The following is a 49,402-nucleotide window of genomic DNA, read 5'->3' as shown; positions in this document are numbered from 1 at the left end:
CCTCTACCCACAGTTTATGGTTATTTCGATAATGATGTAAGGTGTGCTGTCCTTTGAACAGTTTTTTGCCACCAAAAACCACACTTTTTGTATTATTTCTTAAAGATTTAAGTTGTTTTTGAAGTCGATCTAAACGGAATTCCAATCGACCTAATCGGTTCTTAAGGGCTTCTATTTGGATATCTAAATAGTGATGTTCAAATTGATATGCATGATAGTAAATATCCGTTTTCTTTTTGAACTCTACGACAAAAAAGTTTCCTTTTTGTTGTTCCCGGGAGGTTTTAGTAAAGGATGGTTTTCCTTTGATGAACGAGCGTTTGATTTTGGTTAGCGTGGTGACTCTACTTTTTGTCACTTTGATTTTCTTTTTGACGGATTTGATTTGTTCTTCCTTCGTAGAAATGTACATTTTCTTCAGTTCACTTTGAGATGCCATCAAAGCATTTGCTTCCTGAACAACTGAATTTGTGTAATAATCGTTCATTTCAAAACGATTTTTTACTGTTAAGTGAAGAGATATATCTCGCTTACTTTTCCCTGAACGCTTTTCTACCACTTGTGTTTGAAAAGCAAAATGTTTCGCGCGATTAAACAAAAGAAGGGAGTGGAAAATGGCATCTATACATACTTTAGGCAACGTATTTTTATAGATTCTTTTTGAAAAATAAGCCCTTTTCATTTCTCACCCACCTCCAGAACATACATTCGATAAGGTTAGTATAACAAAAAAATGATCTCATTTACCATATTTGAGCAAAAATATTTTTAAAAGAAAAAAAGAGCCATTCATCCCCCACTTATCCGCTATCTCGTCTTGAAGATGGAGGTCTTCTGACTAAAAAAGATAAAAGTACGGCACTTTCTTTTGAATTCTCGAACTTTCTTTTTTGAACCATTATCAAAATGCCATTTTTTTATTTTGAAATTGTCCTCCAATACTCTTTTGGTTATAAATCTATCATAAAAAACGGATACCCTCCTTCGCAATGTCTCAAAATTGAACATTTAAAATCTTGTACCTATAAATCAATGTTGATTATCGTTTTAATTAACATGTTTATCTTAATAACCAATATTATAAATTTTTAATAATTATATTTTATGCTATATAATATTTAGAATTGGAAATTATGGTTAATTTTGTTTATACATAAAAAAATAAGCAGTCGATCTGAACATCAACTGCTTACCTCGTGTTTTAGATTAGAATTTAGATTGATAATTTGTTAATTCCCAAGTGTGTACAGCTGTGCGGTAACTATCCCATTCTTCTTTTTTCGCGGCAACATATTCACTGAATACATGCTCACCAAGAGTTTTCCGACCAATTTCTCCATTTTCTAATTCGTTGACAGCTTCAACTAAGCTACCAGGAAGATTATCAATACCTAATTCAGCACGACGCTCTTCTGTCATATGGAAAATATCTTCATTGATCGCTGCTTGTGCTTGTAAACCTTTTTCAATTCCATCAAGACCTGCTGATGCAATAACAGCAAACGTTAAGTATGGATTTGCTGATGGGTCTGGACAACGAAGTTCAACGCGAGTTGCCATTCCTTTTTTAGCTGGAATACGAATTAACGCCGAACGGTTCGATGCTGACCAAGCGATATAACAAGGTGCTTCATATCCTGGTACTAGACGCTTATAAGAGTTTACTAGTGGATTAGTAATCGCTGTAAAGCTTTTTACGTTTTCTACTAAACCAGCAATAAATTGGTAAGCTTCTTGTGATAATTGTAAATCATCTGTTGGATCATAGAATGCATTTTCTCCATCTTTAAAGAATGACATATTTACATGCATACCTGAACCATTAATTCCGAATACTGGTTTCGGCATAAACGTCGCATGTAAGCCAAATTTCTGCGCAATTGTTTTAACAACCCATTTATACGTTGTTGACATGTCTGCTGCACCAAGAGCATCTGCATATTTAAAGTTAATTTCATGTTGTCCTTCAGCTACTTCGTGGTGTGATGCTTCAATAATAAAGCCCATTGCTTTTAAAGCACGGTAAATTTCTAAACGAACACGTTCTCCAAAATCCTTAGGTGAAGGCTCAAAGTATCCTGCATTATCGCCTAATTCCATTGTTGGATTTCCATTTTCGTCTGCTTTAAACAAAAAGAATTCTAATTCTGGACCAACTGAGATCGAATAGCCTTTATCAGCAGCACGTTCTACCGTTCTTTTTAAAACGTTACGAGTATCACCTTCAAAAGGAGTTCCATCTGGGTTTGCTGCGGAACATAGGAAACGTGCTTCTGAATACCCCTCTTCAATTGTCCAAGGTAACACTGCGAACGTTGAGTAATCTGGGATTAAATAAAGATCTGATTTATTAATAGGTGAAAAACCTTTTACAGATGAACCATCAAACATTTGCTTTCCTTCTATTACATCATCAAATTGATCAACAGTAACTGTAATACTTTTTAAAATACCTTCTATGTCTACAAATTGTAAATGAATTAACTCTACGTTTTTCAACTGAATAATCTCTTTTATATCTACAAGAATTTCTGCATCATTTTTCTCTTTTGAAATAACCGCTTCAGCCATGTAATAAAACCTCTCATTCGATGTCTTTTTTTATAACATGGGTTTATTATATTTAAATGATGTAAATTTGACAAGTGTTTTCTAGTAAATTTTCTGTATTTTTATACTCCTTTTATAGTGAGCGCTTTCATCATAAATAATTATCCTCCCATCGATTCTTGGACCTTTTTGAATGTAAATTCCGTTAGTCATACAAATGAACAGCTCCCTATTCCGTTCATTCTCATCAATCTAAGTTTCTAGTAACTTCAATAATATGAACATATACTAACGATCAAACAGGAAGAAATATGAAAATGTACTTCTTCTTTTAATTGAACATGCACAAAATAATTACCTCCATAGTTAAATAAGGGAAGCATAAATCTTTGACATTCCTTTTACCGTTTATGTAAGATTAAACCGAATCTTACATATTGAAAGGAGCCAGAATAAATTGGCACAATCATTAGTTGGCAAAGTTGCTCTCGTAACTGGGGCAGGAAAAGGGATTGGACGCGCAACAGCCATCGCATTAGCAAAAGAAGGTGTGAACGTTGGCTTAATAGCACGTACTGGATCAGATTTAATCAATCTTGCGAAAGAAATTGAAGAGATTGGTGTAAACGTGGCTTATGCAACAGCTGATGTTTCTTCAATCGAACAAGTAAATGAAGCCGTTGAAAGCCTTAAAAACAAGCTCGGTCCTGTTGACATACTTATAAATAATGCTGGAACTGGGAAATTCGGAAAATTCCTTGAACTTGAACCAGAAGAGTGGAAACAGATTATTGATATAAACTTAATGGGCGTTTACTACGTAACTCGTGCTGTTCTTCCGCAACTTATTGAAAAAAATGGCGGGGACATTATCAATATCTCCTCTACTGCTGGCCAAAAAGGTGCTCCTGTTACAAGTGCATATAGCGCTTCTAAATTCGGTGTTCTTGGACTAACCGAATCATTGGCTTTAGAGGTTCGCAAACATAATATCCGTGTTACGGCCCTTACTCCAAGCACTGTTGCAACTGATTTAGCATTTAAGGAAAACTTAACTGATGGAAATCCAGAGAAAGTAATGCAACCAGAAGACTTAGCAGAATTTATGATTGCTCAATTGAAATTACACCCACGTATTTTCATTAAGTCTGCCGGACTTTGGTCAACAAATCCTTAAGACCGAATGAAACCAGCCTTCATCTTTGAAGTGCTGGTTCTTCTATTCTTTTTCATTCCCCCTCCCTCTTGTTGAACCAAACTCTTCCCCTTCAACCTTCCGCATTTCACTTCATGGAACTTTTTCACTATTTTGATTATTATTGTAGACTTATTGGAAATAATAACATATAATGCAATTAACAATTAACAATTTGTTAATTGATAAAACCAAATGATTATAGGAGCGCAGCATCATGTCAAATAAAGAAGCCTTAGAACAATATGATCGAAAACAATATCGCACTCCTGATGGGTATACTTCTGACATCGCTGTTTTTACCATCCTCTCCTCTAAAATAGGAGAATTTAAGCCACCTCAGATGAGTTTAATGCTGATGCTAATAAAAAGAGCCCAACTAAACGCTGAGGGCCATACCAATATTGAAGCTGGTAAATGGGCATTACCAGGTGGATTCGTGCAGCCGGATGAATCAGCATTAGATGCCGCTAGAAGAGAACTTGAAGAAGAAACAAGTGTTAAATGCCTCCATGTTAAGCATTTTGGGGTATATGACAAGCCAGGTAGAGACCCTCGTGGGTGGATTATCTCAAACGCACATTATGCCATTGTTTCAGAACATGAACTTTCAAAACGAAAAGCAAATGATGATGCTGATGACGTAAAGTTATTTTCAATTGATGACGTGCTAAATCTCAACTTAGCGTTTGACCACCACAAAATCATTGGAGACGCAATCGAAGTCATTAAACATGATTTACTCCACACAATCGTAGCAAAAAGCTTTTTACAGGAACAATTTACGTATTCTGAATTACAAGCTGTATTAAAAACTGTAACAAACGATCCTGCTGTTACAAGTGAACAAGCATTTTCAAGAAAAATTAAGACTCTTCCCTTTATTGAAGAGGTTTCTGGGCAAAAAACACAACGAACATCGAAAACCCCTACTCAGCTTTATCGCTTTGCTGATGAAATGAATATTGTCAGACCTATTTATACGGCAAGATATTAAGTCTATATGCTTAATGGTTGTTAAGTACTTTAATTATTTAGGAGGCCGTTATAATGAAAAGAGCATTAATTAATGTTGATTACACGATTGATTTTGTTGCTGAAGATGGTGCGTTAACATGCGGTAAGCCTGGGCAGGATATTGAAAAAGAGATTGTTCAACTTACGAAAGATTTTATTTCAAATGAAGATTATGTCGTGTTTGCTATTGATATTCATGATGAAGATGACTCTCTTCATCCAGAAACTAAGTTGTTCCCACCTCACAATCTTAGTGGTACCGAGGGAAGAAACCTGTATGGTGAGCTACAAAATGTTTTTGAAAAGAATAAATTGAAAGAGAACGTCTATTGGATCGATAAAACGCGGTACAGTGCGTTTGCAGGTACTAATCTTGAAATAAAATTACGAGAACGTGGAATTACAGAGGTACATCTCGTTGGTGTTTGTACTGATATTTGCGTCTTGCATACCGCTGTTGACGCATATAACAAAGGGTTTACAATCGTCATTCATGAAAATGCGGTTGCAAGCTTTAACGCCGAAGGCCATGATTGGGCTTTAAACCACTTTAAAAATTGTTTAAACGCGAAAGTCGTATAATCCCGGTCTACTTCTCGTCCTTAATGATAAAAAAATGACAATTAATCAGGACGTACAATGAACATTAGATTTCTATACTGGAGGACATGATGATGAGTAACAGCTACAGTGATGATAGTTTAGCGCTTCATACAGATCTATATCAAATAAATATGACTGAATCTTATTGGGAAGATAATATCCACAATAAAAAAGCAGTATTTGAAGTATATTTTCGTAAGCTTCCCTTTGGGAATGGATATGCCGTTTTCGCAGGACTTGAAAGAATTATCCAATATTTAGAGAATTTCGCCTTTAGCGAATCTGATATTGCCTATTTACGTGATGAATTAGGCTACGACGATGATTTTTTAACCTATTTGAAAGCTCTCAAGTTTACAGGAAACGTTTATTCTGTCATTGAGGGCGAAATGGTATTTGGAAATGAACCGATTATTCGAATCGAAGCACCTTTAGCCGAGGCGCAATTAATTGAAACAGCTATTTTAAACATCGTGAATTATCAAACCTTAATTGCAACCAAAGCTGCACGAATTAAACAAGTAGCTGGCGAAGATACTGTAATGGAATTCGGAACACGACGTGCACAGGAAATGGACGCTGCCATTTGGGGTACGAGAGCCGCATATATTGGTGGCTTTGATGCCACTTCAAATGTCAGAGCTGGAAAGTTGTTTAATATACCAGTTTCTGGAACGCACGCCCACTCCTTCATTCAAGCATATAAAGACGAATATATCGCGTTTCATAAATATGCACGTCGTCATAAAGATTGTGTTTTTCTAGTTGACACATACGATACGTTAAAGTCAGGCGTTCCAAATGCAATCAAAGTTGCAAATGAATTAGGTGATAAAATTAACTTTATCGGCATTCGTCTTGATAGTGGTGATTTAGCTTACCTTTCAAAAGCAGCAAGAAAAATGCTAGATGATGCTGGTTACCATCATGCAAAAATTGTTGCCTCAAATGATTTGGATGAAGAAACCATCATGAACTTAAAATCGCAAGGTGCAAAAATAGATACTTGGGGAATAGGTACAAAACTAATTACGGCATTTGACCAGCCAGCATTAGGAGCAGTTTATAAACTCGTTTCAATTGAAGATGAAGATGGGCAAATGATTGATACCATTAAAATTAGCGGAAATCCAGAAAAGGTTTCAACACCGGGCTTGAAAAAGGTTTATCGCATTATCAACCGCTTAAATAATAAGTCTGAAGGAGATTATATTACCCTTCATGATGAATATCCTGAAAATGAAGATAAAATCAAAATGTTCCACCCTGTTCATACGTTCGTCAGTAAATTTGTCACCAATTTTGAAGCAAAAGAGCTTCATCATAAAATATTCGAAAATGGGAACCTTGTATACGATACACCAGCGATATCAAAGATGCAAACGTACACGATGGAAAACTTACACCTATTATGGGATGAATATAAGCGTGCGTTACATCCTGAAGATTACCCGGTTGATTTAAGTCAAGCATGCTGGGAAAACAAAATGAAAAATATTGAAGAAGTACAGCAGAAAGTTGCCGAGATGATTGCGGGTAGCAACAAATAACAACATTCTGTTTTTTAGCTAAGTCAGAAGGCGGCGAACTAGTTAAACTCCCATCTATGTACCACATAACTCCGTCGCTTAACGTTTTTATAATATCAGAATTTATAAGTTTAGGCTTCGAGAATTGTCTAGCTCCAGCGCCTAGCCCCTCGAGGTCATAAGCCAATCAGGAATTGAAGGTAAAAAACACCTTCTATTCCTGATCGTCTTATTTGCCCGAGGCTAATCAAGGCGCTTGCGCTTTTCTTAATCCTATTTTATGGGAGGGTAACTATGGGGAAAATCGGTATATATGGATCATCCTTCGATCCTATTACGAATGTTCATCTTTGGACCGCTAGCACAATCCTCCAACGCTGCAAGCTGGATAAAGTTATTTTCTTACCCTGCTCTAGTAAGCGAAAAGATAAACAGATGCAGACAGAAGACAAACACCGCTTAACGATGGTTGAATTGGCAGTAGAAAATAATGATAAGTTCATAGTTGATGATTACGAAATGAAACAAAATGCTTGGAATATAACGACTTACGAAACATTAAAGCATTTTAAAAATAAATACAAAAATGATACGATCTATTTTATTATGGGTGCAGATTTATTAATCGATATTGGCCAATGTAAATGGGGTAACTCAGACCTTCTAATTCAAGAAAACAAATTCATCGTTATGGCAAGAGATGGGATAAATATGTTAAAAGCAATAAGCTCTTCACCAATTTTGCGAAATAATGATGATGGTGAAACATTTCATTTAATAGATAAAGGGCTTGCGATGGAAATTAGTTCAACTTATATTAGAGAAGAGCTTTCTTTAGGTGGCGAACCACGTTATCTCTTACCGGAATCCTGCTACAAATATATTAAAAATCAATCCTTATATACTTAGGAGGCAGATTACATGAGTATTCAAAAGCAAATCATGAGCGAACTACATGTAAAAGAATCGATCAATCCAAAACAAGAAATCCAGACACGCATTACATTTTTAAAAGAATACGTAAAGAAAACAGGAGCAAAAGGCTTTGTTTTAGGGATTAGTGGTGGCCAAGACTCTACCCTTACTGGCCGTCTTGCACAGCTCGCAGTTGAAGAATTACGAAATGAAGGTTATGAAGCAAAGTTTATCGCTGTTCGTCTTCCATATGGTATTCAAAAAGATGAAGATGATGCTCAGCTAGCTCTCTCATTTATTCAACCAGATGAAAGCTTTACGTTTGATATTTCTGGTACAGTTGATACATTCGCAAATCAATACAAAAGCACCGCTTCTGTTGCTCTCACCGATTTTAATAAAGGAAATGTAAAAGCTCGCGTTCGAATGATTACTCAATATGCATTTGGTGGCCAAAATGGATTATTAGTGATTGGAACAGATCATGCAGCTGAAGCGATTACTGGCTTCTTTACAAAATATGGTGACGGTGGCGCTGATCTCTTACCACTAACCGGTCTAACGAAGCGCCAAGGAAAAAGTCTATTACAAGCACTAAATGCTCCTGAACGACTATATCTAAAAATACCGACGGCAGATTTGCTTGATCACACTCCATTGCAAGCTGACGAAACCGAACTTGGGATCACGTACGATCAGTTAGATGACTATTTAGAGGGTAAGCAAGTTGATAAAGATGTAGCAGATAAGATTGAAAAACGGTATTCGGCTTCTCAGCATAAACGGGAATTACCAGCTAGTATGTTTGATACTTGGTGGAAGAATTAAGAAAACCTCCCTCTGGCCCCAGGGGAGGTTTTCTTCATCCCCTACTTACAACTAGCTGGACTTACCTTTATCTTATAACGGACAGTTCGCCCCTACTCTTAACTGCACAGCTTCCTTTGAATTTTAAGGTAGGGCTTTTACTGCCCGTTAAGAATGGGCTAAGGAGTTTATTTCCTTTTTTTAAAATATTTACAAAATATGCAGTCATCAATACGATCACCTATTTACTCTTAAAACAGCAACCGCCTTTAACAACCTTTCGTTTTGTTACAGTAGTTGAATCTACAGCTTTTCTATTCCTATTTATAATTATTGGACTACTTTTCTGACCTTCTCTTCGACTACTATATATACTCAAAATCAACATCTCCTTATCCAAGTTAGTTTATTATAAGTAATTCTTGATCAATGGTGTGGACAAATGATTCCTTTCTTTTAATAGAGCCTTCATTCGATTCTAAAGACAATTAAGCGACTTCCTTGTGTTCGGTGGTTTGCGATAGGCTAATAAAAACCTGCTTCTCATATGATCGTTTATAAAAACTGTATTTTTAGGGGAACTTTTGGGGAGTCGTTAAAATGAAGAAATTGGCATACTTCTTACAATTATTCTCCACATCATTTCAAGTAATTTTCCCTTCAGCCTTTTCTTAGCTCGACATTCTTTTTTTTCGACAACAGACTAGATTTCCTACGCTTGTTCTATTTGTGGAATCAGATTTTACTCTCGTCGATTTTTTTACGATATCACCTGTTTTCCCAACTCTCCTTTGGTTATCACTACTCATTTTTACATCCCCTTTGCTCATATACTCTATAATAAGTAGCTTGATCGTTATTTGTTTGGGCTAAACAAGTGGTTCCATTAAAAAAGGCAGTTCTTTATATGAGTTTTTTTGAATACGATAGCACTTTACAAGTGGATTTTTTGTTTTGTATGAAACAATGATCATTTTCACTTCCGAATCAGGGTGATTCAACAGATCAGTATATGAAGGAATGGGTGCAGTCGTAGGGTGTGAGTGATAGATAGCTAAGACCTTTTCTTCTCTCTTAGCAATAGATTGCAGAGTTTTATTTACAGTCTTTTCCCCAACAAAAAAACGGCGATCTGAGTTCAATTCATTCTTTAGTTTCCATATCGATTGAACAGTTTGATTCCTACCAGACAACAATCCACAGGCTTCATATGGCAATTGCGATTGTCCATGATTTACTAACTCTTCATAACAATATACAGGAAAAATCAATTTGTTATTTTCCATCATTTTTACCTCTTTGTAGAAATGAAAAAAAGGATAGTCTCTCTTCCTTCTTCTTTTCAGATTCACCGCCTGAAGAGATTTGCTGCGTTTTTTCAGGTTTATTAGGTGATTGTTCAGTCGAGTCATTTAATATACTACTCGCAGAACTTTCGTTTGTTTTGGATCGTTCTTCTTGAACTTGGTAGTCATGTTCCTTCTCTTTGAATTCAACATCGTTTACCCCTTGAGCATTGTCTGGATGATTATTCAAAGTAATCTTGTCATTTCCTTTGTTGTTTTTCTTTTTCGTGTCTTTTGACGGTTTTATTACTTGGTATTTTGATGAAACAGATGTCTTCATTTTATTTTGCTTTCGTACCCGTTCGATCTTAATCACTTCGGTTGGAGGAAATTGTCGGTATTGCTGAAGCGGATTTACTTGATTAGTTAGCATTTTTCTAGGCGGATGAATGGAAGAATCGATTGTTTTCGCGGTTTGAATCATATTCATAAGCTGTTTATAACCTGATGGTTGAAGTTTTGAAACTGTCACTTTTGGCTCATCCTCTACTACTTCTTCACGATGATGAATTTGATTCTTTAATTGTTCAATTTCCTTCTTCAGCTTGCTAATTTCAGTTAATTCTTCTGTTTTTGAAGATTGGTTATGTGCATTTATCAAGTTTTCTAATTTTAATAAAAGGTCCGGAAAGTTCAAATTGTTAACTGTATTTATTAATAATTTCACATCATCCTCTAATTGTCCCAACGATTCTTTAACCGATTCTACTTGGACAGAGATGATTTCAGCTCTTTTTTCATACTCATCTATTTGAAAATCCCGTGTTTCCTTCATCTTTTTCACTTCACCTTCTAGTGTGAAAACCTGCTTTTTAATCGCTTTATCTTCATTTTTCATTAGTAGGTAATCCTCAACCACATCACCGGCCTTTATTGTTTCTAACGTTTGTTTATACGTTGCGAGTTTTTGCTTTAACCGATCTATCTTTTCAGTGCTGGTCAACTTGGGATCTTCCATCACTTATCACCCTTTTTATACAAACTTATTCTTGTTAGTAATCGTTCATACATGGCAAAAACACAAATTAATAATCGATTACTTCGTGAAGAACCATTTTTACTACTATACATATGCTATAAGTGATAAGAAATTAATCCCAATTCGGAGGTGTTTGCTATATGCAAGCAAAAAGTTTAACAGGAGGACAGGAGCTCCTTTGTATTAACACAACGAAGGTATATGATTGGATTCTTAATGAAGCTACATTCGATTTAACATTTGTTGGTGAGGCTTTGCCGATTATTGGTGAAGATCCATTAACATGTGAAGAAATAACAGGACCAGTAACATGTGAAGTAACTGCAGGTCCAGCCGTTGCTGTTGGCCCCCGCGAGGACAGAGTGTTTGTCATCGATGGAACAGAAGTTACACTTCAGTTAGTAACAATCCGCAAAAATTTCACAGTAACATTTTTCTTCCCTACAGCAACTGGCACTGAAGAAGCTTCTTTTGATTTCTCACGTTGTGAACAGGTGTTTTTATGTGCACCAACTGGCACTGATATCTTAGTTAGTTATACTGATTTAGATTGTTTCATCTGTACGTTTGATTGTGATTTACTTTCTGATACATTTGATGCACAAGTTACAGTACGTCTATGCCAAAGTATTCAATCAACATTCCCTGTAACACTTGAAATCGTCGCAGACTTCTGCCAACCAAGAGATATCCTTCCAACTCCTGCTTGCCCATCACCTGTAATGCCACCACAATGCCCTGTATTATTCCCTGATAATGGTGATGACTCAGAGTAAGTGTGCATATGGTAAGAGAGAGGAGAATCTCCTCTCTCTTATTTTTTTCTAAGGAGTGCTATTCAATGGAGAAAAATAACACGGTGAAATTTCAAGAAAAGATAAAACAGCTTAATCAAGAGACAACATCTTACTTGAATGAAATAAAAAAATTAATTTCCTCTTCTTTTCAAAGTAATGAATTGAAAATACTGAGCTATTTCACCTATACAACAAACATTTCACACGAAAAAGAATCTGAAAGCCTGATCATTGGAACTTATCATATTCATAATATTGGAAATATCCCCATTAACAAACCTTATATTTGCCTAAAACTGTCCCAAGATTCCCCTTTTCATTTTTCTGGAAAATATATCAATAAAAATACAACACTTGCCATGCAAACAAATGACGTATGGGAACGATTAAACGATCACACAAATAAAGAAGAATATTGGTTAAAACCGGTCGGGAAAGAATCGGTTTCACCTGCTCAAATCATTTCGTTTTCAAACTTTCAGGCTAAGTGGATTCCGAGTGAACCATACACTGGAAGCATCATGGGATTTACCTATTGTGATGAATTTAATGATGGTATTCCTGCAATCAATCAAATAAATTTGAGTGGAAATTAACATAAAATGGGGTGGGGAAAATAGAAACAAATGATAATCAAGACCAAGAATCCCTTTTAAAGCAAATAACGAGTAAATATATTCAAGAACAGCTTGAAAAACTTAATAATACGGAAAAGGATAATAACAGTTCTATTTATTTGGAAAGTGATACATTAAACATGTTGATGGTTTACTTATTAATGAAAAAGGAAGCTCGAAATAACGATAAAACAGCAAATAGAAATGAAAGTGAATTAGTTCCTGATGAGTTGATCGAAGCATTGGATTCTATCATTGTTACTAACCAAAAAAGCTTTAATGAGATTATTAGTCTCTTAAAAAAGGAAACTTAACAACGAGTAAAGTAGCGTTTCATGTTGGGTATTGAATACCCTAGAGTAGGGAGGAAGGAAAATGAATTCTAAGGTGAGTAAGATGAAGGATCCTACCCAACTTCAACAAAAAATTATTTTTTTCAAAGCAGAACTTGCTAAATACAAAGCCAAAATAGAAGACTATGAGAACAACTACCACTACTCCCAATTAAAATTACTAAAACAAGAAAACCTGAAATTAAAGGAAGAAAAAGAGCTTAATGCATCTCTTTTAAATAAAAATAACGATATCGAAAAGCTGACAAATGCCATTACAAATTATCAAGAAATAATCTCTACGTTTGAGGAGAATCAAGAGAATGATAGAATAAAAATTAGGAATATGAATAAGGCTATTCTCTCTCTTCATACTCGATTAACGCTAAAACAAACTGATATTGAAAATGTAGAGACTAAAAATATGAATTTACAGACAGAAAATCATAAACAAAAGGAATTAATTAGTCATTACCAAACTATGAATAAGGATTTATCCATTCAAATCGAGCAATTACATAAAGATATCCAAACTTACAAGGATGAAAAAAAGGAATTTGAGAAAATTTCAAATAATTTAAAGGATAAAAACAGAAAATTAGATACCTACATTACAGAGATCGAACGTAAACAACAGGCCGATAAACAACTTCACCAAGAGCAAAATGAGCAGATTAACCAACTGCAAAACGACCTACAACATCTCACGAATAGAAAAGAAGAACTTAAGAAAGAAAATCTTGACTTGCTGGAAGAAATCTCGAACCTAAAGTCAGTACTCGAAAAACTTGAAAAGACCGAAAATATGCGCTCAATAAAATTCAATAATCTTCAAAGTCAATTAGGTCATTATCAGAAAAAACTAGAAGAAGCACAGACCGTACAACAGCAATTCGAAAAATTAAATACGAACCTCCAAAAAGAAAGCAGCTCTCTCCTCTCTAAAAATCATAACTTACACCAAAAGGTAGAAGTAAACGATAAACATATGAAAGAATTAAATGAAAAAATACAAGAATTACAGAAAGTTAATCGAAGGAACCTCACATTAATAGACACGTATAATTGGTTCAAAGATGAAATAATTCACTTAAAAAGGAATCAAGATGGGATCATTAATAAAATTGGAAAGATACAAATAGATATTAGTTCATTTAGTTCAATCATTTCTCTACTTACTAACGAGAATAATCAATTTTCTACCCTGACCTTATTAGAGCAGCAATTTAAAGAAATCTTAGAGCATTCGTTTGATTATGAAGAGAAATTAGATTCAAAATCTCTTCTTATTAATGAACTTGAGAATAAACTAGAGGATTTTACGAACGAAATAGAAAGTCTTCAAAACAATATATATCAGAAAAAAAGTCACCCAAAAAAGAAACGATCTGAATGACTAATTAAGTTCTATATATTTTTAATACTGACTTAGATCGCCTTCATTAATCACCGTGAGATGAAGATTTCATCCAAATTTTCATTTGTCTCACAATTTCCGTAGCTGGTGACTCTAATACATCGTAAGGATTATCATAATTCTTTTTTTGTTCACTTATTATATTTTTTAGATTCTTCTCAATCAATGTAATAATATAAGGAACGTTATATACATTACTTCCTTGTTCCCGATTTTGTTGACGTTTTCCTATATTTAGAAATGGAAGATTGAAAAATGGTGCTTCAATAACTCCACTACTGCTATTTCCAATCATTACATGAACTTCTGAAAGTAAAAACAAATATTCGTTTGGTGGAAGTGATTCAAAATACTTTACATGCTTATTGAGATTACTAAATTCTTTAATTGATTTTCTAAAAACCTCTCCACCCGCATCGCTATTTGAACCTAGAATAATAATGTCAATGTTATGAATCCCTTCTAAAGCTGTTATGACCGAATCCACCTGTTCTTTATAAGAGATTATTTCTTTTGAATCAGGATGCATAACAAATAAAATCGTCTTTTTAGTCGAGGATAAGTTGTATTTCCGTTTTAAGTATTCCTTATATTCTTGATCCATTGATTTTATAAAATTAACATCATGTTTTCTCAGAGAACCTGTAACAAAAATACTTGAATCCTCCACTCCCATATTTATTAAATTGTTTTTAGAACGATTTGTTGATACAAAGTGAAAATTAGATAACTGTGAAATAGCATGCCTAATAGCATCATCTGCAGACCCTGACCTTTCACCTCCATGCAAGTGAAAGGTTACTATGTTTTGATAATGAGCGGCAATTGCGGCAGCTATCATTTCACCTCGATCTCCTAGTAGTAGGATACCGTCTGGTTTAGATTGTTCAAGAATATTTGCAAAATACATAATAGCTATTCCCACAGATTGTGACATTGCATAAGTTGAATCACCTTTAAACAAAATAGATGGTGCATCAACAATCTCAAAGGAATCCTTACGTATCTCATCAATGGTATATCCATACTCATTTAATAAATGCATACCTGTTACTACAAGCTTCAAATCAAATAAATTGTCTTTCTCTATTTCAAATAAAAGTGATCGGTAAATCCCAAAATCCGCCCTTGTACCAGAAAAACAGATAATTGTTTTTTTATCCATTTATTCCCCTCAGGCTCCCCCCTTTTATATCCTTCCATGTTAAAGGCTCTCCTTTGTTCTTATTGCCAACTATTATTTTTCCAATTACTTCTTGATAATGACAAGCTTCAATACCAGCCACTGGGCGGAGATAGTCTAAATCATTAGATGTTATTACATGACCTTTCGTTAAATCTTGTGCAGCATAAATTCCTCTTCGGACAACCTCTTTTGTTTTAATTTCTACAGGTGTCACTTGTTTCATATTAGTTCCCATTGCCTTCTCTATTTTCCTAATTCCTTCCACCATTTGTTTGAATTCATTTGGGATTAATGAAGCTTCATGGTCTGGGCCTTTTAAATTTCGATCAAGGGTAAAATGCTTTTCAAGGATTTTATACCCCAAAGTTGCAGCTGCGAAAGGTATTTCTAAACCCATTGAATGATCAGAGTAACCAATAAGGCAGTTAAATTCTTCCTTTAATTGTTCAATTACACGTAAATGAAGATCTTCGTAAGGAGCTGGATAAGCTGATGTACAATGAAGCAATGCATATGCGACATCACCAGGTATAAAATCAACTGTTGCTTTTATTTCCCTTAGAGTCGACATTCCAGTTGAGATAATCAAAGGCTTTTTATAGGAAGCAATCTGGGAAAGTAAGGGAAAGTGAGTCAGATCACCGCTCCCTATCTTAAAAGCTTCTACACCTATTTCTACTAGAAAATCCGCACTTTGTAAGTCAAAGGGGGTAGATAGAAACAGGATATCTACAGAATCACAGTATTCTTTAAGCTCTACAAACTCCTGCTTGCTTAACTGATATTGCTGCAGCATTTCCTTTTGAGTTTTAAAACTACTTTTCTTTTGATAATCAGCTAATTCACTAGTAGCAGTCACTAAACTTTCCGCTTGATATGTTTGAAATTTTACCGCATCCGCTCCTGCATCTTTTGCCAACTCTATCAGTTGTTTTGCCAATTTGATTGAACCATTATGATTCACTCCGATTTCAGCTATAATGAATACTTCACCATCAGGAGTAATTGTTTTTCTCCCTAAATTAAATTCCATTTCTTACCTCCTCTGAACAGGATAAAACTGACAACTTTCTAAAAGTCTTATTTTACAGATTTAAACTATTTTTTTTAGGGTTTGAATAACAAAAGTTTGCTCCTCTAGAGTTAAATTGGTATAAAAAGGAATCGCTAACGTACGTTCTGACATTTCTTCACTAAGAGGAAAATTACCCAATTGAGAGCCAAACTTTTTTTGAAAACTAGGCTGCAAATGGATTGATGGAAAATATGGCTTTGACTGAACTCCCTGACTTGAAAGATGATTAATTATTAGATTTCTATTAACACCCTTAGGAAGAATGATGATAAAAACAAACCAACTTATTCTGCAGTCATTTACTATTTTGGGGATTAATACAGGAAGATTAAATTTTCCAATTAATTGTAAATAGCGATTAGCTACTTGTTCTCTTTTTTGAAGGATTTCATCAAGTCGTTCCATTTGTCCAAGCCCAACAGCAGCCTGCAATTCGGACATTCGATAGTTATAACCGATATATTCATGATCTAACCATTCATTTGTTAGACTTCTCCCTTGATTACGTAAAGCTTTTGCCATTTCAAAAATATTCTTATGATTTGTAACAAGTATTCCACCTTCACCAGTAGTGATTTGTTTATTTGGATAAAAAGCAAATACACCAACATCACCTATTAGACCTACAGGCGTTCCTTTCCATTCGGCTCCAATAGCTTCGCAAGAATCTTCAATTACGGATAATTGGTATTTGTTTGCTAGCTTCATAATTTCATCCATATTACACGGTTGACCAAATATATGCACAGCCAAAATTGCTTTTGTCTTTGAAGTGATCGTGCCTTCAATCAACGAGGTATTTAAATTAAGGGTCAAAGGGTCAATATCAACAAATACAGGCTTTACTCCCTCGTACACTAAACAATTACCTGATGCTATGAAACTATAAGGAGTTGTAATAACTTCATCACCCGCTTTTAAACCAAGTGATTTTACTGCGACATGCAATGCACTGGTCCCACTATTCATTGCTACAGCATAACGTGCTTCAAAACGATCCCTAAACTGTTTTTCGAAAAGGTCTGTTTTAATCCCCATACTTAACTGTCCTGAATCTAGGACTTCATTGACGTATGTTTTTTCTATGTTAGTGATATCAGGTCTAGACAAGGGAATAATCATATGCAATCTAATCCTTTCTGATTACCAAAAGGCTTATTTTCAAAAATTTCTTCCTCATTATGTAATGTATTAAACCAATGGATGTCCTAGACCCTTATCATTTTCACCCTGAACTTTTCTCATTTTTCTATTTGAACTTTGGTTTCAATAACTAACCAAAAACATTAAAAACCCTATACCAACTAAGATGGGTGAGGACTAGATAAAATAATGATTTTTCATCATCTCTACTAGCCCGACTTGTATTAAACCATTGAAAATAGACCCCTGACTGTATCATCCCCTCCTTAACATTCATATCCTAACTATTGAGTACCTTAAACGAATAGAGGTGGAAATCTTTTGGTTGACCAAACAAAGTTGAAAAATTATTTCAAAGATCAAAATATATTAGTAACTGGGGGGACCGGTTCTATTGGACAATGTATTGTTTCTTCTTTAATAGACTTTCAACCTAAAAAAATCATTATTTTCAGTAAAGACGATAGTAAACAATATTTAATGAAGCAACAGTATCATAAACATAAGAATATTTTCTTCCATTTAGGAAATATCCGAGAATATGAATCTGTAGAATATGTAACTAGAGGAATAGACTTAGTGTTTCATGTTGCTGCATTAAAACAAGTTCCTGTTTGTGAAGATCATCCATTCGAAGCTGTTAAAACAAATGTAATTGGAAGTGAAAATGTCATTAAAGCCTGTATTCTCAATAAGGTGAAAAAAGTAGTTAATATTAGTACTGATAAAGCTGTAAATCCAACGAATACGATGGGAGCAACTAAATTAATTTCTGAAAAATTATTTAATAATGCAAATTCAATGTTAAATAATTATCACACAAAGTTTTGCTCAGTTCGTTTTGGAAATGTTTTAAATTCTAGGGGATCAGTCATACCGTTATTTATGAATCAAGCCAGATCTGGAAATGCATTGACAGTAACAAATCCCATGATGACCAGATTTATCATGTCTATTTCTGACGCAGCCCAACTGACATTAAAATCAGCCTTTTATTCAAATGGTGGGGAAACCTTCATTTTTAAGATGAAATCATTAAACATTCTTACTTTAGCAGAATCAATTCAGAATTTTTTTGAGAAAAAAGGGTTAACTGCTCCAACGATTAAACAGATTGGAATAAGACCAGGAGAAAAGCTTTATGAAGAACTCATATATGCTCATGAATTTGAACACATTGTAGAAGATGATGAACTATATGTAATCTTACCAAAGTCAGGTATTGACTTTTTTCATTTTAAGTACAATTCGAATCCTTTCTATCGTTCTGATCAAGTAGAGTTAATGAAGGAAGATGACATCGTTAACATACTAACAAAGCTGGAACAGGGAGTGTTGTGATCATTAGTGCAACAAAAAAACAAAATTATTTGGTTGTTTACCCTTGAATTTTTGGAGATTTTTTCAAATATTTATTATGACTTAATGCCAATTTCAATACCACTATTAAGAGATTTTCAAAAATATGTGGAACGACAGTATCATGTTGCTTACTTAGAGAAAAAGAATACAAAACTCAATCTAAACATTCAAAAAGCATGCGATCCTTATTTAATAAATAATAATCACTATAAGAAGACCGGAGAATATTTATTAGTCAGGTCTGATCTCTACTCTTTGACTTCGACCTTAAAGAAAAAATGCATTTATTTAGCGCATCACCAAAATGAATATAAAAAAATGTTCAGAAACAAACAATGCCGTCCATTGTATTTTTTACATGACCTACCTGAAAAAAACATGCCTATTTCAGATGAAAAACAGGTAACTAGTCAATTAAATCAAATATTCCGAAACCAAAATATACCAGCATTTTTTAAAAACAATTCATTTATTACCTGGATGAACAAAGAGGTTAAAAAGTTATTAGTAGTCATTCGCAAAGTTCATACTCTATTTGATAAATACTCGATCTCAAAAACATTATATGGTTCAACAATTAATCGACATGGTGCGTTAATTACTACATTTGCCCAAAGCAGAAATATAGAAACTATTAACTTTCAACATGGCATTTTGGGTGAACTTGGGCATCTTCCACTTAACGCGGATCTACATCTCGTTTGGGGAAAATCACACGAAGAATACCTTAAAACATATGGCGCGCCTTCTGAAAAAATGAAGATCGCACCACCACATTTTCCAAAAAGTGCAAAAATAGCTTATATTAAAAAATCACCAAAAGGAGATTATTTTCTAAAGACTAACGTCCCTTTTAATCAAATTAATATATTAGTGGCGCTACAACCTTTAGCAGAGAGTTTTAACAAAAAGATGATTCAAAACATTGAAGCAGCAGCAAATAAATTTTCAGGAAAGCTATTTATTCATTACAAGTTGCACCCAGATCAAAGTAGCAGAAGTTACAAAAACTTAGTAACCTCCACTAATTCCAAGCTTTACACACACGGTACTGTTTCTTTACAGGATTTAATAGATAAGTCGGCTTTGATTATTACCCCTTTTTCAACCGTTTCTTATGAAGCATTATTAGCTCAAAAACCAGTTGCGTTCTATTCAAAACCAAGGAACATATATTATTTACAAGGAAAACCATCATTTATTTTTAGCCTCGATGAAATTTATAAATTATTTTCTAATATCATATACAACCAGACTTTTCTATTTAAACTTTTCTCGCAAGTATCAATAAAAGATGAAATTTGTTTAGACAAAACTTTAAATCCTAGTCTATTAGAAAAAATTTTAAACTAGATAAATTTATATAAAAGGAGGATTCTTTCGTGAGTGATAATCAAAAAATAATTGCCCTAATTCCGGCAAGAGGTGGAAGTAAAACAATCCCCTATAAAAACATCAAATCTTTTTACGGAAAACCTCTTATAGCATGGACAATTGAAGTTGCAAAGCAAGTAACAGAAATAGATCGAATAATTGTTTCAACCGATGATGATCAGATAGCTGAAGTCGCTAGACAATATGGTGCAGAGATAATGAAGCGAGAAATTCATTTAGCATTAGACGATTCCATGCCGATAGACGTAATAAAAAATGTTCTAATGAAATTAAGATCTGAAGGTAATGACGCAAAATATATGCTCTATCTCGAACCAACTAGTCCACTGAGAACAAGTTCAGATTTACAACAATGTATAAAATTATTAACAGATCAAACAAACTTCTACAAATCAATAGCAAGCTATTGCGAAGCAGACCTTAATCCTCATCGTGCTTGGAGACTGAATAAAAACATTCCTGAAGTTTTTATTAAAGGAGCCGATCCCTGGCTTCCTCGGCAAAAACTGCCTAAAGCGTATCAATTAAACGGTGCAGTTTATGGATTTTCTATTGACTCCATTTTAAATGGTGCTCAAACCATTCTCCCACAACCTACAGGTTCAATTATTATGCAAAAGGAAAACTCTATCGATATTGATGACGAAGTTGATTTTATACTTGCGGAATTATTATTAAAAAGGAGATTAAACAATGAAAAAGCTTGAGGATTTATTTAATTTAAAGGGAAAAACAGCTTTAATCTCTGGAGGAGCGGGATATTTAGGAAACGAAATCAGTTATACATTAGCGGAATTAGGCGCCACTGTCATACTTGCGAGTCGTGACTTTGAAAAGTGCAAAAACAAATGTATTGAGATAAAGGAAAGATTAGGTCCTCATGCAGATGCCATACCAATGGAATTAAATTTAATGAACAAAGATTCTATTTCAGAAACGTTTACAGAAATTGAGGAAAAGTTTGGTGGCCTTGACATTCTTGTAAATAATGCCTGGTCAGGAAAGAAGAATTCATTTGAATCCATTTCAGATCAAGACTGGGAATACGATATAGCCATGAGCTTAAACTCCGTCTTTTATTGCATTAAGAAAGCTTTACCTGGATTAAAGCAAAAAAAAGGAATAATTCTTAATATTACCTCCATGTATGGTCATGTAGCTCCTGATTACAGAATTTATGACGGAATACAATTTACTAATCCACCAAGTTATGGGGCAGCAAAAGCTGGTGTGATACAATTCACGAAATATTTGGCAAGCTTCCTATCCCCTTATGATATCCGAGTCAATTGCCTAAGTCCTGGAGCATTCCCTCACGAAATTACACAACAAAACCAAACTTTTATAGATCAATTATCGGCAAAAAATCCGATGAATAGAATCGGTAAACCTCATGAAATAAAAGGAGCAGTAGCTTTACTTTGTTCTGATGCTTCTAGTTATATGACAGGACAACATCTCTGTGTAGATGGTGGTTGGTCCATATGGTAATAAAGGTGGGAATGATTGGATGTAACGAGGGTAATGGTCACCCTTTTTCCTTTTCTGCAATCATAAACGGTTACGAAAGCAAAGCTTTATTGTCATCAGGTTGGAAGGTAATTGATGACTATTTAAAAGAAAGGGATCCATCAGAGTTTGGATTCAATAATATAAAAGTGACTCATGCTTGGACACAGTGCCCTGAAATGACAGAAACACTCTGTCAAGCATGTCTTATTCCACATGCTATTAAAGACCTCACCGATATGTTAGATCAAGTAGATGCAATTATCATTGCACGTGATGATTTTGAAAATCACAAAAAATTTGCCATGCCTTTTTTAGAGAATGGGATTCCAGTTTTTATTGATAAACCCCTCTCCCTAGACGAAAATGAGTTACTTTATTTTAAACCTTTTCTTCAAAGTGGAAAATTAATGTCATGTTCGGCTATGCGATATGCAAAAGAAATAGATAAACTTCGTAACACTCTTTCAGAATATGGAGATATTCCTTTGATAAAATGTATAGGCCCTTTGTCTTGGGAAAAGTATGGAATACATTTACTTGAAAGCATATTGCCATTATTACCTTCAGAGCCTAAATCAATTCTCTCATTAAATGGTCAGCATGATTCAATGGTGATTACTATGGAAAATGATACTTTAATACAAATAAATACAATGAGTGATTTGAAGTTCTCAATTTTTTCACCAGTACCTTTTCAATTAGAACTTTGGGGAACCCAAAAGAACACCAACATTATATTGAATGATAATTTTTCTATGTTTAGAAGAATGCTTTGGCATTTCTTTCACTCCATAGATACAGGTAAACCTTCCATTCCCTATCATTCAACTCTTTCACTTATGCAACTATTGATTGCAGGACGAATTTCAAAACAAAATAACAGAAAGGTAATGATTAATGAAATCCGCATATAAAGAAATATTCAACTTAACTGGAAAGACAGCAATAGTTACAGGTGCTTTGGGTATATTAGGGAGAAACTTTTGTGCAGGATTAGCTGAATATGGGGCAAATGTAGTGGTCGTGGATTTAGATATCCACTCAACACAAAAATATGCTAAAGAATTATCAAAACAATTTCAAACGGATTGTCTTGGTTTAAGTTGTGATGTTTCATCGCCTGAGCAAGTAGAAAATATGGTTAAGCAAACTTTTAAAAAATATAACAGAATTGACATTTTACACAATAATGCAGCGACTAAAACAAACGATTTGAATGCATATTTTGCTCCATTTGAGGAGTATTCTTTAGAGCAATGGAAAAAAGTCATGTCTGTTAACATTGATGGAATGTTTTTAGTTGCTCAACACGTTGGTAAGGAAATGGTAAAACAAAAACATGGTGGGTCCATCATACAAACATCATCGATATATGGAATAATTGCTCCTGATCAAAGAATTTATAAGAACTCCTTTTACTTAGGCACGCATATTAATACTCCAGCAGTTTATTCTACTTCAAAAGCAGCAGTCTGGGGATTAACTAAATACCTTGCTACTTATTGGGCGGATAAAGGAATTCGAGTCAATATGTTAACACCTGGAGGGATAGAAAGTGGGCAAAATGAGGAGTTCAAGGAAAATTACGCCTCCCGTACTCCTTTGGGACGTATGGGAAATCCAGATGAATTAGTTGGTGCCTTGATATACTTAGCCTCAGATGCTTCTACTTATGTAACTGGTCAAAACTTTGTAGTTGATGGTGGTTTAAGTACTTGGTAATAAATAACCTCCTCAGACTTTAAACTTTCTATTTAATGAAGGAGTTGTTGAACGTTGAACATAATTAAAATTGCCATTATTGGTGTGGGGCAGATCGGCAAACGACATTTCCAGGCTCTTAAGTTAATAGATCACCCCGTTAAAATATTTTTGGTTGATTCTAATAAAGATTCCATACTTCAAGTAAAAACAGAGTACCAGAAGATAAACGAACCTTCTCAGATTCAAAGTGTTGACTATTATCAAAACCTATCTTCCCTCCCTTATGAAATTGATGTTGTAATTGTAGCTACTCCAGCTAATGTGAGAAAAAAAATTATAGAAGATATAGTAAATAATAATAAAATACGGTATCTAATTCTAGAAAAAGTTGTATTTCAAAATCCAAATCATTTTTCAGAAATTAATGTACTTCTCAAAGAAAATAATGTAAAAGCATGGGTAAACTGTCCCTTAAGAATGGTACCTTTCTTCCAAATGTTAAAAAAGAAAATTAATGATTCTTCAAATATAGTATCGCCTATTGATTATCGTGTAAATGGTTCCCAATTGAACCTAGGTTCTAATGCTATACATCATCTTGATCTTGTTTCTTATTTGACAAATGATACTAGTTTTTCTTTAGACTCAAGTTTACTTGATCAATATCCAACAAATAGCAAACGCCATGGTTTTTTGGAGTTTACTGGTACTTTACAAGGAAAAAGTAAGTTAGGAAGTACAATTACCATTACCTCATATCCAGAAAAAAATGTCCCTCATCTTATTCAGATTAACAACATCCATATGCGTTGCATTTTGAAACTAAATGAGAGGAAAGCATGGATTTCAGAGGACTCTTTAGGATGGGAATGGAAAGAGATCGAATTTAATATTCCTTATCAAAGTCAACTTACCCATATTGCAGTGCAACAAATCGTAGATGGTGGAAGTTGCGACCTCCCCAATTTCTCACAATCATGGGCATTACATGTGCCTTTACTTCAAACATTAACTGCACACTTAGAAAAACATGGATCTGGGAGGGTTGAGTTTTGTCCCATAACATGAATGAAAAAATTTTACTCGTTGGAGCAGGTAGAATGGCAATCGAATACGCCAAAGTACTTAAATCTCTTAATAAACCATTTATCTGTGTGGGGCGTAGCTTTTCCTCTGCAAAGAAATTCATGGAGCTGATGAATATCCCTGCAGAAACAGGTGGGTTAAAAAAGTATCTAAAAGAAAATACTTCCCTCCCGTCGTCAGCTATCGTTACAGTAAATATAGAACAATTATGCCCAGTCACTCTTACTTTATTAGAACATGGTGTCAAAAGGATTTTAATAGAAAAGCCTGGTGGCATCGATTCTAATGAAATAGGAAAAATCGTTAGAAAGTCTGAAAAAGTGAATGCTGAAGTTTATGTTGCTTATAACAGACGGTTCTATTCCTCTACGTTTAAAGCAGAAAAAATTATTAAAAATGAAGGAGGAATGCAGTCATTCCACTTTGACTTTACAGAATTAAGCCACCTTATCTCTAAATCAAATATTAATTCAGTAGTTAAAAAGAATTGGTTACTTGCAAATTCAACACATGTCATTGACACAGCCTTTTATTTTGGGGGTGAACCAAAGTATCTTACTTGCCATACTTCAGGTTCTCTAGATTGGCATCCTACTTCCTCTATATTTACTGGTTCAGGAATTACAAAAGAAAATATTCTCTTTTCTTACCATGCAAATTGGAATTCTCCAGGAAGGTGGGGCTTAGAGCTAATGACAGAAGAATCCAGATTAATCCTACGTCCGATGGAAGAATTGTATATTCAACGTAAAGATTCTTTTGAAATCGAAAAAGTACCAATTAGTGATGATTTGGATTATAAATTTAAACCTGGGTTGTTTCTCTTAGTTAAATCGTTTTTCAATTCAAATAATGATAAAAGACTTGTAACAATCGACGAGCAGTATAGAAAAACGACCTCTTGGTATGACCTTATAGCCAAAGGGATGAGAGAATAATTGAGTTTTTTATCTAATGAAGATTGATTGAACGATGTAAATTGGAAGGAGAATATAACAATATGTATGGAGAAGGAAAGTTAAGTAATAATTATGCCCTTCGATACAGTCTAACAAAAGAATTTTTCGAGACATTTTCATCACTAAAATACCTTAATATTGAATTGCCCTTGGTTATTATTAGGTATTTTCATATCTTTATTCGTGAACATGTAAATAAAAATCTTAATAATGAACAATACGTATCAAAAATGAAAAAAAAGCACTCATTATTTAGTATGAAAGATGCTCAACAGGCATTAGCTCGTAATCCAGGGTTAGAACGGGATTTATCTGTAGTCCCCCATCGAAAAATGATTCTAATGCCAGCAAGATTTGCACCATTTGCAATTAAACAACTTTCACTACAAAAGGTAATGTTAATGGTCGTGACTGATGCTGACCTTATGGCTCTAGAGAATTTGACCATACCAAAACAAATGCAAATTTTTGATTATCGACAAGAATTGAAAAAGGAAAAAATCCCTGATCAAGCTTTTAATGAGATCAAAAGTGAAGCAGAAAAAATCCTTACCAATAATCAAATCAATAGCATTTTTAAAAGTCTACAATTCAAAAATTGGTTAATTAACCATCTTAGAATAGCCATTCGAATCACTAGTCTTCTAGAAAAAGTAATACGTAAATATCCAATTAAAGTAATTGTTGACCATGTAGAAATTGTAAACCCTGGAACCACACTTTCTCTACTAGCTAAAAAGTTCAATCTACCATTCTTTAATATTCCACAAGTTTTTATTAGTGATAGATCTTTTATCCCCACCAGAGCTTCACATCACTGTGTATGGGGAGAAAATTATAAAAATTGGCTACAAGAAAGAGGTATACCTTCATCAAAAATATATGAAACTGGTAATATTAATTTTGAGTTTAAGAAATACTATAACCCAATGCCAAAAGATAAATTCCTTAATGTTCATTCTATCCCATTGCAACATAAAATTATTACGTTTACTACCCAACCATTCGATGAAAGCACCAATTTAACTATTGTCAGTTGGATTAAAAATGCACTAGCACCAACCGATCCGATATCTCTTATTATACGACCTCATCCAACTGACAAAATTGATTATAAAAAACTATTTGTTAACCAAAAAAACATTATGGTTTCTTCATCCGAAGAAACTAACTTATATGACATTCTTTTTAATTCTGATATTGTTATGACTATTTCTTCTAATACAGGTATTGAAGCTGCTTTGTTAGGAAAAGGTGTGTTTGTATTACAACCTCCAATTCCCTATAATTATGAAATTCAAAATAATAATTTTAATTCTCATTATGTAAAAGCCGGAGCAGGTCCTGTTATTAATAATCAAGATGATCTTTCGAATACACTTTTCAAATTAATTAATGAACCTGATTATGTTAATAATATTTTATCGCAAGCCCAAAAATTCTTAAAAAGTACCATCAATACGCCGGGAAGACCATCTGTCTTAATTTATAGAATTATTATGAGTGAGTTATAAAAAGGTATCCTTAATGTAACTCTTTTAAAAAGCTTACCATTTTTTAGTTACATTATAGAATGTTCAAAATTCTACTATTTTATTTTTTTAATGGAAGGAGATATTAGCAAAATGTATGGTGAAGATATTTTAAATAATCATTATACTCTTCGATACAGTCTTACTAAAGAATTTTTCGAGACATTCTCATCCCTAAAATACTTTAATATAGAATTACCTTTAGTTATTATTAGGTATTTCCATGCCTATATTCAAGAACATGTAAATGAAAATATCAATAATGAACAATACGTGACAAGTATGAAAAAAAAGCACTCATTAATAACGATGAAGGATGCACAGCACACATTATCTCGTAATCCAAGATTAGAACAAAATCTTTCAGCTGACCCTATTCGTAAAATGATTCTTATGCCTGGAATAATGGCACCATTTGCACTTAAACAACTCGCTCGACATGAGGTAATGTTTATGGTAACGAATGATAATGATCTTAGAACTCTAGAGAATGTGGAGTTACCAAAACAAATGCAGATTTTTCAATATCGACAAAACTTTATAAATGAAAAGGTTTCTGCAATAGCTTTTAAAGATATCGAAAGTACAGCTATAAAGATTCTTAACAATATTAAAATCCATCCCCTATTCAAAAGTCAAGAATTCACAACCTGGTTATTTAAACACCTTAGGATTGCCATTCGCATCATCAATGTTCTAAAAACACTTATAAATAATTATCCGATTAAAGTAATTGTTGACCATGTAGAAATTGTAAACCCTGGGACAACACTTTCTCTCCTAGCTAAACAGTACAACCTGCCATTTTTCAATATCCCACGAGTATTGATTTCTGATAGATCATTAATCCCTACAAGAGCTTCACATCACTGTGCATGGGGAGAAAATTATAAAATTTGGCTACAAAAAAGAGGGATTCCCGCTTCTAAAATATATGAAACTGGAAATATTAATTTTGAGTATAAGAAATACTTTAGTCCTATGCCAAAATTGGATTTCCTTAAAAGTCTTTCGATTCCTTCCCATCACAAAATAATAACATTTACTACACAGCCATTTATCGAAAGTACAAATTTGACAATTATCGATTGGATTAAAGAAGCAATAGGTCCAAACGATCCACTTACTCTTATTATACGTCCTCATCCACACGACAAATATGATTACAATAGTTTATTTGTTAATCAAAAAAACATTATAGTTTCTCAGATTGAATATAATTTATATGATATTCTTCATAATACTGATATCGTCATGACTGTCTCTTCATCAACTAGTATTGAAGCTGCTTTATTAGGAAAAGGGATAATTGTTTTACAACCTCCAATTCCCTATCATTATGAAATTCAAAATAACAATTTTCACTCACACCTTGTAAGAGCTGGAGCTGGTCCTGTTATTTATGATCAAAATGGCCTTTCGGCTACACTTTCAAAATTATCCAAAGATCCAGAGTTTATTAATATTGTCTTATCACAAACACAAAAATTCCTAAAGAATACCATTAATTCGCCGGGGAGACCATCTGTATTAACCCGTAGGACCATAGTTAGTGCTTTAATGGAGGTGAGTAAATGAACGAAGTAGTTGGAATTATCCCTGCACGAGGTGGGTCAAAAAGATTACCTAAGAAGAATATTACAAAATTAAATGGTTTACCTATGATTGAATATACTATTATGGCTGCAAAAAAATGCCCTCTTGTGAACAGAGTTTTAGTATCTACTGAAAATGAAGAAATAGCTACTATCTCAAAGAAGGCAGGAGCAGAAGTACCTTTTATTAGACCTTCCGAATTAGCACAAGACCACTCAAATGTAATTGATACCTGCTTACATTTATTAAAGGAATTAAAAAATAAAGAGGGATATGAACCGGATGTTATTGTATTATTACAGCCTACCTCCCCTTTACGTACGGAAAGGCATATTGATGAAGCACTTCGATTACTACAACAAAAAGATGCAGACTCTGTATTGAGTGTTTGTCCAATGGAATTCACTTTGAATTCTATGTTAGAATTTACTCATGAAGAAACAATGACTCCTTTTTTTTCAGAACTGGATTTGAAACACTTCGAAACTAATAAACATGTTTTTCGATTAAATGGCGCCATTTATGCAGTAAAAACATCTTATCTAAAGAAAAACAAATCTTTCTATAGTGAAAAGACTTATCCTTATTTGATGTCACCAAATGAGTCAATTGATATTGACACTGAATTTGATTTTCAAATCGCCTCATTTCTAATGGGAAAAGAGAAAAAATGAGAAGAGGCCTTACTATTATGATCGGAATAATTGGAGCAGGAGGACACGCAAAGGTAGTTAAAGATATTTTAGAAGAGGTCTATTCACTTCATGATTTCACATTTTTTTCTACTTCTCCCATTCATACTTCTTTTGATAAATACAATTTATATCCAGATTCTCTTACTAATATCTTGAAATGGAGCCAAACAATCGCCACATGGCATGTTGCAATTGGGAATCCCAAAATTCGGAAAGAAAAAGTTGAATTGCTCCAATTACACAATTTATCACTCGCCACTGCTATACATCCTAGTAGTGTCATATCTAAAAACTCAACTATTGGAAAGGCAACCTCCATTATGGCAGGTTCCGTTATTAACTCGGATGCACAAATTGGAGAAAATTGTATAATAAACACCTCATCAAGCATTGATCACGACTGCAGGATTGAGAATCATGTTAATATCGGACCAGGAAGCCATTTAGCAGGCAATGTGACAGTAGGTGAATTGAGCGACTTAGGAGCTGGAACAATCGTTATCCCTAATATAAAAATAGGTAAACGTTGTACAATTGGAGCAGGAGCGGTTGTAATAACAGACATTCCTGATGACAGTGTTGCTGTAGGAGTTCCAGCAAAAATTATTTCTTCAAAAGGTTAATGAGCAAAACTTTCTCACTTTGCCTCTATACAAGCATATAGATCCTTGTATAGAGGTTTTATTATTCACTATATCAATTTTCCTTTCAAGTTATACTATTCTGCCGCTAGCTTCCTTTATCCTTCTTTTCCATTAAGTATTTAGCATACCCTACTGGTGTGAAATAAGTTTCTTTCCACTCATTGTATAAACCTGCTTCTTTAAAAGAATAACGTTGATCCCTGGCATTACATTCTATTAACATTGGAAAATCTTCTTTAGTAAGACCAACATCAAGTCCAACATCTGCTAAGGTAGGAAGTTCTGTACTAAGTTGATCTGCAATTAATAAAGAAAATTTCTCAATATCTTTTTTTACCTTATTCTCATCGATACTTCTATCATTGTTAAGTATTGTTTCTAAAAGATAACATTTCCCCCCTGATGCAACGTTTGTTACAAACATCCCCTTTTTAGCAACTTTAGCTACCATTCCTGAAATTTGCCACTCCCCATATCTATTTTTCTGAACTGAAACTCTTATGTCAAAAGGATTTCCCTGGTAAGTCGCAAGGGAAATTCTTTGTTGAATAATGTTGGCTGAATTAGAAATGAAGGTTTCTAATTCTTTGGGCCATTTTCTTTTAACTGAAAACAATTGTTCCTTCCCCATACTCATCAACAACCACATATCATTATTTTTTTGAGTAAGTTTTATGATTCCTTTTCCAAGAGTGCCATTATTAGGCTTTATTAAAATCTCTTTATGTCTTTTTAACATATGATAAAAATTATTTGTGTTTGCTGGATGCGTTTCAGGTAAATGTTGACTTATTTTTTTATTTTTAATAAGGAAATTATGAATATCTATCTTCTGATAACGAGTACATTCATTAAAAATAATGACTCCCTCTCTTTGGAGTAACTCTATTTTATTTTGATCTTTCTTTTGAAAACCTAATCCACGATTATGAATAACAGTTGGTTTAGTCAATTTCTTGAGTGAATACTCTCCATTTTCCATCTTTACTAATGCCTTTATATTCTTATCTCTAACTTCAATATCACTAATTCTGAAAAAACAAGGAGTTAATCCATATTCATTACAAGCATCTTCATAGAAAGATAAGCACTCGTGAGTAGGAATTTGCTTCCTAGTTTTATTATATAAATAAGAAGTTATTAAAATCCCTAAATAGTTACTCATGATTTCCCTCCCTCTAAAAATAGATTCAATCTAACCTCAAAAATCTATGGTCATCCACAACAGTACAGGATTTTGTTCCTATTTGTAGAAATAATCCGATTGGGCATATCTCCTATTTTATTCAAAATCAATTCCTTTTATATTTGATTTTGAATAATCTACAATATAGAACTCTTAATTGTTTACTCAGAAAAAATATAGCGTTACTGAGGAGTATTATTTATGAATAAGCCAAAAATAAATAATAAATTTCACAAAAATCAACTATTGATGGAAGATCCACAATTAGCAAAATTTATACCTGAATCAAAAATACTTACTAAAAAAAATCTTATTGATTTACTAAACAAGTACAAAAATGTGGTTATTAAACCAACGCGCGGTTCACTTGGTAAAGGAATTATAATGGTTACAGAAATAGGAATGGAGGAATACGAACTACTTATATTAAATAAAAAGAAACATATAAATGGGCAAAATACACTATATATCTATTTAAAAAATCAAGAAAACGATTTTATACCCAATATTGTCCAATACTATATTCCATTGGCTAAGGTCTTTGGGAGACCAATAGATCTTAGATACATTATTCAAAGAAAGGATCGTGATTGGACTATAACTGGAAAGTATGCGAAAGTTGCTAAAGAGGGATATGCTGTAACGAATTTTGAACATGGATCGAGCATCTTAACAGTTGAGGAAGCTTTAAAAAATTCTACTATTAAAAACCTCAACATGAACAAACTCCTAGTAAAATTAGAATCTATTACATTATCCATATCAAAATGTCTAACTCGTTATTTCACTAATCATATGATATGGGGGTGCGATCTTGGAATCGATGAGAAAGGAGAAATTTGGATTATAGAAGTAAACGCCGCTCCTCAAACGAAAGGATTTCTTGAATTAGAGTCCCTAATGCCAATGTATAAAACAATTGAAAGCTTTAAGATTAATAAAAAGAAATTTCGATAAATAATGTAAAAAGGTCACTCAAAGAGCTTATAAAATCGAGTGACCTTCATTTTTATTATAGTTGACAAAATCGAAACTATTTTAAAATAACTTTGAGGAATAAAATCACGATCAAGAATACTTAAATGGATTAAACACAGTCGCGCGAGCTGGTTTTATATCTTTTGGATAATATTGATTTGTGGAATCTTGGTTAGATACAAAACGACTCTTAGCTGATTCCTTTAATTTACGATTACTTCCTTTTTGATGATCTGATCCTTCTTGAGGATATACTCGTTGAATGGTATCTCGAAAACTGCCTTGCTGAAAAATCTGTTTTTGATTCGCAAATTCTATATTTCTCATTTTCTTACCTTTACTTTTTGAGTTTAACGATTCTGTTACTGGCGCTATTTCTGTTGCCATAGGAACCGTTTGTGCTTCCTTGATTCTCCGTTCCAAAGCTTTCATTTCATTGCGATAAGATTTTATTTCTTCTTTATATGCATTTATTTCTTCTTTGTATGCTTTTAGTTCATTTTCTAACTGATAAATCTTTTCTGTATTAATCTCATCTTTTTCATATATGCTTTGTAATTTTTCATAGACATCTGTTATTTGATTACTGCTCTCTTTTCCTTTTTCCTCAAATTGATTGAGAAAATTGTTTATTTTATCAAATGCACCCTCATATTCATGTATTTTAAGCTGTAATTCTTGAATATTACTTTCTACCTTTTTTATATCCTCAATGTATTGATGGGTAATTTCTTGTGCAATTTCCTTATCGGATCGCCACATTCTGAATACCATTTGCCAAATTCACTCCTTAATCAACCTTAATATTTTAGTTTTCTTTACATACACCAAAAGAAAATTTATGATATAAATACACCTAATTACTTTTTAACATAATTGATTCACTTAACATCCGATCTAAGGACAGCATAAAAATAAATCACTAGGTTTATTCCCTAATGTAAAATATGATTTATTAGCCAAAAAGTGATGAATGTTTAAGATTTAATTTAAAAATCGCTTATTACATACTTCATAACAAGTACACAATTGTCTATTTTCGGTAAAAACGGTAAGGGGAGAATCCATAATGGAAGAAAGAACAGAAAAAAAATGTAAAGATTCACTGGTTTTTAAAACAGCACGAGTATTTCCTTTAGATACGAATAACCACAATACATTATTTGGTGGCAAATTAATGAGCTATATTGATGATGTTGCATCAATCTCAGCAGCAAAACATTCACGTGGCGAGGTCGTAACAGCATCCATTGATTCTGTAGACTTTTTAATACCCATTCGTCAAAGTGATTCAGTAAACTTGAGCTCTTATGTTTCCTATGTAGGACGTTCTTCTATGGAGGTATTTGTAAAGGTTATTGCTGAGGATTTAAAAACTGGAGAACGAAAGCTTGCCGCTACTTCTTTTTTAACCTTTGTCGCTTTAGATGATCAAGGGAAACCTATGCTCGTCCCAAAAGTCATACCAGAATCGCAAGAAGAAATTTCGCTGTACAATACAGCACAACAACGCATTATTCAGCGTAAAGAACGCAGAGAACATAGTCAGTCATTTGCAACAGTTGTTACATTGTAATTTTTTAAAAAGCACAGTAATGGAAGTTACGGATTTACTACAAATGAATAAGCTAATCATAAAAAGCCCATTCTCATAAAAATGAAATTGGGTTTTTTATGATCAAGATCCCCATGATCGAATAAGCAAGAACTCTGCTATTCCCCGTCTTAGCTTCGCATTATTAGCAAATCAATCATTTTAAAGATAACCTATACGTGCGCGCTCGCAAGGTGAAAAGATAAAAATGAGTAAGGCTATTTGACTTTTTGCAATTTGTTACCTAATCGATGCATACTGTTCCTTCTGCCCCCGCTCATTAATCCCTAATTCGAAGGGTTCCGGATTGCTACATCTAATTTTCTTACACGATTGGAATTACCATTGTGAATTTATCCCAAACCTTAATTTAATTCATTTTTCAATATCTTCTGTAATCGATGAATACTCTTCTTCTAACCCCGGTCATTAATCCCTAATTCGAAGGGTCTTAGTTTTCTTCATCATTTTTTCTTAATATCAGTTTTTTATTATTCTTACACGACTAGATTCATCAGTGCAATTTTTTTATTATTATAAAATAATCCATTTTTAGAAGAAATTATCTAGGCCACAATTTTATCAAACAAAATGTGATACCCATTTATGAAAGTTAACTTTCTTTATTTGTTCTAGAAGGTGAAAGAGCAATTCTTGATTTCCATAGAACACAATGAAATCGAAAAGCAAATCCTTCTCTTTCCGCTTCTTAAAATATAGTATGTGTTTTATATACAATTGAATAGACATTTACCTATATAATTTAAAATTGTGTTTTCGTCTAAATTTATCATTGTTGAAAAATAGAAACGGATGATAAAAAACACCCAAATAATCGGGTGCCCTTTAAATGAGAATATATATGAATTGATTGAGAGTCTTTATTAATATTTTATTACGATTGTTTAAGTAATTATTTTACTTCCTCTGGAACAGATAAACCTAATCCCTCTGCAACACGAGTTCCATATTCCGGATCAGCTTTATAGAAGTGTCCGATTTGGCGAAGTTTAATTTCTTCTTTTGTAACAGGTTTCATTGCTCCAACAATATTTGCTACTAAATGCGCACGTTGTTCTTCCGTCATTAAGCGGTATAAATCACCTGCTTGTGTGTAGTGATCATGGTGATCATATGCAACACTTTCAGCTACACCTGTAACAGGATATGCAGCTTGTTTGTCTTCAGGTGATTCAGTTGGACCACCAAAGCTGTTTGGCTCATAATAGACTGACTTTCCACCGTTTCCATCAAATCGCATTTGGCCATCACGTTGATAATTTTTCACTTCATTTCTTGCACGGTTAATCGGAAGCGCTTGGTGATTCGCACCAACACGGTAACGATGTGCATCATGGTATGCAAATAAACGGCCTTGTAACATTTTATCTGGTGAGACATCAACACCAGGAACAAGTGTACCAGGTGAGAATGTTGCTTGTTCAACCTCTGCAAAGTAGTTTTCTGGATTTCTGTTTAATACCATTCGACCTACTTCGATTAATGGATAGTCTTTTTGTGACCATACTTTTGTTACGTCAAATGGATCGAAACGATACGTATCTGCATCTTCTAACGGCATGATTTGAACATATAATTTCCAAGCTGGGAAATCACCTTTTTCAATTGCATTAAATAAATCTTCCGTATGGTAATCTGGATTTTCACCTGCGATTTGGGCCGCTACATCTGGACTAAGATTTTTAATTCCTTGTTCCGTTTTGAAGTGATACTTGATCCATACTCCATCACCTTCAGCATTTGTCCATTTGAATGTATGGCTACCAAAGCCATGCATATGACGCAGCGTTGCTGGAATTCCACGATCAGACATTAAAATCGATACTTGGTGTAAAGATTCAGGTGATAATGACCAGAAATCCCAGACTGCAGTAGGATTTTTCAAGTGTGTTTGTGGATCTCTTTTTTGTGTATGAATAAAGTCAGGGAACTTAATCGCATCGCGAATAAAGAATACTGGTGTATTATTACCTACGATATCGTAATTACCTTCTTCTGTATAAAATTTAATTGAAAATCCCCGTGGGTCACGAACCGTATCAGCTGAGCCTAGTTCCCCTGCAACTGTTGAAAAACGAACGAATAAAGGGGTTCGTTTACCTACTTTTGAAAAAAGGGAGGCTTTTGTATAGTTTGAGACATCATTTGTTACCTCAAAGTAACCATGAGCACCTGCACCCTTTGCATGAACAACACGCTCTGGAACTCGTTCTCTATTAAAATGTGCTAGTTTTTCTAAAAGGTGGACATCTTGTATTAAAGTTGGGCCGCGCCCTCCTGCAGTGATTGAGTTTTGGTTGTCCCCTACTGGAGCTCCCCAACTTGTAGTGAGTTTGTTATTCGTCATTTAAGAATCACCTCATATTTTATTTGAATATAATACTATAATAACATCTATCAATTAAAAATCAATACTTTATTATAATTATTATAATATAATAGTTATTACCACTAATAAACGATTATTTATTACTAGTGGACAATTTAAAATACTATATATCCTATGAGAATGATGGCTATACTATTACTCTTTGAAAATCTTATCTAAATAAAAAGGCGGTTCTTTTACATTGTCCATAGAAATGAAGGGGTTCAATCAACTGAAGTGAAAACTTCTAAATTTTATCTTTTAAAATCCCGCTAGAGTTTTAGCATATTCTAATGGTGTGAGCATAATTTGCTGATACATCCTATTGGGCATATTTTTTTCTCTTAGCTCTGATCCATAACCGCCTTGAAATTCAAGCATCCAAATCGTTAATTTTTTATCAACGCTCATGTCGAAAGCAAGGTCGCCTAAATGATTCCCTGACATTTCCATAAGTTCTGCAATCCGTTTACATATCATGATCATCTCAGTTTGCAATTTTTGAATCCGATTATTATTTAATCCATAATACTTCGCAAATACATTGTGACTTGGAACGAAATCAATTCTATGCTTGAAGTTTGTGATGATACTTCCCTTTTTCCCGATCCTCGCCATGATTCCCGGTGATTCCCACTCTTTGTTTCGATTTTTTTGTAAATATACGCGAAAATCAATCAAATGATCATTATGTCGGAATCCAACAGCTTCTTGAATCAGATATTTTTCATTTATCTCTGTTTTTACATATTTTAATACATCATCACCATCTTCGACTGTAACCGAATATCCGCTAGTATTTTTAATCATATAATGACGTTCTTTTTTCTCTATCGTGACAATCCCACGTCCTTGATATGATTTATTCGGTTTTAAGTATACGAGATTGAACCTATTTATCATTTCTAATAAGCCTTCTCCACTATTTAATTTTTCAGTATATGGGAGATGCTTTGATAATGTTGAATGTGTTGATATAACCTTCCACTGATACCATTTTGATAAATGTTTATGGTAAAAGACATTTTCTCCAATTTCATTTATAAAAAAACGGTACATCTTTGGACTCATTGAGATTTTGCCAACGATTACAGCACCAGGTAAAGGAAAGACTCCCGCTTCCCAATTCTGTCTTTTAGAGTTGTAAAAAAATCCGTTAATCACTTTCTTTACACAATCTACATCTTCTTCTGCAAATATGAAGACAAGTCCTTTAATATCCAAATAATTCTTCAATCTAGATTTCAGATAAATTCGTAACTTTTCAGGAATATTTCTCCTTTTTCTACAGCCCATGATTCCGATTACAGGGCCGATTAATAATGTATCATCTTTCTTGAACATACATTCATATGGATTCATTGTTGGAATATTAATATCAGATAACATATTTTCTGGTAATAAGATAGTATCTTTTTTCAATGTTGGATCTATTTTGATTGAACAATTTTCTTTTTTATCTCCAAAACGAACGTACATCGATTGTTGATTGTTAAACCGAAACGTTTGATACAAATTTTTACTGACAACTATTCTATTTGTCTTATCATCATTTATCCTTAGCAGTTGAACATTCAATTTTATTCCCCCTTTATTTCCACTATTAATACCTACTTGTATGCAAAGAAACGAAAATGATTTCAATGAATAATTAGACAGACCATAAAATTTTCCATTTTGTTTCTCATTAATCTGCGCGAAAATCGCTATTTACAGGTTTTATAGATACATATCCCATACCAATATATGTATATGGAATAAACTAAAATTAAGCGAGACTTACCTTAGTCGTTACAGGTAATTATCCCCACCTCTATTCATTTTTTCTCTTGAAACGTAAGGTAGGTGTCTTACTGCCCATTAAGATTGGGTTCACTAATAATGAAGTGCAAAGGAGAAGAAGCTGTTGTCGTATGAAGGTGTAGGAGTTCTAGTGCCGAGTGCTGTCTATAAACAAATCCCACAATTAAGCGGTAACTTAAAATCTATGTTTCTGCTCTTTGAACAAGCTGCAGAAAAAAACAAACTGATTCCTTGTTATATTAAATTATCTAAACTTCGTCCTAGTAAAAGGAGCGTAGTTGCATATGTAAAAACGACTAATGGCTATCAATTAATGAGAGTTCCTCGTCCATCTATCATATATTCTAGAATCATCGACATCAGCCAAGCAGTTAGAAAGCGAATCCGTTCATTAAGTCAAGAAGGGGTCACACTTTTTAACATTCCTAATTATGACGTTGAAAAATATAAAATTCATCAATTATTACTGAAGGATGAGATTATAAGCAAACATTTACCGCAAACGGAAGTACTAACTAAACAAAATCTTCGAAAAATGATGACCGAATATGACAGCCTAATTTTAAAGCAAAATTACGGAGAACGTGGGATAGGTGCAATGAAGCTTGAACAAAGAAATGATTTTTGGACACTTACGTATAAAACGCCAAAAATGATTAATTTTAAAAGGCTTCATTTCTCAAATATTTTACCTAATATCCTCGAGGACCACATTGAAAATGGTCATTACATTATTCAAGAACGAATAAAATTAGCAACCTATAACGGAGCTCCCTTTGATATGCGTGTTGCTGTTCAAAAAGATGGTGAAGGTAAATTTAAGGTAACCGGGATTATGTGTAAAGTTGCAAAGAAGAATCATTTTTTAACGAATGGATCAGAAGGTGGGCAAACCTATCGATTAGATGATATTCACTCACAAGCAATCCCAAAAATTCCATTACATGTACTTCAGAAAACCATTTCGATCTTCACTATAAGAGTAGCCCACCATTTAGAACAATACTTTCCGCATCTCGCAGATTTGGGTTTTGATATTTGTTTGACAAAAGAGGGTACTCCATACTTTATCGAATGCAATTTTATTTCAGATTATGTAGGTGGTTTGTTTCAACATCAAAAGTTGATTCATGATGAATGGTCAAAGGTCTTTACCACTCCATTCGATTATGCACGATATTTAATGAATCAGAAGAAGACTAGAAAAGAAGAATGAGGCTGGTCAAAATTAGTTCCAGCCCTTTTTTACAGTAATGGTGAATAAAGCGAGCTTTCAATCTATTTTATAAATACGGGATAAAACTTATTTTTGCCCCTTTATTTTCAGCATTAAGTCTCTGTATGATTTCCTCATTGACGTTTTCACAAGAATAATTGTGTTTTTTGTTGCAAGTTGCTTTAATAGCTTAACGAGCTGAGCATCACTTACAATTGGAAAGATATTGCTTGAATTCATCCCCAATTCTTTTGCTTTCACAGTAATTTCATTTGCTTGGTCTCCAATTGTCATTAAATAATCGATCTTATGCTTCCAAACGATTTCACCGACTTTTTGATGTTCAATAATTGAGTATTGACCTAGTTCTTCGATATCACCAAGGATTGCAATGGATTTTTTACCTTTTGACAATTCAGCCAATACCTCTATTGCTGCTTGAATGGATGTCGGATTTGTATTCCATGTATCATCAATAATTGTGCTACCATTTATCCCAGTATGGAGCTGTAAATGTCTTTTTACAGGTTGAAAAGTCTCTAAACGCTTTATGGAGGTATTAATGCTTATCCCAAGTAAGTTAGCAGCAGCTATTGCAAAAATCGCATTATAAACATTGTGTTTACCAAATCCAGGAACAAATCCAAAATAAACTTGACCACGGTAACGAAGTACAAATCTCATCCCATTTTCATGATAACGGACGTTGACGAATTGAAAGTCTGAGTGTTCAGCCTCTCCTATATAAATGAATGTCCCTTTAAATTTACGTTTATTTAATTTCTTTGTATTTTCATCATCAGCATTTAAGATTATTGTTCCTTTTTTATTTACAGCGAGAAGCATACTTTCTTTTTCCTTTAGATAGGCATCGTGATCAGTAAATCCTTGTAAATGATCGGTTCCAATTGTCGTGATAATCCCAATTGTTGGTTTAAAGTATCTTGCTGTTTGACGAATATGGCCAGTCGAACTAACACCCATCTCAATTACCGCAGCATCTGTTCGATCGTTTATTTGTAGTAAGTATTTAATATTATTTGATAAACCATTCTGACTTAAAACTGTTTTGACAATGTTCATTTTAAATGACAAGATATGTGCAATCATTTCTTTTGTTGTTGTTTTCCCACAGGTTCCAGTGACTCCTATTACTGGTAAGTTAAACTGCTGGCGATAATAGGTAATAAACCTCCGATAGGCTAGCCATACCTTCTTTACATAGACGATTGTGTACGTTGTCGGAAATTGATCGATCGCTTTTTTATTACTAGTCACAATCACACAAGATTTTAAGTTCAAAGGAATCTTCATGTTTTTTCGATAAAACACGAGTGTATTATTGGTGAATTTATCCTGTTTCTTATGATATACATGATCAACAATGAAATCTTCTTTCCCTCTTAGCAATGCCCCGTTTAAAACAGGCATTAGTTTCATTAGCGATGAGTTTTTCATTTTTCACACACTCTCACATTTTTTACTATCAGTCTATTATCTATTTCTATAATTGTTTCGACAATTACACAGTTTTAGCGTTTTTTTCTATCTGACCAAGCACTTTTCCCCCTTTACCATATAATAATTGTAAGTGATTGGAGGGTATGTATGTTTAGCATCATTCAAGATAAGGGTAGTACTAATCATGTAAAATTACATCCAAAAAATAAAAGTTTGATGAAGGAATCCAAAAATATCAATGTTGTATATGGCATCCGTACAGCTAATGTAACCGTTTCTTTCTCAGATTCTATTAATGAACATCAATTATTAATATCAGATAATATCTTAAAATTATTATTCATACCGACAACATCATCATATGATATTCGGTTTCATGGTGGTGACATGATAATCGGTCCATTTATTGGAATACTAGCCTCTGTGACCAATACACAATTACTAGAATTAGTCCCATCTCTCAATAGCTATGTAAAATATTATGACAAAATTGGGGGAACACTTATTGCTTTTTCATTAGATGGAATCGATCAAAAAAAACAAACAATAAAGGGGCTTATCTACCTCCCACGGAAAAAAAACTGGGAAATTGGCTCCTTTCCTTTCCCTAGTTCAGTTTTTTCAATTGTAGAAACCAGCCTAAGCGAAAACTGGATTACCTTTCAACAGAATATGAAGCAATTTCATGAAATTCTCGGAAAAAGAATCTTTAATTTTCCTAATTTTGATAAATGGACAATGTTTCAAATGTTGGAAAAAAGCATGCATGAAAATTTACCTAATACGCAACTGTATATCAAGCCGTTAGATGTTAAACAGATGCTAAAACGACATCAATCAATCTATATAAAACCGATTAACGGGAGATTAGGTAAATATGTATGCAAATTATCTCTTACCTCTGATCGGATATCCGTTCATTTTGGTCGAAGAAGAAAAAGAATCAAAACGTTCAAAACCTGGAGAAAACTTAGCAAATTCCTTACGTATAAGCTACAAAGTGGACAATACCTTATTCAACAATCAATTGATTTATTTACTTATGACCATCGGATTATTGATTTTCGCATGATGATGGTTAAAAATGAAATAGGAAAATGGGAGAATATTGGTATTATTGCTAGGTATGGGCCTTCTAATAGTATTGTTAGTAACATAACTGCAGGGGGAAAGGCTGAACTTGGGGTTAAAACGTTACAATCCGTTTTTCATTTATCTTCACGTGAAATCAAAAGCCTGTTTGTAAATATGAATGCTATGGCCTTAAGAGCCCTCTCTATTGTCGAAGCCAATGGTTATCATTGTGGAAACATTGGTTTCGATGTCGGAATAGATAAGTCAGGGAAAATTTGGATTATTGAAATGAACAATCAAAATCCCGATCATTACATTGCTGTAAAAGCAAATAAGAAGGAACTTTTATATCAAGCAAAATTAAAAAACATCTTATATGCTAAAAAACTTGCGATGGAAAAGACTAAAGATAAGTCCTAAAATAGCGTAAGCCACATCTAATGTACACGATTTCCATCATTTTCCCCACTGGCAGCAAAAACTTGATGGGCAGTTTCCCCCACCTATCCCCTTTGTTTCTCTTGCATCTTTAGGTAGGGTTTACTGCCGTCAAGAATGGGATTAAACCTAATAATTCCAGCAATGATTATGTGGCTAACAGCTGTAAGCCTTTTATTTGTCATTGTTTACTAGAAAAACAGCGTATGGGATTAATTTTTTAGCGACTTCGAATTCCCTATGCTTCGAACCTGGACGCCAGTTGACTTCATAAATCCATAGTTTGTCGTTTTCATCGATTCCGATATCGATTCCTAATTCATCAAAATCATTTTCGTAAAGACTTTCAAAGTGTTTTGTGAAAGATAAGGAAAAATACTCCAAATATCTTTGCATATTAACATACTGATTTCCGAATTCTTCTTTTAAAAAAGGGATCAATTCTCCTCGATAGCCACCACTACTTACATTACTGACCAATTTGTTATTACCACTAATTCGCGGATAAATTAGGGTATTCTCCCATTCACCAAGTCTATTTTTTTGCACATGCAACCGTAAATCATATGGTAAACCAGCCTTTGTTTTACACTCAATATACGGTTGTACCAAATAACTACTACTTGCTATTAAATCTTCGATGTAGGAAATAAAATCTTCCATTGAAAGAGTAATAACATCACGACCATTCATTACACGAAAGCGATCATTAGGTAGTTTCTCGACAAATACGATGCCCCTACCTCTACTACCTGATATCGGCTTAATGACAAGTCGCTTGTTTGTTTTGAAAAATGAAAGCACTTCATTACTATTCTTTAGTATTCTAGATGGAAGGACAAAATCTGAAAATAGTTTCCCGCTTACTATTTTTTTATAAACCTTCATCTTAGTACCTACTGGCGAACTTGTGAAGATACATTCCTCTTTTAATTTTTTCTTTATATATGATTGATTTCGATTTTTTGGAGAGCTGTTATTAATAATTACATCTGGAAAGTCTCTTTGCTCAAGTATCCAATTACCTTTTTCATGGACCCAGCCATAAATTTTTCCTTTTTCAACATCTACCGATCCATACGTAAAATAATAAAAATCAATATCTTCCATTTTTGCTACCGTTGCATAAGCAAATGCCTTTTTTACAATTGAAGGGTCTTTTCGAGAATACAGCATCCCAATGACTGGCTTACTTTCTCCTTTGAAGAATGGACGTAATACAAATTGGATTTCTTTTGCGGCATTGATTGCTATTTCCTTAGCATTTTCTTGAGTTGTTGAGGTTGCTAGGATATAGGCATATCGATCCCCCATCGACAAAGGTGGTGTTAAAATACTTCCTTTTTTCGGTTTAATAAATACCTCTTGAACGCCAGAGTGTCCTTTTGCTCTATTTTTGCCAGTGACTTTTTGTAAAATCCCACTCTTTTCAACCGTTACATAATGAGTATAAACATATTGACTGATGATTTTTTCTAACGAAGGTTCTAACCCTAAATTAAGTTTTATCGTCTCTCTAATCAAATTAATTCCTGTACCATGTAGAATGATTTGATTCATTGCTCCACCAGAAATTCGTGGATTTATCTCAATTAGCTTCCATATACCTTTTGATAACCGCAATTCCAAATGGCATGATCCATTTGTCAATCCTAACTTACTAACTATGTTGAAAACAACATCTTCCAAATCAGTATAGTAATTTGAACTTAATTGTGCTGGAAAATGGTATCCAGTTACGATAAATCGCTTTTTAGGGATAATTTCTTGTTCTAAAACCGCTACAATTGTTACCTTACTCTTGTATGCTAGCACTTCAACTAAGTATTGAGGACCTTCAATGTATTCTTCTATTAAAATAGGAAACTTTCCATTCTTTTTGTTTAAATAAGTTAATCCTTTCGTTAATTCACTACTATTTTTAGCTAAAAGCACATCCTTCGATCCGTTTGATTCTGGTAACTTTAATACTAACGGCAAATATTCCTTTATTCTTTTAGTAAATTGTTTAATTGAATTCCCTTGCTCAAAGATTGTAAAAAAAGGTGTACATGGTAACTCGTTTAATTCCTTGCGAAACCTTGTTTTATTTTCCATTTTATAGAGGGCGTCTTTTGACAAGCTAACGAGACCAAGCTCTTCTGATAAAGTTGCAGCCATTGAAACAAATGGATCAATTAAACTGAGACAAGCCTTCACTTGTTTCCCTTGAATCATTAGTTCTTGTATATGTTGTAAAAGACTTTCTTTATTTAGCAAATCCGCTTTATAAATCATCTGATGAACATCATAAAATTCTTCCCTTTGTTCCAAATACTTCGTGCGATCGGTAAATAATACGGTGAAATATCCCATCTCATTTGCAATTCTTAGTGCTTCCCTGCTTGTTCCAGATTTATAACAACCAATAAATACGATGGTTTGCATTTGTTCTCAGCTCCATAATTAGGAGTTTTTTTGAATCGTATAAGCGACCTAATCAGGCTCTAGATGTAAGACGCTAATGTGAACTTGTGCTCTCCCTGTCATTCATACATCTTTTGGCCTTGCTATTAAACTTCAAATCACTTGTTAAGCGTAATCAATACGACCTCTTTCTTAAGTAGTTCTACTATCATCCTCATTAAAACCGGCTAAATACCTAAGATAAAGCATCTTATTTACTTTTATGTTTGTATAGGTTTTTAAGTCTTTAAGATATAAAGGCAAATTATCATTTGGACTTCGATGATTCATTTCCATGATCCAAAAATCTCCGTTCGAATCTATTGCCATATCTATCGCAAAAAAGCCAAAGTTCCGATCTTCATTCTCAATTGCTTTTGACGCTTCACATGCAATTTTGAATAAGTCTTTTCGCCAATACATTAAACTTTTTTTATCTAATTGAAACAATTTTTGTAATGTTTCATTCCCTGGTCGAATTTTCCCACCACTTGAACGGTTACTTACAACGCTTTTGGGAGCACCATGTCGCGCAACCCAGCCAAGGCATACCCATTCGCCTTGTTCATTTTTTGAAACAAACAATCTAAAATCAATCACTCGTTCCTTTTCGAAGACTAAATTAAGTCGTTGCTGTAAAATATACTCATTTTCTACTAACGTTTCGAATAAGTAGCGGATCAAAGACGTTTCATTAAAAGTAAGAACATTATTTTGTTCCTTTTCCCGAAACCGTACAAAATAAGTATCACCTTTTTTAGAAAATTCTTTTATTCCTCTGCCCTTTAGTCCATTTAGTGGCTTTACAATAATGGAGGATTGACTTTTTAGCTCAGTCATAACATCTTTTGGTTCCTTATACAAAATCGTTTTTGGCAAATAGTCCTTTACTTGTTTATTATTCTGAAGCCATTGATACATATCCCATTTTGTAAAGTACACTGAATTAAAAATGGTAGGACCAATATGTTGCATCAAATGTTTTTTTAGAGCATCTGTTAATGGGATTTTCCGATAAATCGCGGCCGGATACGAATAGATTCCCTTAACCCACATACCCGATTTTGGATTATAGATAAAGCCAGATATTGTCTGATTCTTCATCTGAATTCCTTCTAATGAAAAAGCGATTAAAGCACCTCTAAATGAATTGTATTGTTGTCCATATACGGATAACTTTTGTAATTTTTTCTCAAGCTGTTCATCCGTATTGGTTGCCAATATTCCTAGAAAAGGACCGATGAGCAGGTCGGTACCACTTACCTTAAGATCGAATAAACTATTTATCGGTAGATGAATTTTTGTCATTGTATCTGAAGACAACAATACTGTTTGTGAATCCTTTTGATCTGCAAGCTCAATGGTCACTTCCACTTTTTTTATTCCGAAGCAAATATTCGTTCTTTGCCCTTGCTTCACATTTAATTCTTTTGCCTTTGCAGGATGGATTGTAAGTGTATTACGATTATTTTCATTCCGAACAACAGTCACTTTTTTTAACATAAGCCACTCATCCTTTTCCAGTTCTATCTTTAAGTTATTCAATTTTAAAAAATAGGTGTTTGTACTAATTGCCATCGAATGACAATGGCGTTTTTTAATAGTTCATGAACAAATACTAGAATGGAGCTTGTCGTATGAATGATAATTTAATTGGAATTTTTATTCCCCGTGACCATTATGAGTCTGTTAAAAAAGGGAGTGTCTCATCTTCTTATCAGCAATTTGAATTGGCAGCGAATACGTTAGGTTTATCGATTTGTTTTTTTACAGCAAATGGCTTTCTAGATTCCAAGGATGTTAAGATGTTAACAATGAATTTATCAAATGATTCTTATTCTGAGAGCACAGCCTGTCTTCCAAAAGTGATTTACAATCGAAGCAGCTTACGGAATAAGAAAACACGTGAAATACTTAACTATTTCATCGAAAATGGATCATATGTATTTAACGTCACTCCGATAAGTAATAGCAAATATTACGTAAATCAATTGCTAGAAAAAGAATCGCATATCGCTATGCATCTTCCACAAACGCTTTTTGGTTCTAAAAAAAATTTACGAAAGCTGATGGATCAATTTGATTGTCTATTTATCAAGCCCTGCTACAGCAGTGTAGGAAAAGGAATTTTATATTTAGAAAGACACAAAAAACTTGGATGGTTTATCTATGAAAAATCAGCGAATAACAAAGGTTGGGGAAAGTCAGAATTTACAAATCTAGAAAAAATAAGGATAGAGCGTCTTTTCCAGCATCGGCAATTTATTATTCAAGAAAAGATACCTTTGGCAACTTACAAAAATAGACCATTTGATTTACGAGTAATTATTCAGAAGAATTCGACGGGTCATTGGGCTATTACTGGAACAGCAGCTAAGTTAGCTCCGAAAAATCAACTCATTACAAACGTAGGAAGTGGAGGAGAATTTGGCGATTTGCGACAGTTTCTTTTAGCTAGCAATCTTTCGTACCCTGAAGTGGAACAAAAAGTTCATACTTTAGCCCTTGATGTTGCATCCGCCTTAGAAAAAACCTGGCCAAACATAGCAGATTTGGGTCTTGATATTGGAATAACAGAAGAAGGAAAACCTTATTTTATCGAGTGTAATCTAAGAGGAAAATATGGTTCATTTGAGAAACGAAAAGAGCTTTTCACACTATGGAAAAATATTCACCATACTCCCATTGCCTATGCAGGATATTTATTAGAAAAATACAATCAAAAAGTTATGAAATTAAACAAACAAGATAGTTAACTTGTTTGTTTTTTTACTTAAGTTGAAGATCGTTTCATTTATCCATGAGTCATACTAGGAGCTACATTGAAAAAATGGTAACAACAGCACAGCATCTTTGTAATATCCGTTTTTATCTTGTCCGAACTAAATAACATAAGTTTTAACAATTCAGGATATGTTGAGTAAGAAACAAATAACACCTAGCATGTATCATATAAATACTTTATACAAATTAGTTCACATAATCAGGTATTATCGTCACCATAAAAAGTATCTTCCAAATTAGAAGATACTTTCATGTTGCTTATTGAACAATCGCACCTGTTGGTTCAACAACATCAATTTACCTTTTTAAAATAAACCTTGATGCAGGACAATATACCTCCCCCGCTTCAAAATAGGCTAATTTCCCTGGTACACAAGACACTAATGAAGGAAATCCTTCACCGACTGCCACCTCTAAAGCCGAAGGTAGTGCCACATGTTTACCATCAATAGAACTAAAAATATTAATTAGTTGGATTTTCTTTAATGTGAAGGTATAGGAATAGATTCGTTATCCCTTTTGAGATTAAAGTGATTATGATGTATCCCATAAATATGTGAAAATAGTTGGTTCCTTTATTTAGTTGAAAAAGATGATGTGCAGCAGATAATGGTTTAACAATAAAAGAAATAAAAGCAATTAATAATAAAGAGTACAGGTAGAAATTTTTCTTTTTAATTATTGTCCATTGGTATAAGAAAATAAATAGTACTGGAACTAATGAGGTATCCATTCCAAAATGAATTGGGAATAAAGGAATTACTTTATATGGATATCCCAGATAATTAGCTCTTGTTGCGATTCCATCTAAATAGGCTGACCATATATGAATGTTAAAACCAAAAAAACCTAATAGAAATATTCTTTTGCGATCAATAAAAAAATAAAGAATGATTAATGGAATAATAATAATAAATGTATTTACCCAAAATTGCCATGTATCTAATGCTGAATAATCGAACCAATAATCATTCCAAAGATCGAAAACTTTTTCTTGAGCGTTCTTTATCTCTTCAAGTCGGTTACTTTGTTCTGATGGAATAGAAGACTTCATTTAATTCGCCTCTTTTTTTATGTTTTAAATTTGCGCTATTGTTAATTTGTGTAATTTTTAGTATTTTAACCCTCCGCCTTTTATTCGGAAGATTTTAATGAATACTGTATACAAATCTAGTTTACATAAAGTCTCTTATAGGCATGAAAAAAGGATCTTCGATTGAAGATCCTTTTATGTTGTTTATTGAAGTAAAGCACCAGTTAGTTCAGTAAAATAAATTTTTATATTAATCATTTCCTTTAAGAAAAGGATCAAATCCGTTTCGTTTACTAACCCAATTAGCAATTAAATAAATAACAAAATAAATTGGAAAAGAGTAAAAACTATTCCAATGAATTTCTTGGTAAAAATGAAGCCATTTAAATAAAGGCTCTCCTACAAATGAACCTAAAAAGGCAAAGAAAATGGCTTTGGTGAATGGTGAAATATTTTGTTTGCATTGAAGTAGTAACAACACCGTAACAGGTAAGATAGAAAAATCATAAGGAGCAAAAGATGGAATTATTGGAATAACTTTATAAATATAAAACCATAGTCCTAATATTACTCCTAAAAAATCAAGCCCACATGTAATCAAAACAACTATTAAACCTACATATAACAACCTATCTGAACTTTCTTTCGGTCTTACTTTTATCCATATTAACCAAGGTAAAAAGGTTAGTATTACACCTAACCACCATTCCCACCCTAAAAAGATATTCTCATACCATAAATGAAAGGATTTATCATTTTCTCTATCCACGATAAGATATTGCTTCTTTATAAGTTCTATAATTTTTTCCTCACTCAATACATCTCACCTAACTATTTAAATAAGATTATTCACATAGTATGTCCCAACTTATTAAACTATACTCCCTCTATAAAGAAAGGAATAACTCTGGATTCCTCGCTTATTCTTAAGATTTCATTATGATCTGTATTAGATAGCCATTAAAGCGATGGATGTAAGTTGAAAGTAAGGGTAATTTTGGTACTGTA

42 protein-coding genes and 1 pseudogene are annotated in these 49,402 nt (G+C 33.5%); 27 read left to right on the top strand and 16 right to left on the bottom strand.

All coding sequences use genetic code 11. The annotated features are described in order from the left end of the window. Positions 1-682: pseudogene (locus K9V48_RS17490) on the bottom strand (IS200/IS605 family accessory protein TnpB-related protein); the annotation flags it as partial. 524 nt (positions 683-1,206) lie between these two features. Next, entirely contained in the window at positions 1,207-2,571 is a 1,365-nt protein-coding gene (gene glnA, locus K9V48_RS17485) for a type I glutamate--ammonia ligase (RefSeq protein WP_224140339.1), read from the bottom strand. A 436-nt stretch (positions 2,572-3,007) separates the two neighbouring features. On the opposite strand from glnA, the gene K9V48_RS17480 reads away from it, so the two are divergent. The 6 genes from K9V48_RS17480 to nadE all read left to right on the top strand — a co-directional run bounded on the left by K9V48_RS17480 (position 3,008) and on the right by nadE (position 8,637). Continuing rightward, a complete protein-coding gene (locus K9V48_RS17480; RefSeq protein ID WP_224140337.1) occupies positions 3,008-3,727 on the top strand; it encodes a 3-ketoacyl-ACP reductase in 720 nt (239 codons plus the stop codon). A 235-nt stretch (positions 3,728-3,962) separates the two neighbouring features. After that, entirely contained in the window at positions 3,963-4,742 is a 780-nt protein-coding gene (locus K9V48_RS17475) for an NUDIX hydrolase (protein WP_224140335.1), read from the top strand. A gap of 53 nt (positions 4,743-4,795) precedes the next feature. Next, a complete protein-coding gene (locus tag K9V48_RS17470; protein WP_224140334.1) occupies positions 4,796-5,344 on the top strand; it encodes a cysteine hydrolase family protein in 549 nt (182 codons plus the stop codon). A 92-nt stretch (positions 5,345-5,436) separates the two neighbouring features. Then, positions 5,437-6,915 (top strand): nicotinate phosphoribosyltransferase, encoded by a 1,479-nt coding sequence (locus tag K9V48_RS17465; protein WP_224140332.1) that lies wholly within the window; start codon positions 5,437-5,439, stop codon positions 6,913-6,915. Between the two features lie 273 nt (positions 6,916-7,188). After that, positions 7,189-7,803 carry a nicotinate (nicotinamide) nucleotide adenylyltransferase gene (gene nadD, locus K9V48_RS17460; protein WP_224140331.1) on the top strand — a complete coding sequence of 205 codons (615 nt, stop codon included), beginning with the start codon at positions 7,189-7,191 and terminating at the stop codon, positions 7,801-7,803. Positions 7,804-7,815: 12 nt separating this feature from the next. Continuing rightward, positions 7,816-8,637, top strand: a complete 822-nt coding sequence (nadE, locus tag K9V48_RS17455; protein ID WP_224140330.1) for an NAD(+) synthase — start codon at positions 7,816-7,818, stop codon at positions 8,635-8,637. An 848-nt stretch (positions 8,638-9,485) separates the two neighbouring features. Here the strand turns inward: nadE and K9V48_RS17450 are convergent. After that, on the bottom strand, positions 9,486-9,902 hold the full coding sequence (locus K9V48_RS17450; protein WP_224140329.1) for a M67 family metallopeptidase: 417 nt from the start codon (positions 9,900-9,902) through the stop codon (positions 9,486-9,488). Then, the gene (locus K9V48_RS17445) at positions 9,892-10,920 is read right to left on the bottom strand and encodes a hypothetical protein (protein WP_224140327.1); all 1,029 of its coding nucleotides are present in this window, start codon (positions 10,918-10,920) and stop codon (positions 9,892-9,894) included. The genes K9V48_RS17450 and K9V48_RS17445 overlap by 11 nt, the downstream gene beginning before the upstream one ends. Before the next feature lie 161 nt (positions 10,921-11,081). Here K9V48_RS17445 and K9V48_RS17440 point away from each other — a divergent pair, with 161 nt between their 5' ends. From K9V48_RS17440 to K9V48_RS17425, 4 genes are all read left to right on the top strand, one after another. Beyond that, a complete protein-coding gene (locus tag K9V48_RS17440) occupies positions 11,082-11,717 on the top strand; it encodes a BMQ_0737 family morphogenetic spore coat protein (protein WP_224140326.1) in 636 nt (211 codons plus the stop codon). A 65-nt stretch (positions 11,718-11,782) separates the two neighbouring features. Beyond that, the gene (locus K9V48_RS17435) at positions 11,783-12,334 is read left to right on the top strand and encodes a hypothetical protein (protein ID WP_224140325.1); all 552 of its coding nucleotides are present in this window, start codon (positions 11,783-11,785) and stop codon (positions 12,332-12,334) included. Positions 12,335-12,345: 11 nt separating this feature from the next. Further along, complete coding sequence (locus K9V48_RS17430; protein ID WP_224140324.1) at positions 12,346-12,669, top strand: hypothetical protein; 324 nt, start codon at positions 12,346-12,348, stop codon at positions 12,667-12,669. Positions 12,670-12,742: 73 nt separating this feature from the next. Further along, positions 12,743-14,083, top strand: a complete 1,341-nt coding sequence (locus tag K9V48_RS17425) for a coiled-coil domain-containing protein (protein ID WP_224140322.1) — start codon at positions 12,743-12,745, stop codon at positions 14,081-14,083. A 46-nt stretch (positions 14,084-14,129) separates the two neighbouring features. Here K9V48_RS17425 and neuC read toward each other — a convergent pair whose 3' ends face one another. Genes neuC through K9V48_RS17410 form a run of 3 tightly spaced genes read right to left on the bottom strand, consistent with a single transcriptional unit; the run spans position 14,130 to position 17,487 of the window. Next, positions 14,130-15,269: a UDP-N-acetylglucosamine 2-epimerase gene (gene neuC, locus K9V48_RS17420; protein ID WP_224140320.1), complete on the bottom strand. Its 1,140-nt coding sequence runs from the start codon at positions 15,267-15,269 to the stop codon at positions 14,130-14,132. Continuing rightward, positions 15,262-16,323, bottom strand: coding sequence for an N-acetylneuraminate synthase (gene neuB / locus K9V48_RS17415; protein WP_224140319.1), 1,062 nt, complete (start codon positions 16,321-16,323; stop codon positions 15,262-15,264). The genes neuC and neuB overlap by 8 nt, the downstream gene beginning before the upstream one ends. A gap of 60 nt (positions 16,324-16,383) precedes the next feature. Further along, complete coding sequence (locus K9V48_RS17410) at positions 16,384-17,487, bottom strand: DegT/DnrJ/EryC1/StrS family aminotransferase (protein WP_224140318.1); 1,104 nt, start codon at positions 17,485-17,487, stop codon at positions 16,384-16,386. A gap of 342 nt (positions 17,488-17,829) precedes the next feature. Here K9V48_RS17410 and K9V48_RS17405 point away from each other — a divergent pair, with 342 nt between their 5' ends. From K9V48_RS17405 to K9V48_RS17350, 12 genes are all read left to right on the top strand, one after another. After that, the gene (locus K9V48_RS17405) at positions 17,830-18,849 is read left to right on the top strand and encodes a polysaccharide biosynthesis protein (RefSeq protein ID WP_224140316.1); all 1,020 of its coding nucleotides are present in this window, start codon (positions 17,830-17,832) and stop codon (positions 18,847-18,849) included. Positions 18,850-18,855: 6 nt separating this feature from the next. Beyond that, positions 18,856-20,223 (top strand): CDP-glycerol glycerophosphotransferase family protein, encoded by a 1,368-nt coding sequence (locus K9V48_RS29440; protein ID WP_224140314.1) that lies wholly within the window; start codon positions 18,856-18,858, stop codon positions 20,221-20,223. A 29-nt stretch (positions 20,224-20,252) separates the two neighbouring features. Continuing rightward, positions 20,253-20,972: an acylneuraminate cytidylyltransferase family protein gene (locus tag K9V48_RS17395; RefSeq protein WP_224140313.1), complete on the top strand. Its 720-nt coding sequence runs from the start codon at positions 20,253-20,255 to the stop codon at positions 20,970-20,972. Continuing rightward, the gene (locus K9V48_RS17390) at positions 20,959-21,756 is read left to right on the top strand and encodes an SDR family oxidoreductase (protein ID WP_224140312.1); all 798 of its coding nucleotides are present in this window, start codon (positions 20,959-20,961) and stop codon (positions 21,754-21,756) included. Before K9V48_RS17395 ends, K9V48_RS17390 begins: the two co-directional genes overlap by 14 nt. Next, positions 21,750-22,691 (top strand): Gfo/Idh/MocA family oxidoreductase, encoded by a 942-nt coding sequence (locus K9V48_RS17385; RefSeq protein ID WP_224140310.1) that lies wholly within the window; start codon positions 21,750-21,752, stop codon positions 22,689-22,691. The genes K9V48_RS17390 and K9V48_RS17385 overlap by 7 nt, the downstream gene beginning before the upstream one ends. Beyond that, positions 22,675-23,499, top strand: a complete 825-nt coding sequence (locus K9V48_RS17380) for an SDR family oxidoreductase (RefSeq protein ID WP_224140309.1) — start codon at positions 22,675-22,677, stop codon at positions 23,497-23,499. The genes K9V48_RS17385 and K9V48_RS17380 overlap by 17 nt, the downstream gene beginning before the upstream one ends. Positions 23,500-23,553: 54 nt before the next feature. Then, on the top strand, positions 23,554-24,549 hold the full coding sequence (locus K9V48_RS17375; protein ID WP_224140308.1) for a Gfo/Idh/MocA family oxidoreductase: 996 nt from the start codon (positions 23,554-23,556) through the stop codon (positions 24,547-24,549). Next, the gene (locus K9V48_RS17370) at positions 24,534-25,505 is read left to right on the top strand and encodes a Gfo/Idh/MocA family oxidoreductase (protein ID WP_224140306.1); all 972 of its coding nucleotides are present in this window, start codon (positions 24,534-24,536) and stop codon (positions 25,503-25,505) included. Before K9V48_RS17375 ends, K9V48_RS17370 begins: the two co-directional genes overlap by 16 nt. 62 nt (positions 25,506-25,567) lie before the next feature. Then, positions 25,568-27,040, top strand: a complete 1,473-nt coding sequence (locus tag K9V48_RS17365) for a glycosyltransferase family protein (protein WP_224140305.1) — start codon at positions 25,568-25,570, stop codon at positions 27,038-27,040. A gap of 111 nt (positions 27,041-27,151) precedes the next feature. Continuing rightward, entirely contained in the window at positions 27,152-28,636 is a 1,485-nt protein-coding gene (locus K9V48_RS17360) for a CDP-glycerol glycerophosphotransferase family protein (RefSeq protein ID WP_224140304.1), read from the top strand. Beyond that, positions 28,633-29,328 carry an acylneuraminate cytidylyltransferase family protein gene (locus K9V48_RS17355; RefSeq protein WP_224140303.1) on the top strand — a complete coding sequence of 232 codons (696 nt, stop codon included), beginning with the start codon at positions 28,633-28,635 and terminating at the stop codon, positions 29,326-29,328. The genes K9V48_RS17360 and K9V48_RS17355 overlap by 4 nt, the downstream gene beginning before the upstream one ends. Positions 29,329-29,345: 17 nt before the next feature. Further along, positions 29,346-29,972: an acetyltransferase gene (locus tag K9V48_RS17350; RefSeq protein WP_224140301.1), complete on the top strand. Its 627-nt coding sequence runs from the start codon at positions 29,346-29,348 to the stop codon at positions 29,970-29,972. 106 nt (positions 29,973-30,078) lie between these two features. On the opposite strand, the gene K9V48_RS17345 is transcribed toward K9V48_RS17350, so the two are convergent. Further along, the gene (locus K9V48_RS17345) at positions 30,079-31,158 is read right to left on the bottom strand and encodes a YheC/YheD family endospore coat-associated protein (RefSeq protein ID WP_224140300.1); all 1,080 of its coding nucleotides are present in this window, start codon (positions 31,156-31,158) and stop codon (positions 30,079-30,081) included. Positions 31,159-31,380: 222 nt separating this feature from the next. Between K9V48_RS17345 and K9V48_RS17340 the strand changes: the two genes are divergently transcribed. Next, positions 31,381-32,136: a YheC/YheD family protein gene (locus tag K9V48_RS17340; RefSeq protein WP_224140298.1), complete on the top strand. Its 756-nt coding sequence runs from the start codon at positions 31,381-31,383 to the stop codon at positions 32,134-32,136. Positions 32,137-32,247: 111 nt separating this feature from the next. On the opposite strand, the gene K9V48_RS17335 is transcribed toward K9V48_RS17340, so the two are convergent. Beyond that, a complete protein-coding gene (locus tag K9V48_RS17335) occupies positions 32,248-32,931 on the bottom strand; it encodes a hypothetical protein (RefSeq protein ID WP_224140297.1) in 684 nt (227 codons plus the stop codon). A 295-nt stretch (positions 32,932-33,226) separates the two neighbouring features. Between K9V48_RS17335 and K9V48_RS17330 the strand changes: the two genes are divergently transcribed. Continuing rightward, complete coding sequence (locus K9V48_RS17330; protein WP_224140296.1) at positions 33,227-33,733, top strand: acyl-CoA thioesterase; 507 nt, start codon at positions 33,227-33,229, stop codon at positions 33,731-33,733. A 931-nt stretch (positions 33,734-34,664) separates the two neighbouring features. Here K9V48_RS17330 and katA read toward each other — a convergent pair. Continuing rightward, on the bottom strand, positions 34,665-36,119 hold the full coding sequence (gene katA, locus K9V48_RS17325; protein ID WP_224140295.1) for a catalase KatA: 1,455 nt from the start codon (positions 36,117-36,119) through the stop codon (positions 34,665-34,667). A gap of 282 nt (positions 36,120-36,401) precedes the next feature. Next, positions 36,402-37,718 (bottom strand): YheC/YheD family protein, encoded by a 1,317-nt coding sequence (locus K9V48_RS17320; protein WP_224140293.1) that lies wholly within the window; start codon positions 37,716-37,718, stop codon positions 36,402-36,404. 328 nt (positions 37,719-38,046) lie between these two features. Between K9V48_RS17320 and K9V48_RS17315 the strand changes: the two genes are divergently transcribed. After that, positions 38,047-39,159 (top strand): YheC/YheD family protein, encoded by a 1,113-nt coding sequence (locus tag K9V48_RS17315; protein WP_224140292.1) that lies wholly within the window; start codon positions 38,047-38,049, stop codon positions 39,157-39,159. 87 nt (positions 39,160-39,246) lie between these two features. On the opposite strand, the gene K9V48_RS17310 is transcribed toward K9V48_RS17315, so the two are convergent. Beyond that, positions 39,247-40,617, bottom strand: coding sequence for a Mur ligase family protein (locus K9V48_RS17310; protein ID WP_224140290.1), 1,371 nt, complete (start codon positions 40,615-40,617; stop codon positions 39,247-39,249). A gap of 150 nt (positions 40,618-40,767) precedes the next feature. Between K9V48_RS17310 and K9V48_RS17305 the strand changes: the two genes are divergently transcribed. Next, positions 40,768-42,114, top strand: a complete 1,347-nt coding sequence (locus tag K9V48_RS17305) for a YheC/YheD family endospore coat-associated protein (RefSeq protein ID WP_224140289.1) — start codon at positions 40,768-40,770, stop codon at positions 42,112-42,114. A 192-nt stretch (positions 42,115-42,306) separates the two neighbouring features. Here the strand turns inward: K9V48_RS17305 and K9V48_RS17300 are convergent, their stop codons facing one another. Next, the gene (locus tag K9V48_RS17300) at positions 42,307-44,559 is read right to left on the bottom strand and encodes a YheC/YheD family protein (protein WP_224140288.1); all 2,253 of its coding nucleotides are present in this window, start codon (positions 44,557-44,559) and stop codon (positions 42,307-42,309) included. Between the two features lie 171 nt (positions 44,560-44,730). Then, positions 44,731-46,080: a YheC/YheD family endospore coat-associated protein gene (locus tag K9V48_RS17295; RefSeq protein ID WP_224140287.1), complete on the bottom strand. Its 1,350-nt coding sequence runs from the start codon at positions 46,078-46,080 to the stop codon at positions 44,731-44,733. A gap of 134 nt (positions 46,081-46,214) precedes the next feature. On the opposite strand from K9V48_RS17295, the gene K9V48_RS17290 reads away from it, so the two are divergent. Continuing rightward, positions 46,215-47,333 carry a YheC/YheD family protein gene (locus K9V48_RS17290; RefSeq protein ID WP_224140286.1) on the top strand — a complete coding sequence of 373 codons (1,119 nt, stop codon included), beginning with the start codon at positions 46,215-46,217 and terminating at the stop codon, positions 47,331-47,333. Positions 47,334-47,824: 491 nt separating this feature from the next. On the opposite strand, the gene K9V48_RS17285 is transcribed toward K9V48_RS17290, so the two are convergent. Together K9V48_RS17285 and K9V48_RS17280 are read right to left on the bottom strand one after the other, a co-directional pair. After that, on the bottom strand, positions 47,825-48,415 hold the full coding sequence (locus tag K9V48_RS17285) for a CBO0543 family protein (RefSeq protein ID WP_224140285.1): 591 nt from the start codon (positions 48,413-48,415) through the stop codon (positions 47,825-47,827). A gap of 229 nt (positions 48,416-48,644) precedes the next feature. Then, on the bottom strand, positions 48,645-49,211 hold the full coding sequence (locus tag K9V48_RS17280) for a CBO0543 family protein (protein WP_224140284.1): 567 nt from the start codon (positions 49,209-49,211) through the stop codon (positions 48,645-48,647). Positions 49,212-49,402: the final 191 nt, after the last annotated feature.

This window comes from Metabacillus rhizolycopersici (genome assembly GCF_020075705.1).
This window is presented reverse-complemented; position numbering and strand designations above follow the sequence as displayed.

Coding starts and splice junctions, on each gene's coding strand:
- katA (WP_224140295.1), bottom strand. CDS start 36,119: ATGACGAATAACAAACTCACTACAAGTTGGGGAGCTCCAGTAGGGGAC.
- K9V48_RS17470 (WP_224140334.1), top strand. CDS start 4,796: ATGAAAAGAGCATTAATTAATGTTGATTACACGATTGATTTTGTTGCT.
- K9V48_RS17340 (WP_224140298.1), top strand. CDS start 31,381: ATGAATAAGCCAAAAATAAATAATAAATTTCACAAAAATCAACTATTG.
- K9V48_RS17295 (WP_224140287.1), bottom strand. CDS start 46,080: ATGTTAAAAAAAGTGACTGTTGTTCGGAATGAAAATAATCGTAATACA.
- K9V48_RS17435 (WP_224140325.1), top strand. CDS start 11,783: ATGGAGAAAAATAACACGGTGAAATTTCAAGAAAAGATAAAACAGCTT.
- K9V48_RS17360 (WP_224140304.1), top strand. CDS start 27,152: ATGTATGGTGAAGATATTTTAAATAATCATTATACTCTTCGATACAGT.
- K9V48_RS17350 (WP_224140301.1), top strand. CDS start 29,346: ATGATCGGAATAATTGGAGCAGGAGGACACGCAAAGGTAGTTAAAGAT.
- K9V48_RS17305 (WP_224140289.1), top strand. CDS start 40,768: ATGTTTAGCATCATTCAAGATAAGGGTAGTACTAATCATGTAAAATTA.
- K9V48_RS17355 (WP_224140303.1), top strand. CDS start 28,633: ATGAACGAAGTAGTTGGAATTATCCCTGCACGAGGTGGGTCAAAAAGA.
- K9V48_RS17385 (WP_224140310.1), top strand. CDS start 21,750: ATGGTAATAAAGGTGGGAATGATTGGATGTAACGAGGGTAATGGTCAC.
- K9V48_RS17450 (WP_224140329.1), bottom strand. CDS start 9,902: ATGGAAAATAACAAATTGATTTTTCCTGTATATTGTTATGAAGAGTTA.
- K9V48_RS17285 (WP_224140285.1), bottom strand. CDS start 48,415: ATGAAGTCTTCTATTCCATCAGAACAAAGTAACCGACTTGAAGAGATA.
- K9V48_RS17365 (WP_224140305.1), top strand. CDS start 25,568: ATGTATGGAGAAGGAAAGTTAAGTAATAATTATGCCCTTCGATACAGT.
- nadD (WP_224140331.1), top strand. CDS start 7,189: ATGGGGAAAATCGGTATATATGGATCATCCTTCGATCCTATTACGAAT.
- K9V48_RS17335 (WP_224140297.1), bottom strand. CDS start 32,931: ATGGTATTCAGAATGTGGCGATCCGATAAGGAAATTGCACAAGAAATT.
- K9V48_RS17410 (WP_224140318.1), bottom strand. CDS start 17,487: ATGATTATTCCCTTGTCTAGACCTGATATCACTAACATAGAAAAAACA.
- K9V48_RS17310 (WP_224140290.1), bottom strand. CDS start 40,617: ATGAAAAACTCATCGCTAATGAAACTAATGCCTGTTTTAAACGGGGCA.
- K9V48_RS17330 (WP_224140296.1), top strand. CDS start 33,227: ATGGAAGAAAGAACAGAAAAAAAATGTAAAGATTCACTGGTTTTTAAA.
- K9V48_RS17475 (WP_224140335.1), top strand. CDS start 3,963: ATGTCAAATAAAGAAGCCTTAGAACAATATGATCGAAAACAATATCGC.
- nadE (WP_224140330.1), top strand. CDS start 7,816: ATGAGTATTCAAAAGCAAATCATGAGCGAACTACATGTAAAAGAATCG.
- K9V48_RS17390 (WP_224140312.1), top strand. CDS start 20,959: ATGAAAAAGCTTGAGGATTTATTTAATTTAAAGGGAAAAACAGCTTTA.
- K9V48_RS17345 (WP_224140300.1), bottom strand. CDS start 31,158: ATGAGTAACTATTTAGGGATTTTAATAACTTCTTATTTATATAATAAA.
- K9V48_RS17440 (WP_224140326.1), top strand. CDS start 11,082: ATGCAAGCAAAAAGTTTAACAGGAGGACAGGAGCTCCTTTGTATTAAC.
- K9V48_RS17465 (WP_224140332.1), top strand. CDS start 5,437: ATGAGTAACAGCTACAGTGATGATAGTTTAGCGCTTCATACAGATCTA.
- K9V48_RS17380 (WP_224140309.1), top strand. CDS start 22,675: ATGAAATCCGCATATAAAGAAATATTCAACTTAACTGGAAAGACAGCA.
- K9V48_RS17290 (WP_224140286.1), top strand. CDS start 46,215: ATGAATGATAATTTAATTGGAATTTTTATTCCCCGTGACCATTATGAG.
- K9V48_RS17300 (WP_224140288.1), bottom strand. CDS start 44,559: ATGCAAACCATCGTATTTATTGGTTGTTATAAATCTGGAACAAGCAGG.
- K9V48_RS17445 (WP_224140327.1), bottom strand. CDS start 10,920: ATGGAAGATCCCAAGTTGACCAGCACTGAAAAGATAGATCGGTTAAAG.
- neuB (WP_224140319.1), bottom strand. CDS start 16,323: ATGGAATTTAATTTAGGGAGAAAAACAATTACTCCTGATGGTGAAGTA.
- neuC (WP_224140320.1), bottom strand. CDS start 15,269: ATGGATAAAAAAACAATTATCTGTTTTTCTGGTACAAGGGCGGATTTT.
- glnA (WP_224140339.1), bottom strand. CDS start 2,571: ATGGCTGAAGCGGTTATTTCAAAAGAGAAAAATGATGCAGAAATTCTT.